Source organism: Lamprocystis purpurea DSM 4197 (assembly GCF_000379525.1).
Taxonomy (GTDB): Bacteria; Pseudomonadota; Gammaproteobacteria; order Chromatiales; family Chromatiaceae; genus Thiodictyon; species Thiodictyon purpureum.
This window is the reverse complement of the sequence record NZ_KB902500.1, coordinates 1-56,780: the sequence shown is the minus strand read 5'-3', so window position 1 is coordinate 56,780 and position 56,780 is coordinate 1. Positions and strand designations below refer to the sequence as shown.

The 56,780-nt window shown below is 64.1% G+C and carries 52 protein-coding genes, 1 tRNA gene and 2 pseudogenes (1 of these 55 running past the window's edge); 32 read left to right on the top strand and 23 right to left on the bottom strand.

What is annotated here, in order from left to right:
• The 10 genes from trpA to A39O_RS0115630 form a co-directional block, all read left to right on the top strand.
• On the top strand, positions 1-19 hold the 3' end of the coding sequence (gene trpA / locus A39O_RS0115675; protein ID WP_020505611.1) for a tryptophan synthase subunit alpha. It extends 797 nt beyond the left edge of the window; only the last 19 of its 816 coding nucleotides appear in the window; its start codon lies beyond the left edge, outside the window; its stop codon occupies positions 17-19.
• Between the two features lie 37 nt (positions 20-56).
• Positions 57-917 (top strand): acetyl-CoA carboxylase, carboxyltransferase subunit beta, encoded by an 861-nt coding sequence (accD, locus tag A39O_RS0115670; RefSeq protein WP_026199455.1) that lies wholly within the window; start codon positions 57-59, stop codon positions 915-917.
• An 8-nt stretch (positions 918-925) separates the two neighbouring features.
• Positions 926-2,197: a bifunctional tetrahydrofolate synthase/dihydrofolate synthase gene (gene folC, locus A39O_RS0115665; protein WP_020505609.1), complete on the top strand. Its 1,272-nt coding sequence runs from the start codon at positions 926-928 to the stop codon at positions 2,195-2,197.
• A gap of 220 nt (positions 2,198-2,417) precedes the next feature.
• On the top strand, positions 2,418-3,026 hold the full coding sequence (locus tag A39O_RS0115660; RefSeq protein WP_020505608.1) for an SPOR domain-containing protein: 609 nt from the start codon (positions 2,418-2,420) through the stop codon (positions 3,024-3,026).
• Between the two features lie 35 nt (positions 3,027-3,061).
• Positions 3,062-3,553 (top strand): CvpA family protein, encoded by a 492-nt coding sequence (locus A39O_RS0115655; protein ID WP_020505607.1) that lies wholly within the window; start codon positions 3,062-3,064, stop codon positions 3,551-3,553.
• Between the two features lie 178 nt (positions 3,554-3,731).
• Entirely contained in the window at positions 3,732-5,246 is a 1,515-nt protein-coding gene (gene purF, locus A39O_RS0115650) for an amidophosphoribosyltransferase (RefSeq protein ID WP_020505606.1), read from the top strand.
• A gap of 7 nt (positions 5,247-5,253) precedes the next feature.
• Complete coding sequence (locus A39O_RS0115645; RefSeq protein ID WP_020505605.1) at positions 5,254-6,477, top strand: O-succinylhomoserine sulfhydrylase; 1,224 nt, start codon at positions 5,254-5,256, stop codon at positions 6,475-6,477.
• A gap of 171 nt (positions 6,478-6,648) precedes the next feature.
• Entirely contained in the window at positions 6,649-7,461 is an 813-nt protein-coding gene (locus A39O_RS0115640; protein ID WP_051088827.1) for a Uma2 family endonuclease, read from the top strand.
• Positions 7,462-7,681: 220 nt separating this feature from the next.
• Entirely contained in the window at positions 7,682-7,921 is a 240-nt protein-coding gene (locus A39O_RS0115635) for an AbrB/MazE/SpoVT family DNA-binding domain-containing protein (RefSeq protein ID WP_020505603.1), read from the top strand.
• Positions 7,909-8,223 carry a type II toxin-antitoxin system PemK/MazF family toxin gene (locus A39O_RS0115630; RefSeq protein WP_040527950.1) on the top strand — a complete coding sequence of 105 codons (315 nt, stop codon included), beginning with the start codon at positions 7,909-7,911 and terminating at the stop codon, positions 8,221-8,223. The genes A39O_RS0115635 and A39O_RS0115630 overlap by 13 nt, the downstream gene beginning before the upstream one ends.
• Positions 8,224-8,344: 121 nt before the next feature.
• Here the strand turns inward: A39O_RS0115630 and A39O_RS33740 are convergent, their stop codons facing one another.
• Complete coding sequence (locus A39O_RS33740; RefSeq protein ID WP_322786453.1) at positions 8,345-8,662, bottom strand: NnrU family protein; 318 nt, start codon at positions 8,660-8,662, stop codon at positions 8,345-8,347.
• A 15-nt stretch (positions 8,663-8,677) separates the two neighbouring features.
• Here A39O_RS33740 and A39O_RS38580 point away from each other — a divergent pair.
• Positions 8,678-8,968 (top strand): annotated as a pseudogene (locus A39O_RS38580) (PLP-dependent transferase); the annotation flags it as partial.
• Positions 8,969-8,998: 30 nt separating this feature from the next.
• The gene (locus tag A39O_RS0115620; RefSeq protein WP_020505599.1) at positions 8,999-9,907 is read left to right on the top strand and encodes a Uma2 family endonuclease; all 909 of its coding nucleotides are present in this window, start codon (positions 8,999-9,001) and stop codon (positions 9,905-9,907) included.
• A gap of 122 nt (positions 9,908-10,029) precedes the next feature.
• Here A39O_RS0115620 and A39O_RS0115615 read toward each other — a convergent pair whose 3' ends face one another.
• On the bottom strand, positions 10,030-10,827 hold the full coding sequence (locus A39O_RS0115615) for a Uma2 family endonuclease (protein WP_083924706.1): 798 nt from the start codon (positions 10,825-10,827) through the stop codon (positions 10,030-10,032).
• A gap of 191 nt (positions 10,828-11,018) precedes the next feature.
• Here A39O_RS0115615 and A39O_RS33735 point away from each other — a divergent pair, with 191 nt between their 5' ends.
• Complete coding sequence (locus tag A39O_RS33735; protein WP_020505597.1) at positions 11,019-11,600, top strand: Uma2 family endonuclease; 582 nt, start codon at positions 11,019-11,021, stop codon at positions 11,598-11,600.
• 69 nt (positions 11,601-11,669) lie between these two features.
• Here the strand turns inward: A39O_RS33735 and A39O_RS0115605 are convergent, their stop codons facing one another.
• Together A39O_RS0115605 and A39O_RS0115600 are read right to left on the bottom strand one after the other, a co-directional pair.
• Positions 11,670-13,442 (bottom strand): AAA family ATPase, encoded by a 1,773-nt coding sequence (locus A39O_RS0115605; protein ID WP_020505596.1) that lies wholly within the window; start codon positions 13,440-13,442, stop codon positions 11,670-11,672.
• Positions 13,443-13,527: 85 nt separating this feature from the next.
• Entirely contained in the window at positions 13,528-14,106 is a 579-nt protein-coding gene (locus tag A39O_RS0115600; protein ID WP_020505595.1) for an NnrU family protein, read from the bottom strand.
• Positions 14,107-14,225: 119 nt separating this feature from the next.
• On the opposite strand from A39O_RS0115600, the gene A39O_RS0115595 reads away from it, so the two are divergent.
• The 3 genes from A39O_RS0115595 to A39O_RS0115585 all read left to right on the top strand — a co-directional run bounded on the left by A39O_RS0115595 (position 14,226) and on the right by A39O_RS0115585 (position 16,632).
• Positions 14,226-15,119: an ABC transporter ATP-binding protein gene (locus tag A39O_RS0115595; RefSeq protein WP_020505594.1), complete on the top strand. Its 894-nt coding sequence runs from the start codon at positions 14,226-14,228 to the stop codon at positions 15,117-15,119.
• 120 nt (positions 15,120-15,239) lie between these two features.
• Complete coding sequence (locus A39O_RS0115590) at positions 15,240-16,283, top strand: ABC transporter permease (RefSeq protein WP_020505593.1); 1,044 nt, start codon at positions 15,240-15,242, stop codon at positions 16,281-16,283.
• A gap of 7 nt (positions 16,284-16,290) precedes the next feature.
• Positions 16,291-16,632 carry a cupin domain-containing protein gene (locus A39O_RS0115585; RefSeq protein WP_020505592.1) on the top strand — a complete coding sequence of 114 codons (342 nt, stop codon included), beginning with the start codon at positions 16,291-16,293 and terminating at the stop codon, positions 16,630-16,632.
• Positions 16,633-16,635: 3 nt separating this feature from the next.
• On the opposite strand, the gene A39O_RS0115580 is transcribed toward A39O_RS0115585, so the two are convergent.
• Both A39O_RS0115580 and A39O_RS0115575 read right to left on the bottom strand, forming a co-directional pair.
• The gene (locus A39O_RS0115580) at positions 16,636-16,830 is read right to left on the bottom strand and encodes a hypothetical protein (RefSeq protein WP_020505591.1); all 195 of its coding nucleotides are present in this window, start codon (positions 16,828-16,830) and stop codon (positions 16,636-16,638) included.
• A 313-nt stretch (positions 16,831-17,143) separates the two neighbouring features.
• Complete coding sequence (locus tag A39O_RS0115575; RefSeq protein WP_020505590.1) at positions 17,144-18,076, bottom strand: LysR substrate-binding domain-containing protein; 933 nt, start codon at positions 18,074-18,076, stop codon at positions 17,144-17,146.
• Positions 18,077-18,337: 261 nt separating this feature from the next.
• Here A39O_RS0115575 and A39O_RS0115570 point away from each other — a divergent pair, with 261 nt between their 5' ends.
• The 5 genes from A39O_RS0115570 to A39O_RS0115550 all read left to right on the top strand — a co-directional run bounded on the left by A39O_RS0115570 (position 18,338) and on the right by A39O_RS0115550 (position 24,306).
• Positions 18,338-18,931: a hypothetical protein gene (locus A39O_RS0115570; protein WP_020505589.1), complete on the top strand. Its 594-nt coding sequence runs from the start codon at positions 18,338-18,340 to the stop codon at positions 18,929-18,931.
• 69 nt (positions 18,932-19,000) lie between these two features.
• The gene (tal, locus tag A39O_RS0115565; protein WP_020505588.1) at positions 19,001-19,960 is read left to right on the top strand and encodes a transaldolase; all 960 of its coding nucleotides are present in this window, start codon (positions 19,001-19,003) and stop codon (positions 19,958-19,960) included.
• Positions 19,961-20,352: 392 nt separating this feature from the next.
• Complete coding sequence (locus A39O_RS0115560; protein ID WP_020505587.1) at positions 20,353-23,340, top strand: ribonucleoside triphosphate reductase; 2,988 nt, start codon at positions 20,353-20,355, stop codon at positions 23,338-23,340.
• A gap of 61 nt (positions 23,341-23,401) precedes the next feature.
• Entirely contained in the window at positions 23,402-23,596 is a 195-nt protein-coding gene (gene nrdD / locus A39O_RS0115555; RefSeq protein WP_020505586.1) for an anaerobic ribonucleoside-triphosphate reductase, read from the top strand.
• Between the two features lie 17 nt (positions 23,597-23,613).
• The gene (locus A39O_RS0115550; RefSeq protein ID WP_020505585.1) at positions 23,614-24,306 is read left to right on the top strand and encodes an anaerobic ribonucleoside-triphosphate reductase activating protein; all 693 of its coding nucleotides are present in this window, start codon (positions 23,614-23,616) and stop codon (positions 24,304-24,306) included.
• A gap of 110 nt (positions 24,307-24,416) precedes the next feature.
• Here the strand turns inward: A39O_RS0115550 and A39O_RS0115545 are convergent, their stop codons facing one another.
• Complete coding sequence (locus A39O_RS0115545) at positions 24,417-24,707, bottom strand: encapsulin-associated ferritin-like protein (protein ID WP_026199450.1); 291 nt, start codon at positions 24,705-24,707, stop codon at positions 24,417-24,419.
• Between the two features lie 62 nt (positions 24,708-24,769).
• Complete coding sequence (locus A39O_RS0115540; protein ID WP_157640157.1) at positions 24,770-26,275, bottom strand: hypothetical protein; 1,506 nt, start codon at positions 26,273-26,275, stop codon at positions 24,770-24,772.
• 121 nt (positions 26,276-26,396) lie between these two features.
• On the opposite strand from A39O_RS0115540, the gene A39O_RS0115535 reads away from it, so the two are divergent.
• On the top strand, positions 26,397-26,759 hold the full coding sequence (locus tag A39O_RS0115535) for a response regulator (protein WP_020505582.1): 363 nt from the start codon (positions 26,397-26,399) through the stop codon (positions 26,757-26,759).
• Positions 26,756-28,900, top strand: coding sequence for a chemotaxis protein CheA (locus tag A39O_RS33730; RefSeq protein ID WP_020505581.1), 2,145 nt, complete (start codon positions 26,756-26,758; stop codon positions 28,898-28,900). The genes A39O_RS0115535 and A39O_RS33730 overlap by 4 nt, the downstream gene beginning before the upstream one ends.
• A 90-nt stretch (positions 28,901-28,990) precedes the next feature.
• Here the strand turns inward: A39O_RS33730 and ybgF are convergent, their stop codons facing one another.
• The 6 genes from ybgF to tolQ form a co-directional block, all read right to left on the bottom strand.
• Positions 28,991-29,893 carry a tol-pal system protein YbgF gene (gene ybgF / locus A39O_RS0115525; RefSeq protein ID WP_020505580.1) on the bottom strand — a complete coding sequence of 301 codons (903 nt, stop codon included), beginning with the start codon at positions 29,891-29,893 and terminating at the stop codon, positions 28,991-28,993.
• A gap of 340 nt (positions 29,894-30,233) precedes the next feature.
• A complete protein-coding gene (gene pal / locus A39O_RS0115520; RefSeq protein WP_020505579.1) occupies positions 30,234-30,758 on the bottom strand; it encodes a peptidoglycan-associated lipoprotein Pal in 525 nt (174 codons plus the stop codon).
• 47 nt (positions 30,759-30,805) lie between these two features.
• Complete coding sequence (gene tolB / locus A39O_RS0115515) at positions 30,806-32,056, bottom strand: Tol-Pal system beta propeller repeat protein TolB (RefSeq protein ID WP_245561910.1); 1,251 nt, start codon at positions 32,054-32,056, stop codon at positions 30,806-30,808.
• Positions 32,057-32,291: 235 nt separating this feature from the next.
• Complete coding sequence (gene tolA, locus A39O_RS0115510; protein WP_020505577.1) at positions 32,292-33,569, bottom strand: cell envelope integrity protein TolA; 1,278 nt, start codon at positions 33,567-33,569, stop codon at positions 32,292-32,294.
• 2 nt (positions 33,570-33,571) lie between these two features.
• Positions 33,572-34,012 (bottom strand): protein TolR, encoded by a 441-nt coding sequence (gene tolR / locus A39O_RS0115505; RefSeq protein WP_020505576.1) that lies wholly within the window; start codon positions 34,010-34,012, stop codon positions 33,572-33,574.
• Positions 34,013-34,019: 7 nt separating this feature from the next.
• Positions 34,020-34,694 carry a protein TolQ gene (tolQ, locus tag A39O_RS0115500; RefSeq protein WP_020505575.1) on the bottom strand — a complete coding sequence of 225 codons (675 nt, stop codon included), beginning with the start codon at positions 34,692-34,694 and terminating at the stop codon, positions 34,020-34,022.
• Between the two features lie 492 nt (positions 34,695-35,186).
• Here tolQ and A39O_RS0115495 point away from each other — a divergent pair, with 492 nt between their 5' ends.
• Positions 35,187-36,761, top strand: a complete 1,575-nt coding sequence (locus A39O_RS0115495; RefSeq protein WP_020505574.1) for an AAA-like domain-containing protein — start codon at positions 35,187-35,189, stop codon at positions 36,759-36,761.
• Between the two features lie 71 nt (positions 36,762-36,832).
• On the opposite strand, the gene A39O_RS0115490 is transcribed toward A39O_RS0115495, so the two are convergent.
• From A39O_RS0115490 to A39O_RS0115465, 6 genes are all read right to left on the bottom strand, one after another.
• A complete protein-coding gene (locus A39O_RS0115490; protein ID WP_026199447.1) occupies positions 36,833-38,020 on the bottom strand; it encodes a hypothetical protein in 1,188 nt (395 codons plus the stop codon).
• 197 nt (positions 38,021-38,217) lie between these two features.
• On the bottom strand, positions 38,218-39,276 hold the full coding sequence (locus A39O_RS36680; protein WP_157640153.1) for a hypothetical protein: 1,059 nt from the start codon (positions 39,274-39,276) through the stop codon (positions 38,218-38,220).
• Between the two features lie 10 nt (positions 39,277-39,286).
• Positions 39,287-39,910 (bottom strand): hypothetical protein, encoded by a 624-nt coding sequence (locus A39O_RS0115480; RefSeq protein ID WP_020505571.1) that lies wholly within the window; start codon positions 39,908-39,910, stop codon positions 39,287-39,289.
• Positions 39,911-40,338: 428 nt separating this feature from the next.
• Entirely contained in the window at positions 40,339-40,638 is a 300-nt protein-coding gene (locus A39O_RS0115475) for a hypothetical protein (RefSeq protein ID WP_157640151.1), read from the bottom strand.
• A 73-nt stretch (positions 40,639-40,711) separates the two neighbouring features.
• Positions 40,712-41,776 (bottom strand): Holliday junction branch migration DNA helicase RuvB, encoded by a 1,065-nt coding sequence (ruvB, locus tag A39O_RS0115470; protein ID WP_020505569.1) that lies wholly within the window; start codon positions 41,774-41,776, stop codon positions 40,712-40,714.
• Positions 41,777-41,797: 21 nt separating this feature from the next.
• Positions 41,798-43,285: an FAD-linked oxidase C-terminal domain-containing protein gene (locus A39O_RS0115465; RefSeq protein ID WP_020505568.1), complete on the bottom strand. Its 1,488-nt coding sequence runs from the start codon at positions 43,283-43,285 to the stop codon at positions 41,798-41,800.
• A gap of 399 nt (positions 43,286-43,684) precedes the next feature.
• On the opposite strand from A39O_RS0115465, the gene A39O_RS0115460 reads away from it, so the two are divergent.
• A tRNA-Thr gene (locus tag A39O_RS0115460) sits at positions 43,685-43,760 on the top strand.
• Positions 43,761-44,053: 293 nt separating this feature from the next.
• Here the strand turns inward: A39O_RS0115460 and A39O_RS0115455 are convergent.
• Positions 44,054-44,392: a CCDC90 family protein gene (locus tag A39O_RS0115455; protein ID WP_026199446.1), complete on the bottom strand. Its 339-nt coding sequence runs from the start codon at positions 44,390-44,392 to the stop codon at positions 44,054-44,056.
• A 4-nt stretch (positions 44,393-44,396) separates the two neighbouring features.
• Positions 44,397-44,621 (bottom strand): hypothetical protein, encoded by a 225-nt coding sequence (locus A39O_RS0115450; protein WP_020505566.1) that lies wholly within the window; start codon positions 44,619-44,621, stop codon positions 44,397-44,399.
• Between the two features lie 488 nt (positions 44,622-45,109).
• Here A39O_RS0115450 and A39O_RS0115445 point away from each other — a divergent pair, with 488 nt between their 5' ends.
• From A39O_RS0115445 to A39O_RS0115415, 7 genes are all read left to right on the top strand, one after another.
• Entirely contained in the window at positions 45,110-48,211 is a 3,102-nt protein-coding gene (locus A39O_RS0115445; protein ID WP_020505565.1) for a BPTD_3080 family restriction endonuclease, read from the top strand.
• 136 nt (positions 48,212-48,347) lie between these two features.
• Positions 48,348-48,575, top strand: coding sequence for a hypothetical protein (locus tag A39O_RS0115440; protein ID WP_026199445.1), 228 nt, complete (start codon positions 48,348-48,350; stop codon positions 48,573-48,575).
• Positions 48,565-48,984, top strand: coding sequence for a PIN domain-containing protein (locus tag A39O_RS0115435; RefSeq protein WP_020505563.1), 420 nt, complete (start codon positions 48,565-48,567; stop codon positions 48,982-48,984). Before A39O_RS0115440 ends, A39O_RS0115435 begins: the two co-directional genes overlap by 11 nt.
• 10 nt (positions 48,985-48,994) lie before the next feature.
• Positions 48,995-52,060: a site-specific DNA-methyltransferase gene (locus A39O_RS0115430; protein ID WP_020505562.1), complete on the top strand. Its 3,066-nt coding sequence runs from the start codon at positions 48,995-48,997 to the stop codon at positions 52,058-52,060.
• Positions 52,057-53,115, top strand: coding sequence for a hypothetical protein (locus A39O_RS0115425; protein ID WP_157640149.1), 1,059 nt, complete (start codon positions 52,057-52,059; stop codon positions 53,113-53,115). Before A39O_RS0115430 ends, A39O_RS0115425 begins: the two co-directional genes overlap by 4 nt.
• Positions 53,115-53,921 carry a nucleotidyltransferase domain-containing protein gene (locus tag A39O_RS0115420; RefSeq protein WP_020505560.1) on the top strand — a complete coding sequence of 269 codons (807 nt, stop codon included), beginning with the start codon at positions 53,115-53,117 and terminating at the stop codon, positions 53,919-53,921. Before A39O_RS0115425 ends, A39O_RS0115420 begins: the two co-directional genes overlap by 1 nt.
• Positions 53,921-56,029 (top strand): 3'-5' exonuclease, encoded by a 2,109-nt coding sequence (locus A39O_RS0115415; RefSeq protein ID WP_020505559.1) that lies wholly within the window; start codon positions 53,921-53,923, stop codon positions 56,027-56,029. Before A39O_RS0115420 ends, A39O_RS0115415 begins: the two co-directional genes overlap by 1 nt.
• Positions 56,030-56,453: 424 nt before the next feature.
• On the opposite strand, the pseudogene A39O_RS33720 reads toward A39O_RS0115415, so the two are convergent.
• A pseudogene (locus A39O_RS33720) lies at positions 56,454-56,780 on the bottom strand (IS1634 family transposase); the annotation flags it as partial.

Below are 56,780 nucleotides of genomic sequence, written 5' to 3'. Positions count from 1 at the left end.
CGGAGCCGATCGTGGTTAAGAAGGTGATCGATACCGAGGACTTGCGCGAAAAGACCATGAGTTGGTTCGAAAAGTTGATGCCGAGCCGCATCCGCACCGAGGCGAGCCACAAGCGTGCCGTACCCGAAGGAATCTGGGCCAAGTGCCCCGGCTGCAATGCGATCCTCTATCGTGCTGAGCTCGAACGCAACCTGGAGGTTTGCCCCAAGTGCAACTACCACAACCGCATTCGCGCGCGGCGGCGGCTGGACTGCTTTCTCGATGCTGAACCGCGCGAAGAGTTGGGTGCGGAGATGGAATCGGCTGATCCGCTCAAATTCAAGGATCTCAAGCGCTACAAGGATCGCTTGATTGCGGCCCAGAAACAGACCGGCGAGAAAGATGCGCTGGTGGTGCTGCGTGGTCGACTGAAGGGCGAACCGGTCGTCGCGGCCGCCTTCGAGTTCGAGTTCATGGGGGGCTCCATGGGTTCGGTGGTTGGTGAGCGCTTTGTGCGCGGGATGGACAGTGCGCTGGAGCACGGTGCCGCCCTGGTGTGTTTCTCCGCCAGCGGGGGCGCGCGCATGCAGGAAAGTCTTTTCTCGCTCATGCAGATGGCCAAGACCAGCGCGGCCCTGGGGCAGTTGCGGGCACGTGGACTGCCCTTCATCTCGGTGATGACCGACCCGACCATGGGCGGCGTCTCGGCCAGCCTGGCGATGCTCGGTGACATCAATATCGCCGAGCCCGGCGCCCTGATCGGCTTCGCTGGCCCCCGGGTGATCGAGCAGACGGTGCGTGAGAAGCTCCCGGACGGTTTCCAGCGCAGTGAATTTCTGATGGAGAAGGGCGCCTTGGACATGATCGTCGATCGTCGTGACCTGCGTGAACGCATCAGCGATCTGCTGGCGATCCTCGCGCGTCGGCCGCGGCCCTGAGCATCGCAATGCCTACGAAAACCCTGAATGAATGGCTCGCCTGGCAGAGCACACTGCACCCGAATCGCATGGAACTTGGACTGGAGCGGGTGGCCGACGTGTGGTCGCGGCTTGGCGCGCCGGCCCTGGGTTGCCCGGTCATCACCGTCGGCGGGACCAACGGCAAAGGGTCCTGCGTGGCCTTGATCGAGGCCATGGCGCAGGCCGCGGGCTATCGCACGGCCTGCTACACCTCGCCGCATCTGGTGCGTTATAACGAGCGGGTGCGCATCGACGGTGAAACGGTGACGGATGAGGCGTTGTGCGCGGCCTTTGACCGGGTGGAGGGTGCCCGCGGCGCGACGCCGTTGACCTATTTCGAGTTCGGCACCCTCGCCGCGCTCGACTTGTTCGCGGCCGCCGGGCCGGATCTCGTCGTGTTGGAAGTGGGTCTGGGCGGGCGGCTCGACGCGGTGAATCTGATCGACGCGGATTGTGCGGTGGTGACCTCGATCGGTCGTGACCACATGGCCTGGCTGGGCGACACCCCGGATGCCATCGCTATGGAGAAGGCTGGTATTTTTCGTTCCGGGCGCCCGGCGGTCATCGGTCAGCCGGATGCACCCGAGCGACTGCGTGCGCAGGCGCAGCACCTGGGCGCGCCCGTGTTCCAGGTAGGCCGCGAACTTGGTGCGGAGCGTGATGCGGAGAGCGGCGGCTGGATCTGGCGGGGGGCCGATGGCGAACGCCTGGCCTTGCCGATACCGGCCATGCGCGGCGCCCATCAGCTCCACAATGCCGCCGCCGCGCTGGCGGCGCTGCGCAGTCTGCGTGCGCGGCTGCCGCTGCCGGTCCAGGCGATTCGGGCCGGTCTCGGGCGGGCCCGGCTGCCCGGTCGGTTCCAAGTGGTCCCCGGCACGGTCACCTGGATTCTGGATGTCGCGCATAACCCGCAGGCGGCCGCGGCCTTGGCGGAGAATCTGCGCGGATTTCGCAGTCCCGGGCGGGTGCGGGCCGTCTTCGGTGTGCTGGCCGACAAGGAGGCGGAGGCGGTCGCGGCACCACTGAAGCCGCTGGTTGATGCCTGGTATCTCACCGCGAGCCGGGACGCGCGCGCCATGCCGGCCGCCCGGCTGGCGGAGTCTCTGCGCGACGTCCTTGACGGGGCGCAAAGCGCGGTATGGGCCAGTGTTCCGGAGGCCATCGATGCCGCCCTAGCCGCGTCTGCGCCCGGCGATTGTTTGCTGATTTACGGTTCGTTCACGATCGTCGGTGAGGCGCTCGCGCGGCAGATCGAGTGAGTCGCCCATGCTGCTATCGCCTTCGGACGTGATAACCGGACGTAGGGGCGGGTTTCAAACCCGCCCCTACACGAAGGTCTGTCTGGATATCAGGTGCGAACGCTATATACTGCGCGGCCAGAGCAGCGGCGCGTCCAGGTCCAGGGGAGGTGTCGCCTGACGGCGAGCCCGGGTGGATGCCGTCCAGTCTTGGTCTGTTCGCCGGCGGAGAGAAGAGTCTATGCGAGAAGGTGCCAAAAAACGGTTGATCGGTGCGCTGGTGCTCGTCACTCTGGCGGTCATCTTCGTGCCCATGTGGTTCGAGCCCGAGTCCTCTCTGGACACCCTGCCGCCGATTCAGGAGTCCATTTCGCGCGCTCCGGGCTTCGATCCGAAAGTGCAGACGGAGGTCTTTCTGCGGCCGGAGGACTCCGGGGTCGGTGGGCTCGATGAGACACAGTTGACTGTCTCCGAGCCCCTGGCGCTGCCCGGCGTCCCCGGGTCGGGCGGGGCAACAACACCCCGGCCGGCCGACGCCGCGACAACCAAGCCACCCATCAAGGCGGAGACGACGGCCAATGCCGCGGTGTCGCCGCGCGGCGCCAACGATGGCATGCCATCCTGGGTGATCCAGGTCGCCAGTGTCGCCACCCCCGAGGGCGCGGCCGACCTGGAGCGTAAGTTGCGGGCGGGTGGCTTCACGGCCTTCGTGGAAAAGGCGACTGTCAACGGCAAAGTATACTACCGGGTCCGGGTGGGTCCGGAACTGGATCGCGCCCGCGCCGAGCAGACCGCCGCGCGGCTGCGTGAGCGTCACAAGGTCAACACACTGATCACGAACTATCCATAAGGGCCGCGACCACGCGCCCACGCTGGGGAACCGCTATGAACTGGGTCGATATTGCGATCGTTGCGATCATCCTGGTGTCCGCGCTGATCGGACTGGCGCGCGGGCTGATCCGCGAGGTTTTGTCGCTGGCCGTCTGGGTCGCGGCACTCGGGGTCGCTTACCTCTACCATAAGGGGGTCGCGGATGCGCTGACCGCGCAGATCGCCCAGCCGAACGTGCGGGCCGGCGTCGCTTTCGTCGGGCTGGTCCTGATCGTTTTGATCCTGGGCTCCATCATCGGGGCGCTGCTGACGGCGCTGATCGATAAGACCGGGCTGACCGGCCTGGATCGGCTGCTGGGGCTGATTTTTGGTGCGGGGCGCGGGGGTGTGGTGGTCGCCATGGCGGTTTTCCTGGCGGCCCTGACCCCCTTGCCGGAGGAGTCGTGGTGGCAGGAATCCGCGGTGATCGTTCAGTTTCAGCAGGCCGCCGACTGGCTTTTGGGTCTGGTCCCGTCGGACATCCAGGAGCAGTTGAAGCGGGTCTGAGTGTTTCTGCACCGGGTCCCGATCGACCGGCGATTGCCCGGACGCCACGGCGTCCCGGCGTCCCAATCGGCGGCCGCCCTAGTGCGGCATGGTTGCGGTGAGCCTCGTTCTCGGGTAGCTTTCCGCGCTTTCTGTTCTTCGGCGTCCGTCTGCGGTAGACGCGCGAGTGAGGTCTCCAATGTGCGGCATCGTCGGCATCGTCGGCAAGGGGCTGGTCAATCAGGCGCTCTATGACGCCCTGCTGGTGCTCCAGCACCGCGGCCAGGACGCGGCGGGGATCGTGACCTGCGAGGGTGAGCGGCTGCATTTGCGCAAGGATAAGGGGCTGGTGCGCGATGTGTTCCGTACTCGCAACATGCTCCAGTTGCGCGGCACCATGGGCGTGGGTCATGCGCGCTACCCGACCGCCGGGGCCGCCAGTTCCGCCGAGGCCCAGCCCTTCTACGTCAATTCTCCTTACGGCATCGTGCTGGCCCACAACGGCAATCTGACGAATGCCGAGGAGTTGAAGCGCGACCTCTTCGTCGACGACCTGCGTCACATCAATACCGACTCGGATTCGGAGGTGCTGCTCAACATTTTCGCCCACGAACTGCAGGTTCAGGGCAAGTTGCGCATCGATGAACAGGACATCTTTCGCGCCGTGTCGGGCGTGCACCGGCGCTGTCGCGGCGGCTATGCCGCGGTGGCGATGATTCCGGGTTTCGGTGTCTTCGGCTTTCGCGATCCCTTCGGCATCCGTCCGCTGATCTACGGCCGACGGGAGACCGACGAGGGCACCGAGTACATGATTGCCTCGGAGTCCGTGGCCCTGAACACCCTGGGTTTCACCCTGATTGCCGACGTGGCGCCCGGCGAGGCGGTCTTCATCAGCGTGGACGGCGAACTCCATACGCAGCAGTGTGCCGCCGCGCCGGTCCTCTCCCCCTGTATTTTCGAGTTTGTCTATCTGGCGCGGCCCGATTCCATCATCGACAACATCTCGGTGCACAAGGCACGCTCGCGGATGGGAAAACGGCTGGCTGCCAAGATCAAGCGTGAATGGGCCGCCCACGACATCGATGTCGTCATCCCGATCCCGGACACCAGTCGCACTGCCGCGCTGCAACTCGCCAATCATCTGAATCTGCCGTACAGCGAAGGCTTCATCAAGAATCGCTATATCGGCCGCACCTTCATTATGCCCGGTCAAAAGGTGCGTAAACAGTCGGTCCGTCAGAAGCTCAACGCCATCGATCTGGAGTTCAAGAAGAAGAACGTCCTGCTGGTCGATGATTCCATCGTGCGCGGGACCACCTCCCAGCAGATCATCCAGATGGCACGCGAGGCCGGCGCCAATCGGGTCTATTTCGCGTCCGCCGCGCCGCCGGTCCGCTTCCCGAATGTTTATGGCATCGACATGCCATCCGCCGTCGAGTTGGTCGCGCACGGGCGTACCGTCGGCGAGGTGGCCGAGTTTCTGGGGGCCGACGGGCTGATCTACCAGGACCTGGATGATCTGATCCAGGCCGTTCAGAAGCGGGGCAAGAGTCATGTGGACCGGTTCGACTGCTCGGTCTTCGACGGGCACTATGTCACCGGGGATGTGACCGCGGATTACCTCCAGCATCTCGAGACCAACCGCAACGACTATGCCAAGGAGGTTCACTCCCTGTACAGTGAGAATGTCATTGGATTGCACAATACCGCCTGAAGACGGCTTGAATCCCGATCTGCCGGACGCTGAATCAGTGCCCGGTTTCGCCACCCGCGCGGTGCGCGTCGGACACCACCGCACCCCCGAGGGGGAGCACGCCGAACCCGTCTTTACCACGTCCAGCTTCGTCTTCGGCAGCGCCGCCGAGGCCGCCGCGCGCTTTTCCGGAGAGCAGGCAGGGAACATCTACTCGCGCTTCACCAATCCGACGGTGCGCGCCTTCGAGGAACGACTGGCCTCGCTGGAGGGTGGGGCATCCTGCGTGGCCACGGCCTCGGGCATGGCCGCCATCCTCGCGGTGTGCATGGGTCTCCTCAAGGCCGGGGACCATATCGTCTCCTCGCGCAGCATCTTCGGCAGCACCACCATGCTGTTCAACAAGTACCTGACACGGTTCGGCATCGCCACCAGCTATGTGCCATTGAGCGATGCGGCGGCTTGGGCCGCGGCGATCCGCCCGCAGACCCGGCTGCTGTTCTGCGAGACGCCTTCCAACCCCTTGACCGAGATGGTCGATCTGCGTGCTTTGGCACAGCTCGCGGGCGCTCACGGCTGCCTGCTGGCGGTCGACAACTGTTTCTGTACCCCGGCCCTGCAGCGTCCGCTCGAACTGGGCGCGGATCTGGTCATTCATTCGGCGACCAAATATCTGGACGGGCAGGGACGCTGTATCGGCGGTGCCGTGGTCGGTGACCGCAAGCTGGTCGGTGAGGAGGTTTTCGGCGTCCTGCGCACCGCCGGACCGACCATGAGCCCATTCAACGCCTGGGTCTTCCTCAAGGGGTTGGAGACCCTGGAGCTGCGGATGCAGGCGCATTCGCGCGCGGCGGCGGATCTCGCCTGCTGGCTGAGCGAACAATCAGCCGTCGAGCGGGTCTACTATCCGGGATTGCCGAACCACCCGCAGCATCATCTGGTGGGCGTGCAGCAGCAGGGCGGCGGCGGCATCGTCGCGTTCGACGTGCGCGGCGGTCGGACCGGGGCCTGGCAGGTGATCGACGCCACGCGCATGCTCTCCATCACCGCCAATCTGGGCGATGTGAAGACCACCATCACCCACCCGGCCACCACCACCCACGGGCGTCTGAGCCCGGAAGAGCGGGCGGCGGCGGGGATCGGCGAGGGGTTGGTGCGGGTCGCCGTGGGGTTGGAGTCGAGTGCGGATATCCGGGCTGATCTGGCGCGGGGGCTGGCGCTGGTGGAGGATGAGTATAGCCATCGGACGTGATAGCCGGACGTATGGGCGGGTTTTAAACCCGCTCCTACACGAGTGTCTGTGCGGATATCAGGTACGAAGGCTATAACCGCCGAAACCGCGCCGACGACACGGTTCAGGTGGGATCGGGCAGTCTCCCCATGATGCGCGACACCAGGCTATCATCACCACTGAGCCACTCTGATGACAATGGAGCCCCGTGCCATGTCCAAGATCCGCCGCGAGCCCGCCATTGGCCCCTTTCACGCCGACCAGTTGCGCGAGGGTGACCGTTATGAGCTCTCCAACGGCCATCCACTCTACTGTGCGCCGGCGCGGCGCGAGCACGCCGCGCCCAATCTGATCGGGGCCGCCGTCATCGACAGCGATCCGGCGGTCGAATGGGCCGGTGTGGATGCCGGCTTCACGCCCGCGCCGGGCACCTTGCGCGCCCCCGATGTGGCCGTGGCCGCCCCCGCCGGGGCGGACGCGGACGGCTGGATTCCCGGNGCGCCGCCGCTGGCCATCGAGTATGCCGGCCGCGGTCAGGATCAGGCGGATCTCAAGGTCAAGATTGCCGAGTTGCTGGCGGCCGGAACCCGTTACGTGTGGGTGGTGCGGGTGCAGGGTCCGCGGCGGGTGGAGGTCCACGAGGCTGGCCAGCCGCCGCGCCTGGTCGGGGCGGGCGAGATGTTGGCGGCGCCGGGCATCCTGCGCAATCCGATCCCGGTGGAAGCCCTGTACGACCGCGCGGCGGGGCATCGGGCGACGCTGCGCAATCTGCTGCAGCGGGAGGGCTATGACAGCCTGGAGGCGGTTCGCAAGGAAGGTCGCCAAGAGGGACGCGAGGAAGGCATGGCCGAGGCCATTCTTGCCTTGTTACAGGGCCGGGGCATCTCGGTGAACACGCCGCTCGAAACCCGCGTACGTGACTGCCGCGATCGAGACACCTTGCACCGCTGGCTGCTGCGGGCAGCCCGCGTCGTGCGGGGCGAGCAACTGTTCGACGCCGAATAACCGGACACGGATGCGAGATTACCCACGCCATTTGGGAGGTATGCCATGTTCGCCTGGAATCGGGAGGAACCGGTAATAATCCAGAGCTTGAATCCTGGCGATAAAAGGCAGCCCAGGGGGTCGTTGTAACAACGATCGTTAAGGTCGGAAACGAGGGTGAAAAACTCTTAGAAGCAATTACTCGCTATACCAATAGCCAGAACGCGGTCCGGGAAATACAATGAAAGCCACACTGCGCCAAATTGGCGACTTCCGCTGCATCATCATCCCTGCCCCATTGCTCGCCGAATGCGAGATTGAGGATCGGATTGATCTGTTTGTGGAAAATGGCCGCATTGTCATCAGTCCAGTCAAAGCGCCTCGCGCTGGCTGGTTTGATGACTATCAGGTCGATAAAGATTCGGATGCCTGGCAAGGCATCACTGATACCCTCACGGAGCAAGAAGAATGGGAGTGGTGAAGCGCTGCGAGGTTTATTGGGTAAAGCTGGACCCGACCGTCGGTACCGAAATTAAAAAAACTCGACCTGCTCTAGTTGTCTCACCGGACGATATGAATGCTGTTCTGCCAAGAGTGATGGTCGCTCCGCTCACGAGTAAGGGACAGCCCCTTGGTTGCCGCCCGGAAGTCACGTTTGACGGGAAGATGGGGCGTATTCTGCTCGACCAACTTCGCTGCGTGGATAAGGCGAGGCTTGGCGGAAAGTTGGGTGAGATCGATCTTGCTTTATGGCATCCGTTTTTGATGGAAATGTTTGAATGAGCGTATGCCCCAATGTCCGAGGCGGGCTGCCCGCATAAGCTGAGCTCGGGGGTGCGCCAGTACAGCCCTTGATCCCGGCCACATCCTTGTGGAAGGGCTCCAATCTCGCCGAGCGCCCGGCTCAGCGCACGCCCAAGGGCGAGACGCCGATCAACCAGAGATGGGCTCCGCCCATGAAGGCCCCATACAGCAGCGGACCCAGGCCGAGGGCGATCCAATCGTTCGCCTTGCCGGGCGGGGCGCCCTGCACCGGGGGCGCGGTGCGCCACTTGAAGGAGATGCGATCGGTCAGTGACCACGCCAGGAAGGAGCCGAACAGCACCACATCCGCCAGGTTGCCGTTGGCGATCAGGTGGGCCAGCGCCCACAGGATGACGGCCAGCAGCATGGGGTGTTTGGCCCAGGTCTGAATGCGTCCCGGCAGGAAGGCGGCGAACAACAGGGGAAAAGCAGGCAACAGCAGGGCGGCGGCGGCATCGTCGCGTTCGACGTACGCGGCGGTCGGACCGGGGCCTGGCAGGTGATCGACGCTACGCGCATGCTCTCCATCACCGCCAATCTGGGCGATGTGAAGACCACCATCACCCACCCGGCTACCACCACCCACGGGCGTCTGACTCCGCAGGAGCGGGCGGCGGCGGGGATCGGCGAGGGGTTGGTGCGGGTCGCCGTGGGGTTGGAGTCGAGCGCGGATATCCGGGCTGATCTGGCGCGGGGGCTGGCGCTGGTAGAGAAGGATAAGTAACGAGGCTATCATCACAATCGAGCCGTTCTGATGACCACGGAGCCCAGCGCCATGTCCAAGATCCGCCGCGAGCCCGCCGTTGGCCCCTTTCGCGCCGACCAGTTGCGCGAGGGTGACCGCTATGAGCTCTCCAACGGCCATCCACTCTACTGTGCGCCGGCGCGGCGCGAGCATGCCGCGCCCAATCTGATCGGGGCCGCCGTCATCGACAGCGATCCGGCGGTCGAATGGGCCGGTGTGGATGCCGGCTTCACGCCCGCGCCGGGCACCTTGCGCGCCCCCGATGTGGCCGTNGCCGCCCCCGCCGGGGCGGACGCGGACGGCTGGATTCCCGGAGCGCCGCCGCTGGCCATCGAGTATGCCGGCCGCGGTCAGGATCAGGCGGATCTCAAGGTCAAGATTGCCGAGTTGCTGGCGGCCGGAACCCGTTACGTGTGGGTGGTGCGGGTGCAGGGTCCGCGGCGGGTGGAGGTCCACGAGGCCGGCCAGCCGCCGCGCCTGGTCGGGGCGGGCGAGGTATTGGCGGCGCCGGGCATTCTGCGCAATCCGATCCCGGTGGAGGCCCTTTATGACCGCGCGGCCGGGCATCGGGCGACGCTGCGCAATCTGCTGCAACGGGAGGGTTACGACAGCCTGGAAGCGGTCCGCACGGAAGGTCATAACGAAGGTCGCAAGGAAGGTCACAAGGAAGGTCGCAAGGAAGGTCACAAGGAAGGTCGCAAGGAAGGTCACAAGGAGGGTCGCAAGGAAGGGCGCCAAGAGGGACGCGAGGAAGGCATGGCCGAGGCCATTCTCGCCTTGTTACAGGGCCGGGGCATCCCGGTGGACGCGCCGATCGAGACCCGCGTGCGTGCCTGTCGGGAGCACGACACCCTGCACCGCTGGCTGCTGCGGGCAGCCAGTATCGAGCGGGGCGAGCAGTTGTTCGACGCGCCCTAATTCCACTTTGTCACATCGCGCCGCCGGGCCGGCCGCGTGCCACAGACGTCCAGCAACGGAAAGGCCCCGCGGGCCGCGGTGCAGGCGCTAGCGGAGCGTTAGACGTTCCGCACCAGCGAGGCTCAGCGCTGCCGATACGCCGCCAGCTCCGCCCGCAGAGCGGCCAGCTCCGACTCGGCACGCTCGGCGCGCAGATGCTCGGCTTCGGCCCGCTCACGCTCGGCTTCGGCCCGCTCGCGCTCGATGTCGGCCCGCGCGCGCTCGGCCTCGCCATCGGTCGGCAGCGGCCTGCCCTGCGCGTCCGCCCAGCGCAGCCAAGTGCCGGGCAGACCGCGGTAGACGCCGGTCCACAGCAGCAGGCTCAGACCCAGCAGTGGACTCGGCAGCCGGCCCGCGGAATCGCGCTCGAGCGCCAGATAGGTCCCGCCGGAGAGCGCAAAGCCGGCCCAGTCATCCGGATTGAAGGGATCGAACCAGAAATACTCGGGCACCCGCATACAGTCCCGATAGACCCGCAGCTTCTCGCCCTTGTCCTGGCGCCAGGTGGTCGCGGACAACAGCTCGATGACCACATCCGGGGCTTTGCCCTGCTCCCAGACCACCCAGCTCTTGCGCTCGCCCCGCGGCACGCCCAGCGCGACGAAGACATCCGGACCCTTGAAATGGAGTCCGCGGGTCTGCTCCAGGGTGTAGTAAACGAACATGTTGCCGTTCACGTAGCCCTCGCCGCGGGCCTCCAGCCAGCGGTCCAGGGTCTCGATCAGCAGGTCCATCTGCCACTTGTGGCGTTGGGTTTCCATCGGCTCTCCGTCGTCGCAAGGCAGCTCGTCCTGGGTCGGCGGCGGGTCCGGCAGGTGCTCCGGCGGGTCTTCGTCGATCCAGGGCGCGATGAGCGAGTGGGCGGTTGCGGTGTGGGCCATGGTCGGCTCCAGGGTCGGGTGGCCCGGTGCGCGCACCGGGTCGGACTGACTCGTAATGATAGACCGAGCGGCAGCGCGGTGCACCGCGGCGCCGAGAGCGCGTTGCCATTTCCCCTTGCGCGCTGTCTCCACATGACGCAGGACAACCGGCTATCATCAACGACAGCGATCCGGCGGTCGAATGGGCCGGCGTGGATGCCGGCTTCACGCCCGCGCCGGGCACCCTGCGCGCCCCCGATGTGGCGGTGGCTGCCGCCGCCGGGGCGGACGCGGACGGCTGGATTCCCGGTGCGCCGCCGCTGGCCATCGAGTACGCCGGTCGCGGTCAGGACCAGGCGGATCTCAAGGTCAAAATTGCCGAGTTGCTGGCGGCCGGAACTCGTTACGTGTGGGTGGTGCGGGTGCAGGGTCCGCGGCGGGTGGAGGTCCACGAGGCCGGCCAGCCGCCGCGCCTGGTCGGGGCGGGCGAGGTGTTGGAGGCGCCGGACATCCTGCGCAATCCGATCCCGGTGGAGGCCCTGTACGACCGTGCGGCAGGGCATCGGGCGACGCTGCGCAATCTACTGCAGCGGGAGGGTTACGACAGCCTGGAGGCGGTGCGCACGGAAGGGCTGGCCGATGCGGTAATCGCCTTATTGCAGGGACGGGGCGTGCCGGTGGACACGCCGCTCGAGACCCGTGTCCGTGCCTGCCGCGATCGAGACACCTTGTCCCGCTGGCTGCTGCGGGCGGCCCGCGTCGAGCGGGGTGAGCAATTGCTCGACGCGGAGTAACTATCGTTTCTGGAAGCGGTAGTGGGTCGCGCGGCGCCGCTCTCGCGTTGCTGATGATCCTGCCTATCGCTAGGGTTTGACCGACTGGACCACCCGCCAAACCACCCGCTCCAGCCCGACGCCGACTACCGCAAACAGTCGCAGATCGGTCAGGCCATAGCGGGTCTGCAAGGCGGTACCATAGCGTTGCGCCTGGTCTGCCGCCTCCGCCAGTTTCGCCTGGATGAGTGGTCGCGCCGCCAATTCCGCCGCGGTGGATTCACGCACCTGCTCTCCGGTGAGCCCCAGGTCTTTCAGGCTCAGGTATTTGAATTCCAACAGCAGATCCAGGGCCTGAAACTGCCGCATATCGGATCGGACAATCAGGCTCAGATCGCTATAGCCGTGATCCACCTCGGTTTCCGAGACCATCATGTACAGCCGGTCATCGAACAGCAGCGTGAGGAAGGCGATTTTCACCAGCAGTTCGTTGGTCCAGCGATAATCGCGATTCGATAGTACCGGGAGATAACGCTGTTCGATAAAGGCGACCAGCGGGGCCAAATCGCCTTGGAGATATACCGTTTCCGCCAGGCGCGGGATGGTCTGGCGATCTTCGTAGGTGGGCAGCCAGAGCTCCCGCAACCGTTCAACATACAGCGAGCGAGCCACCAGATTGGGGATGTTCAGGATCGCCTTGCCCAGCACGCCTCGCCCGGCGAACGTCAGGACCCCGAAGTAGTACAGCAGCGAGGCCATGAACGGCTGATCCTTGACAGCGGTCAACACGTCAGCGACGCCGAAGCGCCGGGCCAGGCGGGGAATGATCACCCCCTCCTCGCCATTGAGTGCCTGAATCAACACCTCTTCGCCATGGGGGAGTTGGGCGATGTAGGTCAGCTTGCCGCGATCCATCGCCAGATTTTCGTCCAGCATCTCTTGTGGATAGCGGCCTTTGGTCTGCAAAGCCTTGAGAAAATACAGGCTCAGGGTCGGGTTGTAGAGCCGCTCGCCGCCGGTTTCGCTAAAGCAGTAGCCGTTATAAAAGGTGCGCATCGTCTCCAGTGCGTCCGTCGCCGACCAGGAACCGCCCACCATGGCCATTCGCGTCAGCACGGCAGCGATCTCCGCCTCGGTGAAACCGCACAGGTCATTGAACGCCTCGTCCAGGTAGATGTTCTCCCCGACGTTATAGCCGCTGGTCATGTCGCTGAGGACGACCGGTGAAACACCGGTGATAAAGACCCGATCCAGTCCTTGTCCGCCCGCCGCTGCTTTCACCGCCTTGAATACGGTTTTCAGCAAGCCTTCGCCATAGAGTAGGGCTTCGTAATACGCCTGTTTGCGCCCGGCCATCAGCACGTCGTTGGCGAAGTTATCGTACTCGTCGATCAGCAGATAGAGACGCTGTTTTTCCCGGCGCACGCGAATCAGCAAGGATGATAGTGAGTCGACCGCATCATCCGCAGTAATTTCAATATCGTGCCAACCATAGTTGGCGGCGCAGGCCTTGATCGCGGTATTGATATGTCGATGCAGCGCCGCTTCGATCTCTTTTACATCCCCCTGCGCTTTCACCAGCGAAAAGTCCCACTTCATTACGAAATACTGGTTATGTCGTGGGGTGGGATTCTTACCGATGGCTAAATGCCCAAACAATGCCTCGAATTGTGCCGCCCGCTTGACGTCGTAGTAATGTTCCAGCATCGACAGCAGCAGGCTTTTACCGAACCGGCGGGGGCGGATGAAGATCAGTTGATCCCCTGCCGCTTCGAGGAGGGGAATCCGGTCCGTGCGGTCCTGGTAGAAGTATCCGCCCTGGATGAGCTTGCTGTAATCGCTTAAGCCGTACGGAAATTGCATGATGGGGTTCCTCGCATCAAAGGGCTGGGCGGACGCCGATCATCCCGGACTCCAATCGCGCCGAGCGCCCGACTCAGGGCCCAACTCAGCGCGCGCCCAGGGGCGAGACGCCGATCAGCCAGAGATGGGTTCCGCCCATGAAGGCCCCATACAGCAACAGCCCCAGGCCCAAGGCGATCCAATCGTTTGCCTTGCCGGGCGGTGCGCCTTGTACGGGGGGCGCGGTGCGCCACATGAAGGAGATGCGATCGGCCAGTGACCAGGCGAGGAAGGAACCGAACAGCACCACATCCGCCAGGTTTCCGTTGGCGATCAGGTGGGCCAGCGCCCAGAGAATGACGGCCAGCAGCATGGGGTGTTTGGCCCAGGTCTGGATGCGCCCCGGCAGGAAGGCGGCGAACAACAGGGGAAAAACCGGCACCAGAATCAGCAAGGCAAGGTGCGCGGTCCAGACGGGCGGGGCGTACACTGTGAACGGCTCCTGGCGGGCCAGCCCGTAGCCCCAGATGATCAGTAAAAAGCCGGTCAGGTTCAACACCGAGGCGAGCCCCTTGTAAGGGACCTCACCGATGCGCACTTGAAGGGACTCGCGCCATGTCGGGGCGAGAAAGGGGAGCGAATGTACACCGAGAAAGAGGATGAGACCGATGATCAGGATCGCCATGGAACAGGACTCCGTTGGTACGTTGGCGGGCTTGCCGCGATGAGAGGTGCACAAATCCTAACCGAATCCGTGGCCGCGCGCTGGGTCTGCTGTCGCCCTGATGGGTGCGGGAGTGCGCGATGGACGCGCTGATCGAGGCCCGCGACCTGGTCCGGACCTACCCCGGACCCAACGGCGGTGTGCGTGCGGTCGATGGGGTTAGTTTTCGTGTCGAGCCCGGCCGCTGTTTCGGTTTACTGGGTCCGAACGGGGCGGGGAAAACCACGACCCTGGAGATGCTGGAGGGGATCCAGACGCCGAATGCGGGTCAGGTGCTGTTCCGCGGGGCGCCCCTGGGTCACGCCTACCGGGAGTCTATCGGCATCCAGTTCCAGGCGACCGCGCTGCAGGATTTTCAGACCGTGGCCGAGACCCTGACGATGTTCGCGAGCCTCTATCGCCGCACGGCCCCGCGCGATGAGGTGATCCGGCTCTGCAATCTGGACGAGATCCTGGACCGGGATACCCGCAAGCTCTCGGGTGGTCAGCGGCAGCGCCTGCTGCTCGCCGTGGCCCTGGTCAACGATCCGGAACTGGTCTTTCTGGACGAACCGACCACCGGGCTCGATCCGCAGGCGCGGCGCAACTTCTGGGCGCTGATCGAGACGGTGCGCCGCCGCGGCACCACGGTCCTGCTGACCACCCACTATATGGAAGAGGCCGAACGCCTGTGCGATGAGGTGGCCATCGTCGATCGCGGGCGCATCATTGCCCAGGGTCTTCCAGGGGTTCTGATCGGTGAGCATTTCCCGGCCGCGGTGATCCGTTTGCCGGCTTCGGCATGGCCGGACGGCGTGCCCCTGCCGCCGACGGCGACCAGTCGCGGGGGAGAGATCGAGCTGTTTGCGGATGCGGCGGCGCCGGTTCTCAAGGAATTGGAACAGCTTGGCGCGGATCTGTCGGCTCTGCGGGTCGCCACCCCGAACCTGGAGGATCTGTTTCTGAAGCTGACCGGGCACGCCTTGCGGGCCTGAGCCCGCGGCAGATGGCGTGATTCTCAGGCGCTTGCCGTCACCTTCCGGCAATTGCCCTACGGCAAGACGCCAGGTCGCAGCCCGGTGCCGCAAACCCATCCATGAACAGGAGCCCCACGCATGTGGCGCCGCATCTTCGCTGTTTTCGTCGCCCGTAACCGGGAGTTCTACCGGGACCATGCCGGACTCGGGTGGAATATTTTCATGCCGATCCTGATGGTGCTGGCGTTTGCCTTCATCTTCAGCGGCGACCCGCAGGATCAGTTCAAGGTCGGGGTGATCACCGCCGACGGGACCTTGCCGCAGTCCCCAACCGGGTTGCTGGCGCTGGATCATGTTCAGTTCGTTCCCTTGACCGATCCGCAGGGCGCTGTCCTGAAGGTGGAGCGTCACCAACTCGACCTCCTGGTCGATCGGCGCACGGCCCCGGTGACCTATTGGGTCAATCTGGAGTCACCGCGCGGCTATCTGGCCGAACGCTTGCTGCTGGGCGCCGAGCGTGGCGCAAGCGTCGAGACTGCCGGGCAGGGAACAGGACCAGCGCGCCGGACCGTCAGCGGGGCGGCCGTCAGCTATGCCGATTGGGTGTTGCCTGGGGTCCTGGCCATGAACGTGATGTTCTCCAGCCTCTGGGGCGTGGGTTGGGTGATCGTGCGTTACCGCAAGAACGGTGTGCTGCGGCGGCTCAAGGCGACGCCGCTGAGCCCCTTTGAGTTCCTGGCTGCTCAGGTGCTCTCTCGACTGTTGGTGGTGATGAGTGCGAGTCTGGTGGTCTATACCGGCGCCGCCTTGCTGCTCGACTTCCCCATGCGCGGTTCTTACGCGGCGCTCGCCCTGATCTATGTCGGCGGGGCCCTGTGCCTGATCAGCCTGGGGCTGATCGTCTCCGCGCGGTTGCGCACGGAGGAATTGGCCGACGGCATCCTGAACCTGATTTCCTGGCCCATGCTGTTGCTGTCCGGAGTCTGGTTCTCGATGGAGGGCACCAGTGCGGCGGCCCGTTTGCTGTCGCAACTGTCGCCCTTGACCCATATGGTCGACGCGGCCCGGCGGGTCATGATCGATGGGGCGATGGTGGCGGACGTGCTGCCGCAGATCTTGATCCTGGTGGGTCTGGCCCTGGCTTTTCTCTCGCTGGCGGCCTGGTTGTTCCGCTGGGAGTAGGTGCAGGATGTTGTCGCGTACCGGAAACCTCTTCGCCCTGCTGCCGGGGCCGGCGACGGGCGAGATCTTTGAAGAATTGCTGCGACTGGAACTGCCCGCGGGGCGAGTCTGGATCGAGCGCATCGTCAGCAGCCCATTCCCGGAACCGGTCCTGTATGACCAGCCGCAGTCCGAGTGGGTCATCCTGCTCCAGGGTGAGGCGCGGCTCTGGGTCGCGGGCGAGGAGCGCATGCTGGTCAGCGGCGACTATCTCTTCATCCCCGCCCACACCCCGCATCGGGTGGTCGAGACGTCCGCCGAGCCCCAGTGCATCTGGTTGGCAGTGCACCTTGAGGGCGGCGGATCCTGATCGCTAGGCGAACTCTTCGTCCCGACCGATTTCCCAGTTACTCTGGTTGATCAGCGCCTCCACGGAGCGGGCCAGGCGGTATTTCGGCTCCATCTCAAAGGGTTGACCCTTGTCCCAGCACTCCGCGGCCTCGTCGGCGACGAGCGGCAGGCCCTGTCTGCAGATTTCCCACAGGGTACTGGTTTGTGTGTTAGTCATTTCGGCCTCCTCGAGCTTGTTTTTTTGGATGGGGGTTGAGCCCCCTGCATGTCCATCGCTGCATCAAAAGGCATCCTGAAATACGATGGACACCGGTATCATAGGCTTCATTGAGAATTCTGCTTGCGGAAATCGCGAATTAGTTGCCCCAGCGCAAAGAAAAGACAAAAAGAGCGTCGAAAACATCAGTTCTGATGGCTTTAACTTGCAGAAAAATATAAGGATATTAGCAAATTGTCGAGCTTCTTCCGGGCGCGGGGGAGGGCGCGTTGCGGATCGGTAGCATCAGCCGCTCGCCACGGTTCGGCTGACCTCAGGCGGGAGCGAGTCGACGAACCGTATTCGGTAGGTGTTCCCGCACCACTTGGGCAAAGACTTCCAGGGCGGCGCGGCGCGGAAAGCTGCGGCGGTACACCAGCGCGATGCGCCGGAAGGCGTCCGGCAAGGCGAGTGGACGGGCGATGATGCCGCTGTCGGTCATCCAGCCGCCGCGGATGGCCAGGGCCGGCACCAGGGTGCAGCCAAAGCCGGCGCCGACCAACTGCAGCAAGGTCTCCAGGCTGGCCGCCCGCAGGTCCGCCATTTCGCCATGGGTGGGGCGCTCCGTCAGGCGGCACACGTCCATGACCTGGTGAGTGAGGCAATGACCGTCGGCGAGCAAGAGCAGGTCGATGGATTTGAGGTCCTCGGCATCGATCTCGTCTTTTTCGTAGAGCGGGTGATTGCGTGGATGGGCCAGCCAGAAGGGCTCGTCGAACAGCGGCATGGCGTCCAGGTCCGCATCGTCCGGGGCGGTGGCAAGCAGGGCGGCGTCGATTTCGTGGCGCTGGAGCCGGCCCAGCAGTGACTCGGTGATCTCCTCGGACAGGACCAGGCGCAGTCCAGGATAGGTGCGTTTGAGCGGCACCAGCACCAGCGGCATCAGGTACGGGCTCAAGGTGGGGATGGCGCCGACGCGCAAGGGTCCGGCCAGTGGGTCCTGATGGGCGCGCGCGACCTGCTCGATGGTTTCGGCCTGTTCCACCGCCAGTCGGGCATGGGCCAGGATGGTCTCACCGACCGGGGTGATGTCTACCGACCGGTTGGTGCGCTCAAAGATCACGACACCGAGTTCATCCTCCAGCTTCTTGATCTGTCCGCTCAAGGTTGGCTGGCTGACGAAGCAGCGCAGGGCCGCACGCCCGAAGTGGCGCGTCTCGGCGACGGCGAGGATGTATTTGAGGTCACGCAGGTTCACGTGGTGCATGATAACCCAATTCTCTCGTGGTTGAACCCGACCCGAGCAAACGCGCGCAGGAGCCCACCAGGGCAATCGCCGCGTCGGGTGCCCGCGCGCCCTGCCGCTGACCAATTGCGCGGACACCGAGAGGGCGCTATGTTCGTGGGTGTCGGGTACCGGCGCCGGAGCGCGCCCCCCGGCACAAGAACGCTTTTCGAGTTCGCAAGGCGACGTGCGCGTTCCCGCCGACGAACGTGTAGTCAGTGAGGGCAAACCGAGGCAGTACTGATGCAGTTGCAACCCGCGCCGCGAGGCTTCGAGCACATCAACCGCTATTTCGATGCGGTGAACCACCGGTATGCGGCCAAACTGCTGCCGGGGCAGTTTTATGTCAGCCGCAGCGAGACCATCGTTACCGTCGTCGGCACTTGCGTGGCCGCGTGTCTCCGTGATCGTTCGCAGGGTCTCGGGGGCATGAACCATTTCATGGAACCGCACGTGACGACGGGGGCGGTGTCGAGTCCTGGAGAGGATGCCATGTTCGACCTGTTCAGAGCACTGCTCGACGCCGGGGCGCAGCGACACCATCTGGAGGCCAAGCTGTTCGGTGGCTCGCGCATCCTGAGCAATGACTGTATGGTTGGAGAGCGCAGCATCGCCTTCGCGCGTCTCTTCCTGCGCCAGGCGAACATTCCGATCATTGAGGAAGACTTGGGCGGCCCGTTCGCGCGCAAGATCGATTTCCAACCGGCCGACGGCCGAGTGCGCATCAAGCACCTGAGAGATATCCGCAACGATACCATCCTGGAACGGGACCGGCATTTCGTGGAGAGTTATCGTCGGCCCCCAGGCCCCGGCGACCGCGACGACCCGTGCGGGTGACTTGGGGCGGGTGCTACAGCATTCCGCTGCGACTTGACACCAGACCACCAGACCATAAGGAACCGCTTGATGAACACGCTCGAACAACTCAAGACCATGACCACCGTGGTTGCCGATACCGGGGACTTCGAGTCCATCGCCGAGTATCAGCCCCAGGACGCGACCACCAACCCGTCGCTGCTCTTCAAGGCCGCGCAGTTGCCTCACTACCGGGAACTGGCGGTGGACGCGGCGACCTTCGGCAAAGCACGCGGCGGCGATGATCCACAGGCCCGGTCCCGGTGGACCATGGACCGATTGGCGGTCAATTTCGGCAAGCAAATCCTGGAAATCGTCCCCGGCCGGGTCTCCACCGAGATCGATGCCCGCTTGTCATTCGATACCGAGGCGACCATCCTGCGCGCCCAGGGGCTGGCCGAACTCTATCGGCAGGTCGGTATCGACCCGGCGGCGCGGGTGCTGTTCAAGGTCGCTTCCACCTGGGAGGGCATTCGCGCCGCCGAGCGGTTGGAGGCCCAAGGCCTGCACTGCAACCTCACGCTGCTGTTCAGTTTCGCCCAGGCGGTCGCCTGCGCCGAGGCCGGCGTGACCCTGATCTCGCCTTTTGTCGGGCGCATTCTCGATTGGTACAAGGCCGCGAACAAGGTTGACGGTTATCCGGCCGAAGCCGACCCAGGGGTCCTCTCGGTCACCAAGATCTTCAATTATTATAAGCGTCACGGCTACCGGACCGTGGTGATGGGCGCGAGTTTCCGCAACCTCGACGAGATCCTGCAACTGGCCGGCTGCGATTACCTGACCATCGCACCCCAACTGCTGGGCGAACTGGCCGCGCGGCACGGCGATTTGCCCCGCAAGCTCGATGCGGATCAGGCCCGGTCCATGGATATCCCCAAGGTCAGCTACGACGAACGCGCCTTCCGCTGGGCGATGAACGAGGACGCCATGGCGACCGAGAAGCTCGCCGAGGGCATTCGGCTGTTCGCTGCCGATACCCGCAAACTCGAACAGTTCGTCGAGACCATCTGAACGGGCGGGCGTCGGCGCGCAGCGCGCCGCCCGACGCCCCATTCTTCGCCTTCAGGCGATTGGCCTCCATCCCACACGAAGAACATCCTCCGTGGGAGCGGCCTCCGGCCGCGATGGGGCCTCGCAGGGTCGCGGCATTGGCGTTCAACACGGCGCCCCATCGCGGCCGGAGGCCGCTCCCACAAGGTCGCGGTGCGACTTTAAAGGTCTTGACTGACTCGCGGCGGTTCACCGCAGGGCTCCGCCGGAGCGCGCGGACATCAGTTTTCAAGCACCTGCGGAGCCCTTGAGCAACCTGCCCTGGCGATCTTGCCCTGACCGTCGACCCCCTATATACTGTGTCTAGAAGTCTCGCCGACACAAAATATAGTATCTCACCGGGAAACGCTGCCATGAGGACAGGATCGAACACGCTCGCGACCCTGCCCACCCGCGTCCTCAAACGCGACGGGCGGGAGGTCGTTTTCGATGCAGCCAAGATCGAATCCGCCATCCTGCGGGCCGGCCAGGCGAGCGGGGAGTTCGGTGACATGGAGTCGCGCCTCCTGACCGCCCAAGTGGTCAAGGTGCTGGCGCACCGCTTCGGCAACGGGCGGCTGCCGGACATCGAGGGTATCCAGGATGTGGTGGAGCAGACGCTGATCTCCGCCAACCATTTCGAGACCGCGCGCTCCTACATCGTCTATCGGGAACAGCACTCGCGACTGCGCGACCATGAGCGTACTTTGGTGGACGTGGCTGCCTCCATCGACGAGTACCTGGACCGTTCCGACTGGCGGGTGGCCGCCAACGCCAACCAGGGGTATTCGCTCGGTGGGCTGATTCTCAACACCTCGGGCAAGATGATCGCCAACTACTGGCTGTCGCATGTCTATCCGCCGCAGATCGGCGAGGCCCATCGTGAGGGCGACATCCACATCCATGATCTGGACATGCTGTCGGGCTACTGCGCCGGCTGGTCATTACGCACCCTGCTGCACGAGGGTCTGAACGGGGTGCCGGGGCGTGTCGAGGCGGGGCCGCCGCGGCATATGTCGAGCGCGGTGGGCCAGATCGTGAACTTTCTGGGGACCTTGCAGAACGAGTGGGCGGGCGCTCAAGCCTTCTCCAGCTTCGATACCTACATGGCCCCCTTCGTGCGCGCCGACCGGCTCGGTTATGCCGAGGTTCGCCAATGCATCCAGGAGCTGATCTATAATCTCAATGTGCCGTCGCGGTGGGGCACCCAATGTGTCGATGCGCACACCGAGTGTCTGACCGAACACGGTTGGAAGCACTACGACCAGCTTCAGGCCGGCGAGCGCATCGCGACCTTCGATTGGCGCAATAATCGCCTGGAATATCTGGAGCCGCTGGCCGTGAAGTCCTATGACTTCGACGGCGATATGTACGTTCTGCGCAACCGTACCCAGGAGCAATGGATCACCCCGGGACACAAAGTCCTGCGCAAGGTCTTCAACAGCGATAACCGGTGGGTCCTGGAAGACATCGAAGCGGTCGCGGCACTCAAGTCCCCGGTCATCATCCCGAACGCCTGGGAGACGGATTCGACGGTTGAGATCGACGACCGGGTGGTGATGCTGCTGGCCTGGGTAGTCGCCGAGGGGAACTTTGATTTCAGCGCCGGGCGTCGCCGTATCAGCCTGTTCCAATCGACCGGCAATCCGGAGAATGCCGCCGAGATCGCGTGGCTGCTCGAAGAACTGGGGCTCTCCTACCACCTGTTGGAGAGGACCGGAACCTACGCGAATTATCCCGTCTACCGTTATCGCCTGAATAAGGAAGGCAGCGACTTCGTGCTGGGCCATCTGGAGCGCAAATGCGTTCCGGCGGTCGTCCGCACCCTCTCGGTCCGCCAGATCCGGCTCTTCCTGGACACCTATATCAAGGGCGACGGCAGCGTTGAGCCGAACGGCCGCACCCGGATCTACACCAACGACCGGGACAACCTGGATGCACTCCAAGCGCTTTGTACCCTGGCCGGTTACGGAAGCAGCGTCTACACGCGTGAGGACTCGGGCGTCCATGTCTTAAACCTGGTCCGCAATCGCGAGACCTATATCCAGCTCATCGAACGTCGGCCCTACCAGGGCAAGGTCTGGTGCCCGACGACCCGTAACGGCACCTTCGTCGCACGCCGCAACGGCAAGACCTTCATTACCGGCAATACGCCCTTCACTAATCTGACCTTCGACTGGGTCTGCCCGGACGACCTGCGCGACCAGGTGCCGGTGATCGCCGGGGTGGAACAGCCCTATACCTACGGGGACCTTCAGGTCGAGATGGACCTGATCAACCGGGCCTATATCGAGGTGATGACGGCGGGGGATGCCAAAGGCCGGATCTTCACCTTCCCGATCCCGACCTACAACATCACGCCCGATTTCCCCTGGGAGAGTGAGAACGCGGACCGGCTCTTCGCCATGACCGCCAAGTACGGTTTGCCGTATTTCCAGAACTTCATCAATTCCGAACTCTCGCCCAACATGGTCCGGTCCATGTGCTGTCGGCTGCAACTCGACCTGCGCGAGTTGCTCAAGCGCGGCAACGGGCTCTTCGGTTCAGCCGAGCAGACCGGCTCGGTGGGTGTGGTCACCATCAACTGCGCGCGGTTGGGCTATCTCCACGCGGGCGACGAGACCGCCTTGCTGGCGCGGCTCGACCGCTTGCTGGACCAGGCGCGCAACAGTCTGGAGATCAAGCGCAAAGTGGTCCAGCGTCACCTGGACGCCGGGCTCTTTCCTTACACTAAACGCTATCTCGGGACCCTGCGTAATCACTTCTCCACCATCGGGGTGAACGGAATCAACGAGATGATCCGCAACTTCACCCACGATGCCGAGGACATCACCACCGCCGCCGGACAGGCGCTGGCGATCCGCCTGCTCGACCGGGTGCGCGCACGGATGGTCGAGTTCCAGGAGTCCACCGGTCATCTCTACAATCTGGAGGCGACTCCGGCCGAGGGGACAACCTATCGCTTCGCCCGCGAGGATCAGAAGCGCTATCCGGGCATCCTCCAGGCCGGGACCGCAGAGACCCCGTATTACACCAACAGTTCGCAGTTGCCGGTGGGTTTCACGGACGACCCCTTCCAAGCCCTGGAGATGCAGGAGCCGCTCCAGTCCCGTTACACCGGCGGGACCGTGCTGCACCTCTATATGAGCGAGCAGGTCTCCAGCGTCGAGGCGTGCAAGCGGTTGGTGCGCCGTGCGCTGACTCAGTTCCGGCTGCCCTATATCACCGTCACCCCGGTCTTTTCCATCTGTCCCAAGCATGGATACATCGCCGGCGAGCACGAGTTCTGCCCGCTGTGCGATCAGGAACTGATCGCGCGCAAACAGGGGGAAGCGAATGCAGCCGCAACAGAAGGCGAATGAACGCGACTGTTCGTGAGCACTATCCATCGGAACAACCGATAAATCTCAAGAGACTAGGACCATGAAAGAATCGAGCATGCTGACCCTGAATCAGGAAGAGCGCACCCGTTGTGAAGTCTGGACTCGGGTCATGGGCTATCACCGCCCGGTCGCCGCTTTCAATCTCGGCAAGCGCGCCGAGCACGCGGATCGCTGCTATTTCACCGAGACCCCGCGTGGAACGCCCTTGCGTGTCCAACACCAAGCCGCTGCCTGACGCTGACGGATGTCGGTATGGGCGTCGATGAATCATCAGGGATCGTCGCGACACCGCCGGCCCGCATCGGGCCGGAGCCGTTGCGCGTGGGCGGTCTGACGCCGCTGACCACGGTTGATTACCCCGGTGAACTGGCAGCCGTAGTGTTCTGTCAGGGATGCCCCTGGCGCTGTCGCTACTGCCACAATGCCCATCTACTGCCCAGCGTTGCCGCGGGTCTGATCCGCTGGGCCGAGGTCTGCCGGTTCCTGGAAGCACGGCGGGGACTGTTGGATGCGGTGGTCTTCAGCGGGGGGGAGCCCACCTTGCAGTCGTCCCTGAAGGCGGCGATGGCGCAGGTGCGCGCACTCGGGTTCAAGGTCGGGCTGCATACCTCGGGCGCCTATCCGGCGCGGCTCAAGGCGTTACTCCCTCTGCTCGACTGGGTGGGGTTGGACATCAAGGCCCTGCCGGACGATTACCCGGCCATCACCGGTGTCCCCAAGTCCGGGGAGCGGGCCTGGGAGAGCCTTGCAATCCTGCTCGCGGCCGGGGTGCCGTTAGAGGTGCGCACCACCATTCTGCCGGGCCATGAGGGGGATGCCGCGCCGGCAATGCTCAAGGCGCGGGTCGCGGCGCTGGGTGTGAAAACGCATCAGATCCAACAGTGCCGGATGGAACGGGTGCTAGATCCGACACTGAGCGCGTCGTTGCGCCCACGGATGTTATAGCGTTCGGACGTGATAACCGGACGTAGGGGCTGGTTTCAAACCCGCCCCTACACCAGGGTCTGTCTGGATATCAGGTACGAAGGCTATACCAGCGGGCGCGCATCCGCGGGTCAGGCGTGATGGGCGATCGGCTTGTCGGTGAACAGATAGTCCTTGAGTTCCTTGTCGAAGGTCGGGTCCTGGCGGCGGATCCATTCCAGCACCATTGCCGCGTGTTCCTTCTCCTCATCCCGGTTGTGGGCCAGGATGTCCCGCAGATCAGGGTCTTTGCAGACATCGACGCGCTGGTTGTACCAGTCGACGGCCTCCAGTTCTTCCATCAGGGAGATGATGGCCCGATGCATATCCTTGGTTTCATCGGACAATTCATCGACCGGTTCGTGATAACCCTCGTTCGACATGGCATGGTCTCCGGACTTGCAGTGGATAAAATCGGCAGGCACCAACAGTGGCCTCCTGGCGATCATTGTCGGTGTCCGACCGGTTCAAGGCAACCGGGTTCGCCGGCGCATTCGCCGTGCGCGTGTCGCAGCGGACCGAAACGCGTTGTGAGCAGGGACTCGGGGCGGCCTGTCCAGGCGGTCAGGTATGCCGTACCGGTCTGTCGCAGGAGGGTGCAGCCGTCCTTGGGGAGCAGCAAGGGGATCGGCCAGGGTCCGCGAAACACCAGTGCGGCGATGGGTGCGGTCCAGTTGTCGATGATCGCCATCCAGGGCCATTGCAGGTCGTACGGTGCTTGGGGACCGAACACCAGGCAGGTGCCGTCGGCGCTGGCGGTGGCATTGATGAGACCGCGGGTCGCGGTCCACCAGGCGGCGGACTTGGCCAGGGTCAGCAGGACGATGGCCAGCACACAGGCGGCGAAGGGACGCGCGTAGCGTCGGCCCGATCCATGCCTCCGAGCCGGGTGCCGGTCGGTCGATGCGCGCGCCGCCCACAGCGCCAGTCCCATAAATAACAGCCCAAAGGGGTAGATGAGCGCGGCCTTGAGCTTGACCCCGTCGCCGGCCAGAATCTCGGCACCCACCCAGGCGGCCAGGACGGGCAGCAGCAGCCACACCAGCCACGGGCCCATCGATCGGCCGGTGCCGCGACTGCGTAGCGGGACCAGCACCGGCGCTGCCGCACAGACCGCCACCATCAGGGCAACCTGGCCTGGCGTCGTCGGCAGCAGGTAGTAGCCGACCTGGGACGCATCGGCGAAGGAACGCTCGTAGCTGTTGCTGCCGATCAGCGTCCAGGCAAGCCGCAACATGCCGGAAACGGCCAGGCCGGCCGCGATCACCGACCAGGCCCGCTGCACCCGCGGCGCGTCGTCGGCCGAGCGGGCGGCGCTGACCGCGGCGGCCGCGAGGAACAACGCCAGGCCAAAGGCCAGCGGATGCAGGAGCAGCAGCAGGGGTGCCAGCGCCGCTCCGTAGCACCAGGTCGCGGGGTGCCGTGGATACAGACCGGCGAGCAGGACATAGGGCCAGGCCAGATAGAGACAGAGCAGGAGCTCCGACACGGCCGAGAAGTTGATCTGATTGAGGGTGAAGAACAACGCCGGGAACAGGATCAGAGCCGGGGCGCGGCGCCGTGCGACCATCCAGCATCCGAGCAGCGAAAGGACGGGCAGCGCGGCGTAGCTCATTGAAAAGCAATGACGCAGCAGGTTGATATCGGTACTCAGCCAGGTTGCCGCCAGGGTCGGGAGTTGCGGCAACACCGCGGCATAGCGGAAATTCGGGATATCGGGTGTCCCATCGACGACAATGCGAAAGAAGTAGTAGGCGCCGTCGCCATACAGCGGCAAACCGACTGCCGCGCCAACGCCATAGGCGCAGGCGATGAACAACAGGCCCAGTTCGACCATCTGGCGTCGGCATCCACCCGGCAGCAGTCGCCGCAACCGGTCCGACCCCGCCACCCGCGGATGGCGCGGCGCGGCGGGGGGAGCGACGGTCTGCGGGTATGGCTCGGCCGGCAAGCGGATCTCCAATCGGTCGCGGGTTCACGCGGGCAGCGCCGCGGGATGCGTCATGCCATGGCGGCGGGCGCGCGAAGGGACTATAACCACGTTTGTGCCATCGTCAATCTCCGAACCGTCCATGTATCACATACTCGCCGTCGATGATTCCCGCGCCATGCGCGAACTGGTCGCCCTGACCCTGCGGGCGGGCGGTTATCAGGTCAGTTGTGCGTGCGATGGCGACGAGGCGCTGGCGCTGGCCCGGCGGGAGCGTTTCGGTCTGGTGATCACGGACGTGAACATGCCTGGATTGGATGGGATCGGCCTGATCCGTGCTCTGCGTGCGCTGCCCGCGTATCGTCACATCCCGATTCTGACCCTGACCACCGAGGACTCGCCCGAGCAAAAGGCCGGTGGCCGCGCCGCCGGTGCGACCGGCTGGATGGTCAAGCCATTCGACCCGGAGTGCCTGCTCGCGGCCCTGCGGCGCGTGTTGCGATGAGCCTCGATCTGCGTCAGTTCCAGGGGCTCTTCTTTGAGGAGAGCTTTGAGGCAATCGACACCATGGAGTCGATTCTGGTGGCCGCCGCCGGGCGGATCGTCGATATGGACGCCATCAACGCCTTGTTCCGCGCCGCCCATTCGATGAAGGGCGGCAGCGCGACCTTCGGTTTCAAGGGACTCACCGAGTTCACCCATCGGATGGAGACCCTGCTGGATCAGGTTCGCCACGGTCAGCGGCCCCTGGATACGGACTTGATTGCGATCCTGCTCAAGGCGGTCGATGCGGCGCGCACGATGCTCCGGGCCTTGCACGCGGGCGACCAGCCGGGCCCGGAGGGGCTGGCCGACGCCGATCTGGCGCTGCGCGGTCTGCTGGAGCAGGCGGACCCGACCGCCGCGGCGACGGCCCCCACGGATACCGCGCCGGGTCGGCCGGCCCCGGCGACGGTGGCGGCGCAGCCGGCTCCGGCCGCCGCACCAGACAGCCCCCCGACAACGCCGCCCGCGGCGGGCTGGCGCATCCGCTTCCGACCGCATCGGGACCTGCTAACCAAGGGGAATGACGTGGTTCTGATGGTGCGGGAATTGGCCCGGTTCGGTCCATTGCGGGTGCATGCTGAACTTGACCAGTTACCGACCCTGACTGATCTGGTGGTGGAGGAGTGCCATCTTTCGTGGATCCTTGATCTGGATGCTGATCCGGGTGAGAACGACCTGCGTGAAGTCTTTGCCTGGGTGGCCGACGCCTGCGATCTGGACTTGATCCCATCGGCGGTCGTGGCAGCGCCGACGGGCGAGCCTGTCGTCGACCGGTCGGCGGGGCCGGCGGATCGGGATCCGGAGCGGATCTCAGCCGCCGATTCCACGGCAGATGCAGCTCAGTACGCCGCTGATCCAGTTCAGCAACCGGCGGCGGTCCGCGACGGCTCGATCCGGGTGAGCACCGGAAAGATCGACGCCCTGGTCGATCTGGTCGGCGAACTGGTCATCACCCAATCCATGTTGCTGCGGCTGGCCGCCGGCGCGGCGGGGCCGACCGGTGAGTCACTGCGCCAGGGCATGGCCCAGTTGGAGCGTAACACCCGCGATTTGCAGGAACATGTGCTGGCGATCCGGATGCTGCCGATCGGCTTCCTGTTCAACCGTTTTCCGCGTCTGGTCCATGACCTGGCGCAGACCCTCGGCAAGCCGGTGGATTTTCGGATCGAGGGTGAGCAGACCGAACTGGACAAGCGCTTGACCGAACTCTTGGCCGATCCGCTCACCCACCTGTTGCGCAATGCCATGGATCATGGCATCGAACCGCCGCAGGTGCGCGCCGCGCGTGGCAAACCGCCGATCGGTACCTTACGTCTGGCCGCCTCCCATCGGGGCGGCAGCGTGTTTATCGAAATCGGCGATGATGGGGCGGGGATCGATGAGTCGGCGGTCTTCGCCCGCGGTCGCGCACTGGGCCTGATCACTGGACCCGAGTCACAGGATGTCGAGCACCTGTTGCGCCTGCTTTGTCATCCGGGTCTCTCGACCGCCGGTACGGTGACGGATCTGTCCGGGCGCGGGGTCGGTCTGGATGTGGTGGAGCGCAACATCCGGTCCCTGGGCGGGCGTCTGGAGTTGGCGACAGCGGCCGGCCAGGGGACGCGCTTCACCATCCGGATTCCGCTGACATTGGCCATTCTGGACGGCCAATTGATCCGTGTCGGCGCGCAGGTCTACATCCTGCCGCTGGTCTCCATCGTGGAGACGGTGCAGTTGGACCCCACGCGGCTGCGCCTGCTGCCTGGCGGTTTGGAGGTCTACCGCGTACGCGACCACCATTTGCCGGTGGTGCGGCTGGCGTCACTGTTGGGTCAGTGCCCCGATGATGCGGCGCAGGGGCGGCCCTTGTTGGTGATCTGTGAGGTGGACGACGGCGACGTCGCACTGCTGGTCGACGAGCTGCTCGGCCAGCAGCAGATCGTCATCAAGGGTCTGGAGGGTAACTTCCGCAAGGTCCCCGGAGTCTCCGCCGCCACGGTGCTTGGTGATGGGCGGGTGGGGCTGATCCTTGACAGCACCGAGCTGAAGCGCCTTGCCGGGGCGCGGATTGGAGCCGGGGCGGATGCGGGAGCGCATCGTTATTGTCGGAAATCGCCTTAGTCTTGGATCGGCAGGCCAAGGCTGAAGCCTTGGACTCCAAACGTGTTGGTCGGCGAGCCCCCGACTCGCATCCCGCATTGCCACCCCGGCTTAGCGGATGGCCGAATCGCCTGCCTTCGGCTCCCGTGCGATCTTCGCCAGCCGTCCCTGGGCCAGGCGTGCCTCGGTGCTGTCCGGGTACTTGGCGATGACCTGCTTGAGTGCCGTGCGCGCCTGGTCCCAGGCTTCCTGCTCGTATTGGATATAGCCGATCTTCAACAAGGCCCCTGGGACCTTGGCGCTGGTGGGGTGCAATTGCACCAGTCGGTCGAACTCGGCTAACGCCGCCGGGTAGTTGCGTTGCACGTAATAGGTCTCGGCCAGCCAGTAACGGGCATTGTCGGTAAATTGGCCTTGCGGATAGGCCCGCAGGACTTCATTGAACGCCTCGACAGCCTGCGGGTAGTTGCGCTGTTTCAGCAGATCGAAAGCGGTGCCGTAAGCATCGCGCTCACTGACGCCCGTGGTCTCCGGACTGGGCAGCGAAGGAATGCCCACCGCGCGCGGGGAAGAGGGGACCGGGGCCGTCACCGGTGCCGGTTCCTCGCTGCCGACCGGAGGCTTGAGCTCCGTGCCGGCGGCATTGATCGCGCCGCCCGGTTGGGCGACTGTTCCTTGCGTTCCCGTGGCCTCGGGGGTACCGGGCGTTGCGGCGGCATTGGCGGGGGCGGTGCCGTCCTTGCCGGGTCCCAGCCGCGCATCGATGTCCAGATACTGGTCGCGCAGCGTCCGCTGGAGCTTCTGGATCTCGAACTGCTGAGTCTCCACGAGTCCGCGCAGCTCCTGCAACTCCTGCTGGAGTTGCTGCTGCTGGAGCATGAGTCCGGAGGCACTCTGGTTCTCCATGATCCGTTCGATGCGCGCCAGGCGGTCCTCAATGAAGGTGTCGGCGGCACCGACAGTGGCTGCGCCAACCGCGGCAATCAGGAGCAGGGCAGAGGGTGCGTAGCGCATAGTGTTCGTTGCAACCATTGGTAAAATGTTAGAAGTAAGTAAGAAATAATCTAAAAGCCACCCCGGATGATGCCTGTCCCCCGTGGGAGCGGCGTCCCGCCGCGATCGGTGCCGCGGTGATCTCGATCGCTGCGGCGACGCGCCCGGCCCCATCGCGGCGGGACGCCGTTCCCACAGGCTCGCTGCGCGACTTTCACGGTAAAGCCTCGGCCTCCAGTGTTCTTGCGACCGGACCGATCAAGGCCCTCATGCCAAACTTGAATTGCTTATCCGATTACGACAACGTTTGTATTCCTTGTTTAACTTATTGCTGACTCGTTCGTCAGCGAGATTGTGGGCATTAATACTGGATCACCACCCGTCGGTTCAACCGCCAGGCGTTGTCGTTATGGCCGGGGTCCGCGGGGCGTTCCTCGCCATAGCTCAGGGTGGTCAGTTGTCCCTGGGTCACGCCCTCGGCGAGCATGAGTTGGCGCACCGACTCGGCGCGTTGGTCGCCCAGCGCCAGATTGTATTCACGGGTCCCACGCTCGTCCGTATTGCCCTCCAGGGTGACGCGCTGGCTGGTTGTGCTTCCCAGATAGGCCGAATGGGTGCGGATCACGTCCAGGTACTGGGGCTTGATCTCGGCGCTGTCGTAGTCGAAGTAAATGGTGCGCTGATAGAGCGGGTTGGATGGGTCCTCCCAGGGGCCGCGATAGGTCGGCCGCTGGGGCTCCGGGTTGGGTGCCGGGCTGGTCGCCGCGGTCGGCGGGAGCAGAGGTCGCGCGCTGGTCGGCGCCGGTTGCGTATCCGGCGGTGGCGGCGCGGTCGTCGCACAACCGACGCACAACAAGGCGGCTGCCATGGCGGCGGTGCCGAGCATTCGCGGGCGGGAGAACAGGTTCAGAGTCGGTATCACGGGGGAGATCCTCACTTCATCATCGGCGACCAAGCCGGTTCGCGCACCTCGCCGGCGTCCTGGGACAGGCGCTGATTGCCGCCGCCTTCCACGGCGGCTGCCGCAAGCACCCCGCGTCCACCGGCAATCGTAGCGTAAATCACCATGCTGCCGTTCGGGGCGAAGCTCGGCGACTCGTCAAGACTGCCGTTGCTCAAGACACGGGTGTAGCCGCGCTGCAAGTCCAGCACGGCGATGCGGAACTGGCCGTTGACCCGGCTCACCATGGTGATCGACTTGCCGTCCGGCGCATAGGAGGCGCGGGCGTTGTAGTCGCCCTCGGCGCTGATGCGCTCAGCCGCGCCGCCGCTCGCCGCCATGCGGTAGATCTGCGGGCTGCCGCCGCGGTCGGACGTAAAGAGAATCTGACTGCCGTCCGGGGACCAGGCGGGCTCGGTGTCGATGGCGAAGTGATCGGTCAGTTGGGTGAGTTCACGGCTAATCAGATCAAGGGTATAGATGTTGGCATTGCCGTCTTTTGACAGGGTCATGGCGAGCCGCTGGCCGTCCGGGGAGAAGGCCGGCGAGCCGTTGATGCCCGGAAAGCTAGCGACCAGATCGCGTCGGCCGCTGGCCAGATCCTGCACATAGATGGCGGCGCGCCGGTTCTCGAACGAGACATAGGCCAGTCGCCGCCCGTCGGGTGACCAGGCCGGCGACATCAGCGGATCGTTGGACGAGACGATGGTTTGGGGGTTGTACCCGTCGGCATCGGCCACGCGCAGGGTGACGGTCTGGTTCTCGCCGCGGCCGTTGGAGGTGATGTAGGCGATCCGGGTGGCGGCCACGCCGGGCGCACCGGTGAGCTTCTCGTAGATCTGATCGGCGATGCGATGCGCGGTGAGACGCAGACCGCCCGCGGTGGTGCTCAGGCTCGCCGAGCCGATCTGGTTGCCGCGAAACACATCATAGAGGACATAGCTCACCCGATAGCCCTCGCCTTCCTGCTCCACCCGGCCGATCACCAGGTTGTTCATATTGAGCAGACTCCAGTCACGCAGGTCGACCTCCGCCGGGGTGCTGGGCATGGCGAGCATGTCGCGGGTGGGCATGGGCCGGAATTTGCCGCTGCGGGTCAGGTCGGCGGCGATCACGCCCGCCACGTCCTCTTTGGGGATCAGGCCATCGGACACGCCGAAGGGAACAATCGCAATCGGCTGGGCGGCCTCGACACCGCCCGTCACCTCGATGGTCAGCCGCGCCTGTGCAGCCATGGGGAGCATCAGGACATTCAGGGTGCCTACGGTGAAGATGGCGACGAGTCGCACCGCACGCGGCACAGAGACGCGCATGAACGCCAAGACCGATGGTCGCCGGGACTGCGCGGGCGCTAAAGGATTGCGCCGGGTTTCGATGTCTGTCATCGAAGCCTCTGCCTGATGGTTTATTTCGCGAGTATTAGCGTTCATTTGCGGCAAATGCTCTTGCTGAAATCAATGGCCGGAAGCGACGGTCGCATCAGGGCGAAAACTTGAGATTGAACTCGCGGAACCGCTCGAAGGGCGGACCCGAGGGCACCGGGATCGGCGAGGCATTGTAAACGGCCGCGATCACCGATTGATCAAAAGCGGTGTTGCCGCTGGAGCGCACCACGCTGACCGAGTTCGGGATCAGGTCCCCGCCCGGCATCAGGCGCAGCGAGACCACCGTGACCAACTCGCCCATGAGCGCCGGCGGACGCACCCAGAATTGCCGGACCTTGTCCCGGATCACCGGGATATAGCGGTCCACCTCCTTGGCGAACTGATCAGTGGATGACTGTGAGTCGGGGTCGGATTCGCGCGTGCGCTGGGCCGCCGCCATGGCCGGGTTCTGCCGCTTCTCTTGCTGCTGCAGGCGTGCCTCCTCCTCGACGCGCTGCGATAACTCCTCCTCCGCCAGGCGCCGCTCTTCTTCCGCGGCCATGCGGTCGGCTTCAGCCTGGAGGTTAAGCTGCCGCGCGGCGGCCTGACGCTGGCGTTCGACCTCGGCCAGCCGCTCCTGTTCCTGGCGGATGCGTTCGCGTTCGGACGTCATGCGGCGTGCCGCGTCCTCGGCCTCGCGCTGGGCGGCCGCGGCCTTGGCGGCGGCGGCTTGCGCCTCGCGTTCCTCGGCGGCCTGCCGCTTGGCCAGGGCCTCGGCCTCGCGGCGCGCCTCGGCTTGGGCCTGACGTTCGGCTTCCGCGGCCTGACGGCGTGCTTCCTCGGCGGCGCGCTCCTGGGCGGCGAGGTCGGCGGCGCGGCGCGCCTGGGCTTCCGCCCGCTGGCGGGCTTGCATTTGCGCCTGACGGCTGGCCTGCGCCTCGGCCTCGCGTTGCGCTGCCGCCGCGCGCTCGGCCGCGGCTGCCGCGGCCTGACGGTCGGCCTCTTGTTCGGCCTCTTGTTCGGCCAGGCGTTGCGCATCGAGCGCTGCCTGGCGCTGTGCCGCTTGTTCCGCCTGCCGCTGCGCCGCTAATTCCGCCTCGCGTTCGGCTGCCGCGGTGTCCACGGCAGGCGGGACCGGCGCGGGTGGCGTTGGGGCCCGCTCCTGGGGCTTCTTGGCGGCGGCCTTGCGTGGCTGATCGGCCTGGAGCCGGGAGGTCAACTCCTCCAGGGCACGATCCCCCACAATGGTCGCCTGGACCACCTTGGGCTTCTGCCCGCCCTCGCTCGGGTCCTCGATGAACCGGACACTGACGAACAGCAGCGCGGCGAACAGCAGGTGCAGCCCCAGCGACCAATAGAGTGCGCGCGGGTTGCGGCGCAGGACTTGCCACATGGTCAGGGTGCAGCGCGCAGCGGCGGGGCGGTGATCAGCCCCACGTTCGTCGCCCCGGCATACTGGGCCGCCACCATCGCCCACAGGACCTTCTCGTAGGGAACCTCCTTATCGGCGCGCACCAGGATCGGGGTCTCGGGTTTGTACTCCAGCACCGTGCGCACGCGTTCGGCGATGATGCGCTCGGTGGCCGGTTGGTGCTTATCCTCACCGATATCGATGTAATAGTCGCCGAACTGGTCGACGGTGATGATCACCGACTCCACGGTGGGGCTTGGAATGCCGCTGGCCTTGGCCTGGGGCAGGTTGACCTTGACGCCCTGGGTGATCAGCGGGGCGGTGACCATGAAGATCACCAGCAGCACCAACATCACGTCGATGTAGGGCACCACGTTGATGTCGGACATGGGTCGGCGGCGGTGGCGGCGGACGCGTTTCAGCATGATTCGGTCAGCCGCGGCCCTGGCGCTGCAACAGGGTGGAGAATTCCTCCATGAACTCCTCGTAGCGGTTGTTGAGCCGCTCCACCTGATTGGAGTAGCGATTATAGGCGATGACCGCCGGGATGGCGGCGAACAGACCGATCGCGGTCGCGACCAGGGCCTCCGAGATGCCGGGGGCGACCAGCGCCAGGGTCGCCTGATCGACATTTCCCAGCGCGTGGAAGGCGTGCATGATGCCCCACACGGTGCCGAACAGACCCACATAGGGGCTGGTCGAGCCGACCGTGGCGAGAAAGGGCAGGTTGGTGTCCAGCCGGTCCATCTCCCGACTCAGCGCCACCCGCATGGAGCGCTCGGCACCCTGCAGCACCGCCATCATGTCGTTGCCGTCGACCTTGCGCAGCCGGACATACTCCTTGAAACCGGCGCGGAAGATGGTCGCCAGCCCCAGGTTGCCCTTCTCGTCGGCGCTGAGATCCTTGTAGAGCGCACTGAGATCCCCGCCGGACCAGAAGCGCTCCTCGAAATCATTGGCGCTTTTGCGGGCCTGACCGAGCACCCGCCCGCGGTCCAGGATCATCGTCCAGGACGTGACGGACGCCAGCACCAGCACCAACAGCACCAACTGCACCACGAAACTCGCGTGCAGGATCAGGTTCAACAGGGAAAGATCGGAACTCATCGGCGCTTCTCTTGCAATTGGCTCCGGCGTTCGGGCCGGCACCGGCAGCCAGGTCGGTCTTGGTCAGGGCGCGGAGCTTAACCGGAAATAGGGGGACTTTGCTGGCGAGGATGGGGCGAGCGGCCTTTTGTCAGGCGGTTACGGACAATCAGCGGCGCCGCCGGGGGCAGCCTGGGGGTGTTCGTGCCGGATGGCACCAGTCCCTCGTCTTGAACTGCATTTTCGCACGTCCCGGCGGCTTTGCGTTACAGCGATGTGGCCCAAGGCCGCGCCGTGTTGCATCCATAGGCCACGATCGCCGTTCCGACCACGGGGATCAGCCGGATTTGTCCACAGATGTCACAGATGAACACAGATGAAGAAGAACATCTGTGGTCATCTGTGGATTAGATTTTCGCCCAGGGCCTCGGCAGACGCTGGCCGGAACGATGAGCAAGGTCGCCAGGTGGCCGTGATAAGCTGATTCCGTCCCTGCCGCTCACGAGTGATGCCATGCGCTTCTTCAACACCGAGGGTCCGGTCCGGTCCGCGGATCACTACTGCCTGCCGCCATTGCGCCGCTGGGATCTGGACGAGGTCCTGGGGCTGATCGACCAGAAGAAATACTTCCTGCTGCACGCCCCGCGTCAAACCGGCAAGACCACCTGTCTGCTGGCGCTGATGGAGTATTTGAATCGGGAGGGACGTTACCGGGCCGTTTATGCCAATCTGGAAGGTGCGCAGACCGCGCGCGAGGATGTCGCCCGAGGAATGCGAACCATCTGCGGCACCATTGAAGCCGCCGCCCGGCTCTATATCGGCGATACCCGCCTGCATCCCTGGACCGAGGATGCCTGGCAGACGCGCGGGGCCGACGGCGTGCTGACCGGTCTGCTCGAACACTGGAGTCTGAACAGCCCCACACCGCTGGTGCTGATGCTCGACGAGGTCGATGCCCTGATCGGCGACACTCTGATCGCGCTGCTGCGCCAGTTGCGCTCCGGCTACCCGCAGCGGCCGACGGCCTTTGCGCATACCGTCATCCTGTGCGGGGTGCGCGATCTGCGCGACTACCGGATTCATGCCCGTTCGGAGTCCACTCTCATCACCGGCGGCAGCGCCTTCAACATCAAGGCCGAATCGCTGCGGTTGGGCGACTTCACGGCGGCCGAGGTGGGGACGCTGCTCGGTGAGCACACCGCCGCGACCGGACAGGTCTTCACCCCCGAGGCGCTGGCGCGGGTGTGGGACCTGACCCTGGGCCAACCCTGGCTGGTCAATGCCCTGGCCTATCACACCTGTTTCCGGATGCCGGCAGGACGCGACCGCACCCGGCCGGTGACCCTGGATCTGATCGATCAGGCCAAGGAGTATCTAATCCTCAACCGGGTCACCCATCTGGATCAATTGGCCGACAAGTTGCGCGAGGAGCGGGTACGCCGGGTGATCGAACCGATGCTGGCGGGCACCCTGATGGACGCGGTACCGGAAGACGACCGCCAATATCTGGTGGACCTGGGGCTGCTGCGGCGCGATGACGGCGGCGGGCTGGTGGTCGCCAACCCCATCTACCGTGAGGTGCTGCCGCGCGCGCTGGCCGGCGGTACGCAGGATACCCTGCCGCGCATCGCCCCGACCTGGCTGAATGCCGACGCCACCCTCAACCCGGCCCGTCTGCTGGACGCCTTCCTGGCCTTCTGGCGCCAACACGGCCAGCCGCTCCTGGGCAGCGCGCCCTATCACGAGATAGCCCCGCACCTGGTGCTGATGGCCTTCCTGCATCGCGTCATCAACGGCGGCGGCACCCTGGAGCGTGAATACGCGATCGGTTCGGGCCGCATGGACCTGTGTCTGCGTTACGGCAGGGTAACGCTCGGGATGGAACTCAAGGTCTGGCGCGACGGCGCTTCCGACCCGCTGCCCGAAGGGCTGGTGCAATTGGACGGTTATCTGGCCGGATTGGGTTTGGACAGCGGCTGGCTGGTGCTCTTCGACCGCCGCTCGGGTCAGCCGCCGATTGCCGAGCGCACTGTCCACACCGAGCTATTGAGCCCTCAGGGTCGGTGCATTGCGGTGGTGCGGGCGTGACTGGCGGCGATTCACTGCGGGCTTGTCCCGGCGCTTGTTTCGGTTCAGGAGTTAAAATGGCCTATCCGTTATTATTGTTCATCGGCAACGGGTGCTGGCCCCTTTGCACTTTCTGATATACTCTCGATTTGTTCCTCTAGGATCGCGACAGCGTCGTCGAACAGGCCGCGATGGGGAGATTCCTGAGGAAAGGCTCGCGATGCGACTCGCATCTGGTTCTGAAGTGCGAGCAATTCATCTTCAGATACGTCGGAGAGGTTGCCGGGACGATAGGCGACCAGCAATGCACGCTCAATAGGGGGCAGGCTCGCGTTGGTTACGGTGGCAGCCTCAGCGTGACCGATGGTTTCCATGGCTTGAAGCCAGTTGAAATAGCTGATCGACCAGTCCAGATATTCGCCGGCCGCGGGGCTGTACTCCGCTGGCCGTTGCGCCTCGATATAGCTCTTGATCTCTTCCGGAACGGGCTTATCGCCCGCGCAGATGACTTTGACTCCTTCATATATCTTGGGATTGACGGCAGATCGAATTGGCTCGCTTTCACGGGCGAGCCGCGACAACAGTTCGGGTGCCGCCTGGACCATCACCGACTCCTCGGACAACACCACTCGCGACATGGCGTCGAAGTATGTGTCCTGAGAGATGGTTCCGCTTTTCAGCAAGCCGTCGTAGATTTCAGTTGCGTCTTCGCTCGATGCGAGATTCGGTAGCAGTTGCACTGCCCTATGGAACACTGGAGAGTCCGACCCGAGCTGCCGAAGCTGATCCTTGAACAGATCGAGTATCTCTCTGGTATTCTGCTCCAGCATCGCACGCTGTGCCGGTATGACGAGATCGCTGTCCGATACATCGAGCGAGCGGTCGAGCAAAACCAGTATCCGGGCCTGCTCTTCAGGCGAGGCGACTTTGCCGAAATCCGCCACGATGGTGCCTACGATGGCTTCGGCGCCGATGCGCTCGATGATGTCATAAATCACCATGCGCGAGTCGGGGTCTGGTGTTGCGGAGCGTAGTTCCCAGAGCATCGACTGTTTCTCTGCGGCCGAAAGCTTAGCCGCGGCAAACTCGTCGGTCAGGCGCTCAAGGGAGTCGGACGCGAAGCCGTCCCGGATTCCGCTCAGCAACTCATGTTTGAACGCGATCTGGAAGTCGGCCACCGTCTCCGCGGACCCCGGTCTCGTCTCGCCCTGTACCGGCCGCGACTTAACGGTCTCCGCTGCGGTGACCGGAAGGTCTTGGCTCATGTTGGCGGCGGTCACGGGCGCCGGTGCTACATTGGGGGCGCCGGAGCGGGGCAATGACCTGGCTCCTTCGGAACCAGCGAGGGGATCAGCTTGCCTCATTTCCGGATGTCGTGCCGAAAGAAATAAGCCAGTCACCAAAAGCAGTGCAATAGAGGCCAAGATGACACCGATCCGGAGCAAGGTCGAGGCACCTGGTTTGCGGCTGTGCATAATCATCGTTTGTCCGGGAGCGTATTATAAAGCAAGTTGGGCGTAAGACCCTCGGAACCCGAACCTTCTGTCCGATTGTAGTACTCTCCCTGTGCTTCCCATCGACGAACGCTTTTCTCGGTCATGTTTCTGATATAGCTACCATCTCCGTACTTATAAGCATAGTTCACGAGGGAGTCACATCGAAATACGCCGGGAAACGTCTTGCCGACATTCTCCCATTTCTGAGTGGCCTCGTTGAATTTCTTGCCCGCGGCTATTCCACCTATGATGTACTTGGCAAAAATGGTGTAAGTCGGATTATACTGCTTCTGAGCGAGCGCCGCCCCCAGTATGCCACGGCGGTTCAATTTGCCCCTGGCCTTGGCTCCATAGTAATCGGTCTCCTCCTTGAAGGCGTCGATCGTCTTGTACACCATCTGCTTGCCATCCATTTCGAGCACCTGACTGCCTGTCCATAATCCGACATGCCCCTCAATGTAGATCCCAAGCCTGCGTCCTGGAACATCGCCAATGTACTCCGGATCTGCAACCTTCGCGAGCCAGTCGCCGGTCTCGGCGAACAAGCCATCCGCCGTGTGCCAGCGCAAGGAGAAGAGATCGTCCGGGTCCATGGAGTCTTTATCCGTCCAAGTATAGTATGAAAAATTGAAAGGCCAAGTCTGCCCTGCGCACGGGCCGCTGGAAACGGTACGGTTTTCGATACCGAAGCGGTTTGGGCCGTAGTTTGGTTCGGTGATGATCGTCCAAGCGCCCGTGTCCACGACCTGACATGTCGATGGGTTGTACTCCGTCCATCCGACAAGCGTCTGTTCGACCTTGAACTTGGCTGTGAAATCTTGTGTCTCATCGGGATAGGAATCCGACCTAAAATCACTGATTGGTACTGCTTCCCGTATGACGGCAAAGGCACGGTTATTGGTATGCGGTGGCAGAAGGATCATAGATTGCTCTTGAGCCAGCGCCGGAGGTGTCGGCAGTAAGCAGAGCAAAAGGAGTGCAGCGGTCGGCGGTTGGATGCCGAGTGGTGAGCAATGGACGAGCTGAAGTGGCATACGCATAAAGTGTATCCTAATAAATATCGGTTGATATCGAGGGTCTCGTGGGTGTTGCCGAGACCGAACGGGCGCTCATCAAGATTAAGTCTTGACGGTATCGATGGCGAGGAAGGCCTAATGCCCCCGTTGGTGCGGAACTCGATCCAGACGCGGTCGTGGCCGTATTTTTTGAAATCAATACGCTATTGGGGCCGGCGGTGCCGAGCCCGGTCGTGACGGTCAACTCGAGGATTGGATGCTCGGTAGCGTCGGGGGTAGCGGTCATGTCCAGATCATGGCCGCTCGACTCGTTATCGCTGGCACTGCCCTTGAAGTGTGTGATTAGGTTGAATAGACGTTTCGGGATGCCGGGCAGGGGCGGCGGGTCGGGAAATTGTGCGAATTGCGACAGCGGCGAACCCTGGCTGGCGCTGCCCATTAACAATTTGTACGCGGTGGCCTCCTTGGCGTGGCGCTGGATGGCGGGATGCCAACATTGGAGCATCCAGACGTAATAATCAACCTCGCCGACGGTGCTGGTGATCTCATCGGCACCGATCCTGCACACCGGACCATGGGCCGGGAACTTCAGCGAAAAATTGGCGAGCCAGACACTTTGTCCGGCCTCGCTGCTCGGGGAGAAACTGTTGCTGATCACGTGGTGACGCCTCCTGGCACATCTTTATGTGGTTTGCCGGATCCTTGCGGGAGACGCACCCGCATCGGTAATAAACCGCGACAATCGATATTCTTAATTATGCGAAAGAGCTTAGCACGGAATTGCTGAAGGTCAAGGCCGCTTCTTGCGACAGCCGGCCGAGGGGAGCCTCGATCTTCCCGGGCGCTACCGGCTACCGGTCTGGCCGGCAGGGAAAAGGATTTGCATGAGTTGGAACGGCACTATGCAGGTCTTTGATGCTTCATCGTAGTGGATTTCGCCACCTGCCTGCGGTATCGAATGCCCTATCGGGGTATCGGGGTCACTCTGAGGCCGTCCGGCTGGACCCGCTTCCCCTGTTGTCCGATCGCGTTCCGAGCGGCTGGAAGGCCGTCTTGTGCGTAATAGTCCCGGATGCTGAGCTTTGGCTATCGCCCATCGTCTTTCGCCACGTCAAGCCGGGCGAGCAGCAGGTCGCTGCCGGCCCGCTGCCATTCCATGGCGGCCCCAATGTTCTCGCTCATGGTCTCGCTCCACAGGCGCTGCCATTCGCGCACGGACCTGCTGGTCGAATCAGTGCCGGTCAACCAGCCGCCCTGGTTGAGAACCTTCTGCGCGGCGGTCAACCAGAACTGCGAAACCATCCAGCCGAGGCGCCACGCCTCCCAGGGATTGGCGATGGGCGTCGGGTAAAGGACCATGGGAAAGCGAGTTTGCTGTGCGAACATAACTGAGTGAACCTCAATTTTTTAAATTGACGCATTGTTGGCAGCGGGCTGGGTCTGCGTCCATCGTCGCCGCTCAATCCTCTGCATTGGCAAATAGGTCGGCAATCGCCGGACCCAGGCTTGCGTTCGGCCGCACCGGGGCGGGCAGACCCAGATGCAGGTAGGCGGCCTGGGTCGCCATGCGACCGCGCGGAGTACGCATCAGATAGCCTTGCTGGATCAGATAGGGCTCCAGCACGTCCTCGATGGTGCCGCGCTCCTCACCGATCGCCGCGGCCAGACTTTCCACCCCTACGGGTCCGCCGTCGAACCGCTGGATCACCGCCGCCAGCAATCGCCGGTCCATGTGATCGAAGCCCAGCGCATCCACCTTAAGCATAGCCAGTGCCTGGTCGGCGACTGTGACGGTGATCTGCCCATCGGCGCGCACTTGCGCGAAATCGCGCACACGACGCAGCAGTCGGTTGGCGATGCGCGGGGTGCCGCGCGAGCGGCGGGCGATCTCGGCGGCGCCATCCGGTTCGGTGGGGATGGCCAGGATTTCGGCGGACCGGCGCACGATGGTGGTGAGATCCTCCGCCGAGTAATACTCCAACCGTTGGACGATCCCGAAACGGTCGCGCAGCGGCGAGGTCAGGAGTCCGGCGCGCGTGGTGGCGCCGACCAGGGTGAAGGGCGGCAGGTCGAGCTTGATCGAGCGGGCGGCCGGCCCCTCGCCGATCATAATATCGAGTTGAAAATCCTCCAGGGCCGGGTAGAGCACCTCCTCGACCACCGGGCTCAGCCGGTGAATCTCATCGACGAACAGCACATCCCCGGCCTCCAGGTTGGTGAGCAGGGCGGCCAGGTCACCCGGTTTCTCCAGCACCGGCCCCGAGGTCTGGCGCAGGTTGACCTGCATCTCGTGCGCGATGATGTGGGCCAGCGTGGTCTTGCCGAGCCCCGGCGGCCCGAAGATCAGGACATGATCCAGCGCCTCGCGCCGGGCGCGCGCGGCACCGATAAAGATCTCCATCTGCTCGCGGACCGCCGGCTGGCCCACGTAGTCCGCCAGCCGACGTGGGCGGATCGCCCGGTCCAGGGCACTGTCGTCGCCCGCGGCCAGCGGGCTGATCAGACGATCGGGGTCAGTCGGCATCAATGGTTCCAATGCAGTCGGTCAGTCCGCATGCCGATGCCCCCGATCGGGCAACTGTCGGTATTCCGAACAGCGCTTTGGGGTCGGGATGCCCTTGCCCGGATTGAGCAGTGTTTCCGGATCGAAGGCGTGCTTGACCGCATGGAACTGGGCCAATTCAGCCGGGCTGAACTGCACGCACATCTGGTTGATCTTCTCGATGCCGACCCCGTGCTCGCCGGTGATGGTGCCGCCGACCTCCACGCACAGTTCCAGGATGCGCCCGCCCAGTTCCTCGGTGCGCTCCAGTTCGCCGGGCTTGTTGGCATCGAACAGGATCAATGGGTGCATATTCCCGTCTCCCGCGTGGAAGACATTGGCGACCGCCAGACCATACTGCACCGACAACTCCGCCGTGCGGCGCAGCACCTCCGGCAGGGCGCGGCGCGGGATAGTGCCGTCCATGCAGTAATAGTCGGGGGAGATGCGCCCCACGGCCGGGAAGGCCGACTTGCGCCCCTTCCAGAACCGCAGCCGCTCGGCGTCGTCGCGCGAGGTCCGCACCTCGGTCGCCCCGCTCGCCAGCAACAGGTCGCGCACCTGGATAGCCAACTCAGCCACCTCGGCCTCGGTGCCGTCGATCTCGCAGATCAGGATGGCCGCCGCGTCGATCGGATAGCCGGCATGGGCGAACGCCTCGGCCGCCTTGATCGCCGGCCCGTCCATCATCTCCAGCCCCGCCGGGATGATCCCGGCCGCGATGATCTCGCCCACCGCGTGGCCGGCGCGCTCCACATCGTCATAGGCGGCGAGCAGCGCCTGGGCCCGTTCCGGCACGGGCAGCAGCTTGACCGTGACCTCCACCGTGACGCCCAGCATCCCCTCCGAACCGATATAGAGCGCCAGCAGGTCATACCCCGGCGCGTCGGGCGCCGCCGAGCCGAGCTCGATCAACTCGCCCTCCATGGTGACGAACTTGATGCCCAGGACGTTATGCACCGTCAGCCCGTATTTGAGGCAGTGCACCCCGCCCGAGTTCTCCGCCACGTTGCCGCCGATGGTGCAGGCGATCTGACTCGAGGGGTCCGGAGCATAGTAAAGCCCGTGAGGCGCCGCGGCCTCGCTGATCGCCAGATTGCGCACCCCCGGCTCCACCCGCGCCAGGCGCGCCGCCGGGTCCAGCTCCAGGATGCGGTTGAACCGCGCCAGACTCAGCACGATGCCATCGCTCAAGGGCAGGGCGCCCCCGGACAGTCCGGTCCCGGCCCCCCGTGCCACCACCGGCACCTGCTGTTCGTGACACAGCCGCAGGATCCGCTGGACCTCCGCGACCGTGCGCGGCAGCACCACCAGCAGCGGCAGTTGGCGATAGGCCGAGAGCCCGTCGCACTCATAGGGCCGCACCTGCTCCTCCTGCTCCAGCACGGCATCGGCCGGGAGGAAATCACGCAGTGCGCCGACCAGGTCGGCACGGGCGGACGTCAGACCAGGCGCATGGAAGTCGGTCGTGGCGGTATGCAACAGGCTCATGTGGACCTTGGTGGGGCGCGGTGCCCGGCTGGATGTTGGACGCGACAGTGCTCGCGGAGGCTAGATCATTCGGGCGCCGCCGACAAATTTCAGCCCCCCGGGTCGCCAGCAATTCCAAATTTGGGCAGCATCGCGCAGCCCCCCTGGTGGATGCGGCGCGCACGACCGGCGTGCCGGGTCCCTGACACCGAGCGGCGCGCCTTATCCACCCTACAGCGGGCCGGTTTTGTAGGGTGGATAAGCGCAGCGCATCCACCATCAGCCTCGCTGCCGGCACGCTGTCGGCGGGCAGCCACCCAAAATTGGAACTGCTGGTCGCGAAACCCTTCGCCCGGCGCCCGCAACGCGGTACACTCTACACTCCGCGGAGGCGAAACGCCCCGCGGACTCCAGCCAGACGCCGGCGTAGCTCAGTTGGTAGAGCAGCTGATTTGTAATCAGCGGGTCGGGGGTTCGAATCCTCTCGCCGGCTCCAATAAAACAACGGCTTAGAATCAAAATGTCTAGGCCGTTTTCGTTTGCGCAACCACTGCGCAACCCATGGCACTGGATTCCGGCATCCTGCCGGAATGACGCCGCGGCTTAAGTTGGAACGGGGTACTAGGTCAGGGCGGTGAAGGGGCCGCCCGTTCTGGGGCCTTGATCGTATTTCGGCCAATGGCTTGCGTAGTCAGGGCTTCCAGCCCTGACGGTGTCAGGCCAGGATGGCCTGACTACGCATCCGGCGAACCCAAGCGGCCGGAATCTCGATCGAGGCCTGCTCTCGTGTCAAACCAGCTTCGCGACCTTCAGCAAGACGCCAATAATGATGGTCGTTTGCAGAAAGCCCACGCCAATAACCCAGCGGGTCAAGTCGGCTTTCGTCTCGGCGACCTTCGCCGTTAGGCCCAACTCCGATTCTCGAATGTCGCGCTTAAGCTCCACTCGCAAGGCTTCAATATCGCGACGCAGCGCGTTCTCGTGCTCGGCAACTTCGGCCTTGATCGCCATTTGTCGATCAAGGATTTCCGCCAGGGCACGGGCCTGGGTTACGGCTTGTTGCTCGCTGAACCCGCCCGCTTTGAGCGTTTCGGCATAGGCCAGGGTGTCAAGAATGAAGGTGTTCATGTCCTCAGCCATCGGTCAATTCAAGGCGCCGTTCAATCCGCTCGACACGGCGCCGCAGTCCTTCCAGGTCGGATTTGCCCGAGTAAACCGCCGTTGTCAGGGCGCCGACTTGCTGCCCGAGCATGGCAAGGTTTAGCGCGATGCTCGTGAGTCGTTCCCCGTGGTCGGTCTGGGTTGCGCGAATCGCTCGCAGGTGTTCCAGGACCAGGCTTTCAATGTCTGCTGTCATCGTGGGTGCTCCGGGGGAAAGGGTGTGGGTCACTTGGCGGAGGTCCGGGCACGGGGCGGAGGCTCGCCAACCGTAACCGATAGTAACCAGCCCAATCAAGGCACCGCGATCAACCGCAGCAATTCCAAATTTGGGTGGCCGCCGCCAACAGCGTGTCGGCAGCGAGGCCGATGGTGGATGCGCTGCGCTTATCCACCCTACGAAACCGGCTCCGTTGTAGGGTGGATAAGGCGCGCCGCTCGGTGTCGGGGACCCGGCACGGCGGTCGCGCGCGCCGCATCCACCAGAGGTCGCGTGGTGCCGCCCAAATTTGGAATTGCTGGATCAACCGCGCGCTGCAACCGGCCCTGGCAGTTAGGTCCGCCAAAAGACCGCGTCGTCGCGGTGGTTACAAAATACCCCTTTAGCCGCTAGAGTAACGTGCCGTGCCCCCGCGGCGCCGCCGTCTGCCCTTTCTGTGCCGAAGGACCTAACGCCAGGTAACCGCCGTGAGCAACCCCTTCTTCGACCGGCCGATCCTCAACTCCCCTTACGCCTATCCAGCGCGCCACTGGGAACTGGACGACACGGGTCAACCGACCCAGAAGATCGTCGAGGCCCGGCGTCGGGCGGAGTTCATCACCCCGATCCCCAAGCCGAAGAAACAGAAAGGCGTGCCCAAGCAAGGCGAACTCCTGTTCGATGACGGCAAGGGACTGAGCACGGAGGCCCAGCGCTACGACCACACCGCCATCATCAACGCCGTCCGCCAAGAGGTCGACCGCTGGCGGCTGGACCCTGATCCGAACCACTGGCGGGTGACCCCGGAGACGGCTCGCCTCCTCACGCACTGGCGACAGCACCCGTTCAGCAGCCTGCGTCCCTTCTTCTGCCAGATCGAGGCCGTCGAGACCGCCATCTGGCTCACCGAGGTCGCACCGCAGATCGGCAAGGCTGGGGAGCGCTTCCTGACACATCTGACCGACGCCAATCACGACGCCAACCCGGAGTTGCTGCGCCTGGCGCTCAAGCTCGCCACCGGCGCCGGTAAGACCACGGTCATGGCCATGCTGATCGCCTGGCAGACGGTCAACGCCGTGCGTCGACCTGGGTCCAAGAAATTCACCCGCGGCTTCCTCATCGTCGCACCAGGACTCACGATCAAAGACCGCCTGCGCGTGCTCCAGCCCAACGACCCGGACAGCTACTACGCCAGCCGCGAACTGGTTCCGGGTGATCTATTGGACGACGTACGGCGCGCCAAGATCGTCATCACCAACTACCACGCCTTCCGGCGGCGCGAACGTATCGAACTCTCCAAAGGCGGTCGGCTATTGCTCCAGGGCCGCGGCGGCGATGCCTTGGACACCCTGGAGACCGAGGGACAGATGCTCCAGCGCGTCATGCCCGACCTGATGGGCCTGAAGAACATCTTGGGCGTAAACGACGAGGCCCACCACTGCTACCGCGAGAAGCCCGGCCGTGATCAGGGCGGCGATCTGGAGGGCGACCTGAAGGGCGACGAGAAGAAGGAGGCCGAGAAGAACAACGCCGCCGCCCGCCTCTGGATTTCCGGCTTGGAGGCCGTCAACCGCAACCTGGGCTTGGCCCGCGTCTTCGATCTCTCCGCCACCCCCTTCTTCCTGCGCGGTTCCGGCTATGCCGAGGGCACCCTGTTCCCCTGGACCTTGAGCGACTTCTCGCTGATGGACGCGATCGAGTGCGGCATCGTCAAGTTGCCGCGCGTGCCGGTCGCCGACAACATTCCCGGCGGCGAGATGCCCATGTTCCGCAACCTGTGGGAGCACATCCGCGCCAAGATGCCCAAGAAGGGCCGCGGCAAATCGGAGTCGCTCAACCCGCTGGACCTTCCGACCCAACTGCAAACCGCGTTGGAGGCGCTCTACGGACACTATGAGAAGACCTTCGCCCTCTGGCAGCAGGCCGGGGTCGCGTCGCCGCCTTGCTTCATCGTCGTCTGCAACAACACCTCCGCCTCCAAGCTAGTCTACGACTACATCGCCGGCTTCGACCGCACGAAGCAGGATGGCACCACCGAATTGGTGCCCGGCCGGCTGCCCCTGTTCCGTAACCACGACGAACACGGCAACGCACTCCCGCGGCCCCGCACCCTGCTGATCGACAGCGAGCAGTTGGAGTCCGGCGAAGCCCTGGACGACCACTTCCGCGCCATGGCCGCGGATGAAATCGAGCGTTTCCGACGCGAGATCCTGGAACGCGGCGGCCAACTCGCCGACGAACTGCTCAAAGGCAAGGACCTCGACGACGTGGCCCTGCTGCGCGAAGTCATGAACACCGTGGGCAAGCCCGGCCGACTGGGCGCCGATATCCGCTGCGTCGTCTCGGTGTCCATGCTCACCGAGGGCTGGGACGCCAACACCGTCACCCATGTGTTGGGCGTGCGCGCCTTCGGCACCCAACTCCTGTGCGAGCAAGTCATCGGCCGGGCGCTGCGCCGCCAATCCTACGACCTCAACGAAGACGGGCTCTTCAACGTCGAATACGCCGATGTCCTCGGCATCCCTTTCGATTTCAACGCCAAGCCCGTCGTGGCGCCGCCCCAGCCGCCGCGCGAGACGATCCAGGTCAAGGCCGTGCGCCCCGAGCGCGACGCACTCGAAATCCGCTTCCCCCGCGTCGCCGGCTACCGCACCGAACTGCCGCAGGAGCGTCTGACCGCCGAGTTCAACGACGACTCCGTGCTTGAGCTCACGCCCGATCTGATCGGCGCCACCAGGACCCAGAATGCGGGGATCATCGGTGCAACGGTCGACCTCGACCTTGTCCACACCGGAGACGTGCGCCCGTCCCAGATGGTCTACGAACTGACCTCCTACCTGGTACTCAACAAATGGCGAGACGCGAACGACGAACCGCGCCTCAACCTGTTCGGCCAGCTCAAGCGCATCGCCCGTCAGTGGCTCGACGGTTATCTGGTGTGCAAAGGCGGCACCTTCCCGGCGCAGCTCAAATACAAGATGCTCGCGGACATGGCCTGCGAGCGGATCACTGCCGGTATTACCCGCGCCTTCATCGGCAAGCGCCCGATCCTGGCCCTGCTTGACCCCTACAATCCGGTTGGCTCCACCGCCCATGTCCGCTTCAACACCAGTAAAACCGAGCGCTGGGAAACCGACTCCCGCCGCTGTCACATCAACTGGGTGATCCTGGACAGCGATTGGGAGGCCGAATTCTGCCGCGTGGCGGAGGCCCATCCGCGGGTACGTGCCTACGCCAAGAACCATAGCCTGGGGTTTGAAGTACCCTACCGCTACGGCTCCGCGATGCGCCGCTATCTGCCTGATTTCGTCCTGCTGGTGGATGACGGCCATGGCGAGGACGACTTGCTGCACCTGACCGTCGAGATCAAGGGCTACCGTCGCGAAGACGCCAAGGAAAAGAAGTCCACCATGGACACCTACTGGGTTCCCGGCGTGAACAACCTCGGCACCTTCGGGCGCTGGGCCTTTGCCGAATTCACCGAGGTCTATCAGATCGAAGCCGACTTCAAGGCAAAGGTCGAGAGCGAGTTCAATAAGATGATAGAGACTGTCGCGCCGATCCCAGCGACTCGGGAGGCGTCGCGATGACGACGGGTAAACCCATCGGCCAAACCGTTCTGCTCGTTCCCACGCTCCGCGTGGGAATGCAGTCTTGGCCGCTCCAGCGGCCTGAACACCCACGCGAGTCTGAAGCGTGACAACCAGCGTAACCAGCGAGGAGTCTATGACCAAAGAAATCACAATCAGCTTTGAAGAAGACATCATCGAAACTGCGCTCAAGCGCGCGCGCGCTGAGGATACCACGCTGGATGACCTGATCCGCGGATGGCTCGCCGACTATGCCCAACGCCAAAGGCAGGTGGATGAGGCCATGGCTACGATTGAGGCGTTGAGTGGCAAGATTGATCTCGGCGGACGCAAATTCACGAGGGAGGAGATGAATGAGCGTTGATTTTCTCGACTCCAACGTCTTTCTTTATGCCTTTGACCGGAAGGACCCACGCAAACGCACCATCGCAAAGGAGTTGATCCGCGAGGGGTTACAGCGCGGCGACGCAGCCATCAGCCATCAAGTGGTTCAGGAAACTCTGAATGTGCTAACCGGTAAGCTCAAGGCGGCTGCCGGTCCCGACGAGGCCCGCCGCTTTCTGCACGCCGTTCTGATTCCATTCTGGCGGGTGATGCCGACACCTGAATTCTTCCAACGTGGCATCGCTGTGCAGGAGCGTTACGGGTTCCATTTCTACGACTCACTGATCGTCGCCGCCGCCCTCGAAGCTGGCTGCGCCAGGCTGCTCAGCGAGGACCTGCAGCACGGCCAGCGTATCGAGACGCTCACCGTCGAAAATCCCTTCCTGTAAGGTGCGCAAGATGGCCGCGAAACCAAAGCCCCCGTCAGTCACCGTCGCCACCCTCACCCACGACGAGGCCACGCGCAGGAACATCCCGACGGCCGAATATCAGTCGGTGATGCAGAAGGACGAGCAGGACCCGATTCCGGTGACCTATACCCGTGGCGCGGCCGGGCTTGATGAGGAAAAGGAGGAGCGCAACCGCGACCTCGATCCACAACTTGTCTGGCGCGGCAAGGATCAGCAGGATTGGAGCGACCTCATCGTCCAGGCCCCGCCGCTCTATATCCAGGAGAAGGTCCATCCGAAGGTCCTGATCGACGACCTGCTGCGTCAATCCACTCTGCCTGCCCCGTCCGCGGGCGAGGGCGAGGGCGAGCAGCTCGACCTCTTCGCCGACTTCAACGGCATCCCCAAGGACGCGGACCGGACCGAGTTCTACCGGCACGACCAGAACTGGTCCAACCGCATGATCCTGGGCGACTCGCTCCAGGTGATGGCGAGCCTGGCCGAGCGCGAAGGGCTGCGCGGCAAGGTGCAGTGCATCTATCTCGATCCGCCCTATGGCATCAAGTTCAACAGCAATTTCCAGTGGAGCACCACCAGCCGGGACGTGAAGGACGGCAATGTCGGTCATATCACGCGTGAGCCGGAGCAGGTCAAGGCGTTTCGGGATACCTGGCGGGATGGCATTCATTCTTATCTGACCTATTTGCGGGATCGACTGACCGTAGCGCGGGATTTGCTGACCGATTCAGGGTCGATCTTTGTGCAGATAGGGGATGAGAATGTGCACCGCGTGCGGGCGGTAATGGATGAGGTTTTCGGTGATGAAAATTTTTGTGGTTTAATTTGTTTTGCGACAACAAGTAGCCAAACCTCCGAATTGCTTTCTGTACCTCACGACTTTCTTGTCTGGTTCGCAAAGAGCAAACCTCATGTAAAATTTCGGAAGACGTTCTTGCGAAAAGAACCGTTTGAACAAGGGGCTACTATTTATAGCCGCATTCAGCTACAGAACGGAGAACGCTTTGCGATGAGCCGGGAAGACTGGATCTCACGATGGTGTAAGGAGACTGACTGCAAAGTTTTTGCACTTGGCGATTTGAGTTCTCAACGGCAAGGGCGTGCGGCGGGACCGGGAAGCGCAATGTATTTTCCGCTAGTCGCGAATGGACGTGAATTCTATCCCGGCGGCAATCGAGGGTGGTCAACAACGAAGGATGGACTTGATCGGATTGTAAAGGCTAACCGCTACCAGGTATTGAAAAATGGAATAATGTATGTGCGAATGCACGAAGACTATCCGGTTATCGAGACAACGTCTTACTGGATGGACACCGCAAGCAGCTTTTCCCTTGACAAAGTTTACGTCGTTCAGACGAATGCGGCTGTCGTACAAAGGGCCTTTCTAATCTCAACCGACCCCGGCGACCTCGTCCTCGACCCTACCTGCGGCTCCGGCACTACAGCTTACGTCGCCGAGCAATGGGGCCGCCGCTGGATCACCATTGACACCTCACGCGTCGCACTCGCGCTGGCTCGCGCCCGCATCATGGGCGCCCGCTATCCCTATTACCTGCTCGCCGACTCGCGCGACGGCCAGATGAAGGAGGCGGAGGTCAGCCGCACGGCCACATCCTCCCAGCCGACCCGCGGCGACATCCGCCACGGCTTCGTCTACGAGCGCGTGCCACATATCACGCTCAAGGCAATCGCCAACAACACCGAGATCGATGTCATCTGGGAAAAGTGGCAGGCGACCCTTGAGCCCCTGCGACAACGGATGAACGCCGCCCTCGTAGGATGGGTAGAGCGCAGCGAAACCCATCCTCCCGCCGCGAAGTCGGGCGATGGGTTTCGCTCCCGCTCAACCCATCCTACAAATTCATGCGCACCCTTCGAGGAGTGGGAGATACCGCGCGAGGTGGATGTGCATTGGCCGCAAGACGCCAAGACGGCCCATGCCGACTGGTGGCAGGCCCGCATCGCCCGCCAGCAGGAGATCGACGCCTCCATCGCCGCCAAGGCCGATTCCGAGTACCTCTACGACAAGCCCTACACCGACAACAAGAAGGTCCGCGTCGCCGGCCCCTTCACCGTCGAGAGCCTGTCGCCGCATCGCGTGCTCGGCGTGGATGAGAACGACGAACTGGTTGACCCCAACGAGAAGCAGGTGGCCGATCCGGGGGCGGGCTACGGCGAGAAACCGACCTTCCCCCAGATGATCCTGGAGAACCTGAAGGTGGCCGGCGTGCAGCAGGCCCACAAGGAAGACCGCATCACCTTCACCTCGCTGACGCCTTGGCCCGGCGACCTGATTTGCGCCGAGGGGCGATATGTTGTCACCCAAGATGGCCATCCAGCCGAAGGCCAGGACCCAACCGCTTTATCCCCTGGTCATTCGACTGTAACAAGTGAAAATCGCGCAGCGATTTTCATCGGTCCCGAGTTCGGCACCGTCACCCGCCCCGATCTGGTCACCGCCGCCCGCGAGGCCGGCGATGCCGATTTCGACTGCCTGATCGCCTGCGCCTTCAACTACGAGGCCCACGCCACCGAGTTCAGCAAACTCGGCCGCATCCCGGTGCTGAAAGCTCGCATGAACGCCGACCTGCACATGGCCGAGGACCTGAAAACGACCTCCAAGGGCAATCTGTTCGTGATCTTCGGCGAACCGGACATCGCGATCCTGCCCGCTGAGGACGGCCAGGTCCGGATCAAAATCAACGGTGTGGATGTCTTCCACCCCAGCACCGGCGAGGTCCGCAGCGACGGCCCCGAGGGCATCGCCTGCTGGTTCATCGACACCGACTACAACGAAGAGAGCTTCTTCGTCCGCCACGCTTACTTCCTGGGCGCCGCCGATCCCTACAAGGCGTTGAAGACCACCCTTAAGGCCGAGATCAACGAGGAGGCTTGGGCCACCCTCAACAGCGATACCTCCAGGCCCTTCCCCAAACCCGCCTCCGGCCGCATCGCGGTCAAGGTCATCAACCATCTGGGGGATGAGGTAATGAAGGTGTTCAGGGTGCCTCAGGCGCTCAAAGGCCACTTGGACACCGGCGAGCAGGCCGTCCGATGAACGACCCTGCTGGAAGCGGACAAGGCAAGTGGCAGCCACCTGCCTTGGAACTGCCCGGCTCTATCGGCTGGCGTTCGAGATACTCGGAGATCATCTTCGCCGATCCCCCCTATCTGGTACTGCAGGCAACCCCGGTTTTTTCAGGTGGCCAAGGGCGGTTAGCGGACCGAGGCGTGGTCTGGGACCCGTTGGCCCTGTGGGAATCGATCGTCAAACCTGGGGCTCACTACCTGCTGACCTGCGATTGCGGCTACGCGCCGGATACAGGGATCGAAGAGGCGGTCTTGGTTAGCCATCCCGACGCGCGGACCGTCGTTTGGGAGTTGGACATCAAGGGGCTGCGCCCGGCGCTGGACGATTCTTGTCTGCCGTCCCAGGGATTCTTGCGTTTGGTTTTCCCGCGCGAGGACTACGAGAGATGGATCGGCGACATGCTCCGCGAACTGCGCGACTGGGCGACCCGACCAAACGCCCCCTCCGATCTCTCCGATCTCTCCGAGGTCTACGGGCTGGAGCACTTGCGCATGGAATATCCGCAGTTGGAGACTGTCCGGGTCGACGAGTTTGAGCCGAGCATCGGTGGTTGGGCCCTGGAGCGCCTGTTGGACCTGGATCGCGATGCACCCCGTCGGCGGACGCCAATTTGGCCCAGGGGGACGGCGATCGACCTTGGGTTCTTCGAGGTCGGCGACGGACATGCGCTGATGGCGGTGGATGGCGAGCCGCTGAAGGCCACCTGGCCCGGCCGCTACTTCACCCGCTGGGAGGCGTTGACGGCCTTCCGTGCCTGGCTCGCCACCGTGCAACGGGATTTCGCCTTGCCCGCGGGGTTCGTCCGCTCGACCGGGAACGGCAGAAACCGGTTCGTTCTGCTGCAAGCGTCCGATCGATCCAGGTGCCACGCGGCCGGCCGGCGGCTGGCGCAGGTGCTGCAGGAGTGCTGCGACGAGGGCGCGACCGCCCCTGGCGTCACCGTTCGCTACGTGGAGTGTGACTTATCGGTGGCCACCGTGGCGGCCGGTTTGGACGGCAGCGCCGACCTAGGGGGCGGCTGATGGATATCCAGACCGCGCACCCCATCGATCCCGCCATCCGCTCGGAGATCGAGCGACACCTTGCAGCGATCGAAGCGGACCACAGCGTGCGAATACTGTTTGCATGCGAGTCGGGCAGCCGGGGCTGGGGTTTCGCCTCTCCCGACAGCGACTACGACGTGCGGTTTCTGTACGTGCATCCGCTGGCTTGGTATCTGCGGGTGAGTCCGCCGCGTGATGTGATCGAGGTGCCAATCTCCGGGGTGCTGGATATCAATGGGTGGGAGCTGCGCAAGGCGCTTGGACTACTCAAGAAAGGTAACTCGACCCTGGTCGAATGGCTTGACTCCCCCATTGTCTACCGCGCCCATGCGCGGTTCCTTGACGCGATCCGTCTGGCGGCCCGGTGCACTCACAGACCCGAGTGCTCCTTCCACCACTATGTCCACATGGCACGTGGTAACTACCGCACCTATCTCCTCGGTGAGCGGGTACGCCTGAAGAAGTACCTGTACGTGTTGCGTCCGTTGCTGGCCGCTCGGTGGATCGAGCAGGGTCGCGGTGTCGCCCCCATGCGGTTTCAGGACCTGGTGGACGCCTTGGTGACCGAGCCGGCCCTGCGGGACGCCATCGCCGATCTGCTGGCCAGGAAGCGTCGCGCCTTGGAGTCCGAGCACGGCGCGCCGCTGCGGGTCATCGACGACTACATCGCGGCCGAACTCGCGCGCCTCGAAGTGGCCTCGGTTCCCCTGCCGCGGGACATCGATTTCTCGGTGCTGGATCGGCTGCTGCTCGATACCGTCACGCGCGCGGAGGAGGCCGACTGATGGACTTCCGCATCGCCGACACCTTCACCGACAGCCTCGCCCGCCTGACCGGCGACGAGCAGAAGGCTGTTAAGACCACGGCGTTCGACCTTCAGGTCAATCCGGCCAATCCCGGGCTGAGCTTCCACAAGCTGGATGACGCGAGGGACAAGAACTTCTGGTCGGTGCGCGCCAGTGGTGACATCCGCCTTATCGTGCACCGGTCATCCGCGAGCCTGTTGCTTTGCTACGTGGACCACCACGACCGCGCGTACAGTTGGGCCGAGCGGCGCAAACTGGAGACCCATCCCAAGACCGGTGCGGCGCAGTTGGTGGAGATTCGCGAGCGCGTCGAAGAGATCGCGGTCCCGCGGTACGTCGAAGTCGCGTCATCCGCACCGGTGAAGCCGCCGTTGTTCGCTCAGCGGCCCGATGCTGAACTATTGGGCTACGGCATCCCGGTCGAATGGCTCGCGGACGTGCGCCAGGCCAACGAGGACACTCTGTTGGAGTTGGCCGGCCATCTCCCGGCCGAGGCGGCAGAGGCGTTGCTCCAACTGGCCACCGCCGGTCAGCCGGCCATAGCCCGACCGTCGGCAGCCCCCGGCGTTGATCCCTTCGCCCATCCCGACGCCCAGCGGCGCTTCCGCCTCATGGGCGATCTGGAGGAGCTTGAGCGTGCCCTGGAGTACCCCTGGGACAAGTGGACCGTCTTTCTCCACCCGGCCCAGCGTCAGTGGGTGGAGCGCGATTTCGCGGGGCCGGCGCGGGTGTGCGGCTCGGCTGGGACGGGGAAGACGATTGTCGCCCTGCACCGTGCGGTGTTCCTCGCCCGCAAGCACCCGGACAGCCGCATCCTGCTGACCACCTTCTCCGAGACGCTGGCGAACGCGCTTCGGACCAAGCTGCGGCGCTTGATCAGCAACGAGCCGCGCTTGGCCGAGCGCCTGGAGGTCCAAGCCCTGGATGCCATCGGCGAGCGGCTCTACGAGCGTCACCTCGGCCCCCCGAACATTGCCTCGCGTGACCTGACGACTCACCTGATCGCCAAGGCGAGCGCGGCCGCGACGGGTCAGAAGTTCAGCCTTGGTTTCCTGCGGACGGAGTGGGAAGAACTCGTCGATGCCTGGCAGTTGGATTGCTGGGAAGCCTATCGCGACGTGAAGAGACTCGGGCGCAAGACGCGCCTGCCGGAGGCGCAGCGTGCCGCGCTGTGGGCGATCTTCGAGTCCGTACGGTCGGGTCTCAGGGACAGCGGCCAGATCACGCGCGCCGCGCTGTTCAGCCGACTCGCGAACGACCTGGGGAACCGCAAGCAGCGGCCATTCGACTTCGTGTTGGTGGACGAGGCACAGGATGTGAGCGTGCCCCAACTGCGGTTCCTCGCCGCCCTGGGCGCCGGTCGCCCGAGCGGCCTGTTCTTTGCCGGGGACTTGGGTCAGCGAATTTTCCAGCCACCGTTCTCGTGGCTATCGCTCGGCGTCGATATTCGGGGCCGTGCCCGGACGTTACACATCAACTACCGCACGTCGCACCAGATCAGAACCCAGGCGGATCGGTTGCTGGGGCCGGCGGTATCCGACGTTGATGGCAACACGGACGACCGCCGCGGCACCGTCTCGGCATTCAATGGGCCTCAGCCCCGAGTGAGCGTCTTCAATACCCCGGCCGAAGAGGCCAGTGCCGTCGGCGCCTGGATCGGTGAACGTGTCAACGAGGGTGTCGCTCTGCACGAGATCGGCATTTTCGTGCGCTCCGGGACTGAACTCGACCGCGCCCGCGAGGCGGTCACCAAGACCAGCGTGCCGTTCAAGGTGCTGGATGAGCACGTCGAAACAAGCCACGGGCATGTTTCGATTGGCACTATGCATCTGGCCAAGGGCCTGGAGTTTCGTGCTGTCGCCGTGATGGCGTGCGACGACGAGATCGTTCCCTTGCAGGCACGCATCGAGACCGTGACCGACGACAGCGATCTGGAAGAGGTCTACAACACCGAGCGCCATTTGCTGTACGTCGCCTGCACGCGCGCGCGAGATCACTTGCTCGTCAGCGGCGTCGAGCCGGCTTCAGAGTTCCTTGAGGATATGCAGGCGGTCGATGTCGAGAGATCCAAGCACACTCATTGGTAAGCTGGTGTGGCGGCCGACGAAATAATTGGTGATTCGCTCCCCGCCAGCCGCCGCCTGCTCGAAGCCGTGCTGCACGATGCGCCGGCCCCGGCACTGGAGGCCGCCGCTTGACCGGCAACCCGAGCCCGGCCTTCGCCCGCTACATCGGAATCCACGACTCGGGCGCCGCCACGACCTGGCCTCGATCAAGATTCCGGCCACTTGGGCTCGCCGGGTGCGTAGTCAGGCCATCCTGGCCTGACACCGTCAGGGCTGGAAGCCCTGACGACGCATGCCGCTGGCCGGGGTTACGATCAAGGCCCACGACCCGATCGAGCCTCAAGGGCCTGCGCGTCTAACCCGTCTTCGACTATTCGCGCCCATTTGTCGCATAAGCCATTGTTTGGCTTAAACCATAGGGTCAAAGGTCGGCACTACAAAGCGATTAGTGTATGCTGGCTTGAAGCGCGGCGGTGATCCTCGGTGGCGGTTGCGCTGGCAGTTGCAGATTCAGCCGGTCGAGCAGCAGTCGCTGGTCGGGCTCCGGCTCGGTGTAACGACTCAAGATAAGGGTTCGGCCGTCGGTGGTCGGCAGGTGCACGTCGACCATCTGGATGGCGGCGAATTTCTCCAAGGCCGACCGTGGGGTCAGCCCCGGCGCGAGGGGGCGCAGACGGGCTTTCAGGGTGACCTGGAGGCAATAGGCCAGGAACGCGACGAAAATATGCGCTTCGATTCGCGTATCCAATTGGTGATAAATCGGGCGAATACT

What these genes read in the sequence shown, in the direction of transcription:
- A39O_RS0115495 (WP_020505574.1), top strand. Translation starts at nt 35,187, where the DNA reads ATGCGCTTCTTCAACACCGAGGGTCCGGTCCGGTCCGCGGATCACTAC.
- A39O_RS0115570 (WP_020505589.1), top strand. Translation starts at nt 18,338, where the DNA reads ATGCAGTTGCAACCCGCGCCGCGAGGCTTCGAGCACATCAACCGCTAT.
- tolQ (WP_020505575.1), bottom strand. Translation starts at nt 34,694, where the DNA reads ATGAGTTCCGATCTTTCCCTGTTGAACCTGATCCTGCACGCGAGTTTC.
- A39O_RS0115630 (WP_040527950.1), top strand. Translation starts at nt 7,909, where the DNA reads ATGGGAGTGGTGAAGCGCTGCGAGGTTTATTGGGTAAAGCTGGACCCG.
- A39O_RS0115440 (WP_026199445.1), top strand. Translation starts at nt 48,348, where the DNA reads ATGACCAAAGAAATCACAATCAGCTTTGAAGAAGACATCATCGAAACT.
- tolB (WP_245561910.1), bottom strand. Translation starts at nt 32,056, where the DNA reads ATGCTCCCCATGGCTGCACAGGCGCGGCTGACCATCGAGGTGACGGGC.
- A39O_RS0115600 (WP_020505595.1), bottom strand. Translation starts at nt 14,106, where the DNA reads ATGGCGATCCTGATCATCGGTCTCATCCTCTTTCTCGGTGTACATTCG.
- A39O_RS0115545 (WP_026199450.1), bottom strand. Translation starts at nt 24,707, where the DNA reads ATGTCGAACGAGGGTTATCACGAACCGGTCGATGAATTGTCCGATGAA.
- A39O_RS0115595 (WP_020505594.1), top strand. Translation starts at nt 14,226, where the DNA reads ATGGACGCGCTGATCGAGGCCCGCGACCTGGTCCGGACCTACCCCGGA.
- ruvB (WP_020505569.1), bottom strand. Translation starts at nt 41,776, where the DNA reads ATGCCGACTGACCCCGATCGTCTGATCAGCCCGCTGGCCGCGGGCGAC.
- A39O_RS33730 (WP_020505581.1), top strand. Translation starts at nt 26,756, where the DNA reads ATGAGCCTCGATCTGCGTCAGTTCCAGGGGCTCTTCTTTGAGGAGAGC.
- A39O_RS36680 (WP_157640153.1), bottom strand. Translation starts at nt 39,276, where the DNA reads ATGCGTATGCCACTTCAGCTCGTCCATTGCTCACCACTCGGCATCCAA.
- pal (WP_020505579.1), bottom strand. Translation starts at nt 30,758, where the DNA reads ATGCTCGGCACCGCCGCCATGGCAGCCGCCTTGTTGTGCGTCGGTTGT.
- A39O_RS0115590 (WP_020505593.1), top strand. Translation starts at nt 15,240, where the DNA reads ATGTGGCGCCGCATCTTCGCTGTTTTCGTCGCCCGTAACCGGGAGTTC.
- A39O_RS0115635 (WP_020505603.1), top strand. Translation starts at nt 7,682, where the DNA reads ATGAAAGCCACACTGCGCCAAATTGGCGACTTCCGCTGCATCATCATC.
- A39O_RS0115535 (WP_020505582.1), top strand. Translation starts at nt 26,397, where the DNA reads ATGTATCACATACTCGCCGTCGATGATTCCCGCGCCATGCGCGAACTG.
- A39O_RS0115655 (WP_020505607.1), top strand. Translation starts at nt 3,062, where the DNA reads ATGAACTGGGTCGATATTGCGATCGTTGCGATCATCCTGGTGTCCGCG.
- A39O_RS0115560 (WP_020505587.1), top strand. Translation starts at nt 20,353, where the DNA reads ATGAGGACAGGATCGAACACGCTCGCGACCCTGCCCACCCGCGTCCTC.
- nrdD (WP_020505586.1), top strand. Translation starts at nt 23,402, where the DNA reads ATGAAAGAATCGAGCATGCTGACCCTGAATCAGGAAGAGCGCACCCGT.
- A39O_RS0115415 (WP_020505559.1), top strand. Translation starts at nt 53,921, where the DNA reads ATGGACTTCCGCATCGCCGACACCTTCACCGACAGCCTCGCCCGCCTG.
- tolA (WP_020505577.1), bottom strand. Translation starts at nt 33,569, where the DNA reads ATGTGGCAAGTCCTGCGCCGCAACCCGCGCGCACTCTATTGGTCGCTG.
- A39O_RS0115550 (WP_020505585.1), top strand. Translation starts at nt 23,614, where the DNA reads ATGGGCGTCGATGAATCATCAGGGATCGTCGCGACACCGCCGGCCCGC.
- ybgF (WP_020505580.1), bottom strand. Translation starts at nt 29,893, where the DNA reads ATGCGCTACGCACCCTCTGCCCTGCTCCTGATTGCCGCGGTTGGCGCA.
- purF (WP_020505606.1), top strand. Translation starts at nt 3,732, where the DNA reads ATGTGCGGCATCGTCGGCATCGTCGGCAAGGGGCTGGTCAATCAGGCG.
- A39O_RS0115465 (WP_020505568.1), bottom strand. Translation starts at nt 43,285, where the DNA reads ATGAGCCTGTTGCATACCGCCACGACCGACTTCCATGCGCCTGGTCTG.
- A39O_RS0115455 (WP_026199446.1), bottom strand. Translation starts at nt 44,392, where the DNA reads ATGAACACCTTCATTCTTGACACCCTGGCCTATGCCGAAACGCTCAAA.
- A39O_RS0115605 (WP_020505596.1), bottom strand. Translation starts at nt 13,442, where the DNA reads ATGCAATTTCCGTACGGCTTAAGCGATTACAGCAAGCTCATCCAGGGC.
- A39O_RS0115430 (WP_020505562.1), top strand. Translation starts at nt 48,995, where the DNA reads ATGGCCGCGAAACCAAAGCCCCCGTCAGTCACCGTCGCCACCCTCACC.
- A39O_RS0115575 (WP_020505590.1), bottom strand. Translation starts at nt 18,076, where the DNA reads ATGCACCACGTGAACCTGCGTGACCTCAAATACATCCTCGCCGTCGCC.
- A39O_RS0115475 (WP_157640151.1), bottom strand. Translation starts at nt 40,638, where the DNA reads ATGTTCGCACAGCAAACTCGCTTTCCCATGGTCCTTTACCCGACGCCC.
- tolR (WP_020505576.1), bottom strand. Translation starts at nt 34,012, where the DNA reads ATGCTGAAACGCGTCCGCCGCCACCGCCGCCGACCCATGTCCGACATC.
- A39O_RS0115420 (WP_020505560.1), top strand. Translation starts at nt 53,115, where the DNA reads ATGGATATCCAGACCGCGCACCCCATCGATCCCGCCATCCGCTCGGAG.
- A39O_RS0115435 (WP_020505563.1), top strand. Translation starts at nt 48,565, where the DNA reads ATGAGCGTTGATTTTCTCGACTCCAACGTCTTTCTTTATGCCTTTGAC.
- A39O_RS0115580 (WP_020505591.1), bottom strand. Translation starts at nt 16,830, where the DNA reads ATGACTAACACACAAACCAGTACCCTGTGGGAAATCTGCAGACAGGGC.
- folC (WP_020505609.1), top strand. Translation starts at nt 926, where the DNA reads ATGCCTACGAAAACCCTGAATGAATGGCTCGCCTGGCAGAGCACACTG.
- A39O_RS0115660 (WP_020505608.1), top strand. Translation starts at nt 2,418, where the DNA reads ATGCGAGAAGGTGCCAAAAAACGGTTGATCGGTGCGCTGGTGCTCGTC.
- A39O_RS0115425 (WP_157640149.1), top strand. Translation starts at nt 52,057, where the DNA reads ATGAACGACCCTGCTGGAAGCGGACAAGGCAAGTGGCAGCCACCTGCC.
- A39O_RS0115615 (WP_083924706.1), bottom strand. Translation starts at nt 10,827, where the DNA reads ATGGCCCACACCGCAACCGCCCACTCGCTCATCGCGCCCTGGATCGAC.
- A39O_RS0115450 (WP_020505566.1), bottom strand. Translation starts at nt 44,621, where the DNA reads ATGACAGCAGACATTGAAAGCCTGGTCCTGGAACACCTGCGAGCGATT.
- accD (WP_026199455.1), top strand. Translation starts at nt 57, where the DNA reads ATGAGTTGGTTCGAAAAGTTGATGCCGAGCCGCATCCGCACCGAGGCG.
- A39O_RS0115585 (WP_020505592.1), top strand. Translation starts at nt 16,291, where the DNA reads ATGTTGTCGCGTACCGGAAACCTCTTCGCCCTGCTGCCGGGGCCGGCG.
- tal (WP_020505588.1), top strand. Translation starts at nt 19,001, where the DNA reads ATGAACACGCTCGAACAACTCAAGACCATGACCACCGTGGTTGCCGAT.